This is a genomic window from Ewingella sp. AOP8-B2-18 (assembly GCF_052376015.1).
Classification (GTDB): domain Bacteria; phylum Pseudomonadota; class Gammaproteobacteria; order Enterobacterales; family Enterobacteriaceae; genus Ewingella; species Ewingella allii.
Genome location: NZ_JBQSVB010000007.1, coordinates 169,907 through 225,967 on the forward strand (window position 1 = coordinate 169,907; position 56,061 = coordinate 225,967).

The 56,061-nt window shown below is 55.7% G+C and carries 53 protein-coding genes, 1 tRNA gene and 1 pseudogene (2 of these 55 only partly in view); 26 read left to right on the top strand and 29 right to left on the bottom strand.

The annotated features are described in order from the left end of the window. The 6 genes from ACT3RR_RS15305 to ACT3RR_RS15330 form a co-directional block, all read left to right on the top strand. Positions 1 to 845 carry the 3' portion of a LysR substrate-binding domain-containing protein gene (locus tag ACT3RR_RS15305; RefSeq protein WP_496200606.1) on the top strand. It extends 82 nt beyond the left edge of the window, so only the last 845 of its 927 coding nucleotides appear in the window; its start codon lies off the left edge, out of view; it ends in the stop codon at positions 843 to 845. 186 nt (positions 846 to 1,031) lie between these two features. Beyond that, entirely contained in the window at positions 1,032 to 1,376 is a 345-nt protein-coding gene (locus ACT3RR_RS15310; protein ID WP_034792297.1) for a carboxymuconolactone decarboxylase family protein, read from the top strand. 51 nt (positions 1,377 to 1,427) lie between these two features. Next, entirely contained in the window at positions 1,428 to 2,108 is a 681-nt protein-coding gene (locus tag ACT3RR_RS15315) for a cupin domain-containing protein (RefSeq protein ID WP_496200607.1), read from the top strand. Next, entirely contained in the window at positions 2,105 to 3,229 is a 1,125-nt protein-coding gene (locus ACT3RR_RS15320; RefSeq protein WP_496200608.1) for a flavin monoamine oxidase family protein, read from the top strand. Before ACT3RR_RS15315 ends, ACT3RR_RS15320 begins: the two co-directional genes overlap by 4 nt. Then, positions 3,213 to 3,959, top strand: a complete 747-nt coding sequence (locus ACT3RR_RS15325; protein ID WP_496200609.1) for an SDR family oxidoreductase — start codon at positions 3,213 to 3,215, stop codon at positions 3,957 to 3,959. The genes ACT3RR_RS15320 and ACT3RR_RS15325 overlap by 17 nt, the downstream gene beginning before the upstream one ends. A gap of 114 nt (positions 3,960 to 4,073) precedes the next feature. Continuing rightward, positions 4,074 to 4,571, top strand: coding sequence for an AAA family ATPase (locus ACT3RR_RS15330; RefSeq protein ID WP_496200610.1), 498 nt, complete (start codon positions 4,074 to 4,076; stop codon positions 4,569 to 4,571). A 52-nt stretch (positions 4,572 to 4,623) separates the two neighbouring features. Here the strand turns inward: ACT3RR_RS15330 and ybaL are convergent, their stop codons facing one another. The 5 genes and pseudogenes from ybaL to ACT3RR_RS15355 form a co-directional block, all read right to left on the bottom strand. Further along, a complete protein-coding gene (ybaL, locus tag ACT3RR_RS15335; protein ID WP_353503027.1) occupies positions 4,624 to 6,315 on the bottom strand; it encodes a YbaL family putative K(+) efflux transporter in 1,692 nt (563 codons plus the stop codon). 230 nt (positions 6,316 to 6,545) lie between these two features. After that, entirely contained in the window at positions 6,546 to 7,763 is a 1,218-nt protein-coding gene (locus tag ACT3RR_RS15340) for an MFS transporter (RefSeq protein ID WP_034792287.1), read from the bottom strand. Positions 7,764 to 7,805: 42 nt separating this feature from the next. Continuing rightward, entirely contained in the window at positions 7,806 to 8,285 is a 480-nt protein-coding gene (gene ybaK, locus ACT3RR_RS15345; protein ID WP_496200611.1) for a Cys-tRNA(Pro)/Cys-tRNA(Cys) deacylase YbaK, read from the bottom strand. 474 nt (positions 8,286 to 8,759) lie between these two features. Further along, positions 8,760 to 9,569 carry a TraB/GumN family protein gene (locus ACT3RR_RS15350; RefSeq protein ID WP_353503024.1) on the bottom strand — a complete coding sequence of 270 codons (810 nt, stop codon included), beginning with the start codon at positions 9,567 to 9,569 and terminating at the stop codon, positions 8,760 to 8,762. 169 nt (positions 9,570 to 9,738) lie between these two features. Beyond that, positions 9,739 to 9,927, bottom strand: a pseudogene (locus ACT3RR_RS15355) (cation transporter); the annotation flags it as partial. Positions 9,928 to 10,016: 89 nt separating this feature from the next. On the opposite strand from ACT3RR_RS15355, the gene cueR reads away from it, so the two are divergent. Continuing rightward, positions 10,017 to 10,424 (top strand): Cu(I)-responsive transcriptional regulator, encoded by a 408-nt coding sequence (gene cueR / locus ACT3RR_RS15360; protein ID WP_496200612.1) that lies wholly within the window; start codon positions 10,017 to 10,019, stop codon positions 10,422 to 10,424. Between the two features lie 256 nt (positions 10,425 to 10,680). Here the strand turns inward: cueR and ACT3RR_RS15365 are convergent, their stop codons facing one another. The 5 genes from ACT3RR_RS15365 to tesA form a co-directional block, all read right to left on the bottom strand. Continuing rightward, a complete protein-coding gene (locus tag ACT3RR_RS15365) occupies positions 10,681 to 11,142 on the bottom strand; it encodes an NfeD family protein (protein ID WP_496200613.1) in 462 nt (153 codons plus the stop codon). Further along, entirely contained in the window at positions 11,142 to 12,050 is a 909-nt protein-coding gene (locus tag ACT3RR_RS15370; protein ID WP_396131072.1) for an SPFH domain-containing protein, read from the bottom strand. Before ACT3RR_RS15370 ends, ACT3RR_RS15365 begins: the two co-directional genes overlap by 1 nt. A 285-nt stretch (positions 12,051 to 12,335) precedes the next feature. Beyond that, positions 12,336 to 13,193: a co-chaperone YbbN gene (locus tag ACT3RR_RS15375; RefSeq protein WP_396131071.1), complete on the bottom strand. Its 858-nt coding sequence runs from the start codon at positions 13,191 to 13,193 to the stop codon at positions 12,336 to 12,338. Positions 13,194 to 13,319: 126 nt separating this feature from the next. After that, entirely contained in the window at positions 13,320 to 14,096 is a 777-nt protein-coding gene (locus ACT3RR_RS15380) for an SDR family oxidoreductase (protein ID WP_353503021.1), read from the bottom strand. Positions 14,097 to 14,154: 58 nt separating this feature from the next. After that, complete coding sequence (gene tesA, locus ACT3RR_RS15385) at positions 14,155 to 14,796, bottom strand: multifunctional acyl-CoA thioesterase I/protease I/lysophospholipase L1 (RefSeq protein WP_396131226.1); 642 nt, start codon at positions 14,794 to 14,796, stop codon at positions 14,155 to 14,157. Between tesA and ybbA the strand changes: the two genes are divergently transcribed. Both ybbA and ybbP read left to right on the top strand, forming a co-directional pair. Beyond that, complete coding sequence (gene ybbA, locus ACT3RR_RS15390) at positions 14,767 to 15,453, top strand: putative ABC transporter ATP-binding protein YbbA (RefSeq protein ID WP_154145576.1); 687 nt, start codon at positions 14,767 to 14,769, stop codon at positions 15,451 to 15,453. The genes tesA and ybbA overlap by 30 nt on opposite strands. Further along, complete coding sequence (gene ybbP, locus ACT3RR_RS15395) at positions 15,450 to 17,882, top strand: putative ABC transporter permease subunit YbbP (protein ID WP_496200614.1); 2,433 nt, start codon at positions 15,450 to 15,452, stop codon at positions 17,880 to 17,882. Before ybbA ends, ybbP begins: the two co-directional genes overlap by 4 nt. A 63-nt stretch (positions 17,883 to 17,945) precedes the next feature. On the opposite strand, the gene purK is transcribed toward ybbP, so the two are convergent. Beyond that, a complete protein-coding gene (purK, locus tag ACT3RR_RS15400) occupies positions 17,946 to 19,010 on the bottom strand; it encodes a 5-(carboxyamino)imidazole ribonucleotide synthase (protein WP_496200615.1) in 1,065 nt (354 codons plus the stop codon). Further along, a complete protein-coding gene (purE, locus tag ACT3RR_RS15405; protein ID WP_034792251.1) occupies positions 19,007 to 19,516 on the bottom strand; it encodes a 5-(carboxyamino)imidazole ribonucleotide mutase in 510 nt (169 codons plus the stop codon). The genes purK and purE overlap by 4 nt, the downstream gene beginning before the upstream one ends. Positions 19,517 to 19,698: 182 nt before the next feature. Between purE and ACT3RR_RS15410 the strand changes: the two genes are divergently transcribed. Next, positions 19,699 to 20,310, top strand: coding sequence for a MiaE family protein (locus ACT3RR_RS15410; protein WP_034792250.1), 612 nt, complete (start codon positions 19,699 to 19,701; stop codon positions 20,308 to 20,310). A gap of 19 nt (positions 20,311 to 20,329) precedes the next feature. Here the strand turns inward: ACT3RR_RS15410 and lpxH are convergent, their stop codons facing one another. Next, positions 20,330 to 21,052: a UDP-2,3-diacylglucosamine diphosphatase gene (lpxH, locus tag ACT3RR_RS15415; RefSeq protein WP_496200616.1), complete on the bottom strand. Its 723-nt coding sequence runs from the start codon at positions 21,050 to 21,052 to the stop codon at positions 20,330 to 20,332. 11 nt (positions 21,053 to 21,063) lie between these two features. Beyond that, positions 21,064 to 21,558 carry a peptidylprolyl isomerase B gene (gene ppiB / locus ACT3RR_RS15420; protein ID WP_034792247.1) on the bottom strand — a complete coding sequence of 165 codons (495 nt, stop codon included), beginning with the start codon at positions 21,556 to 21,558 and terminating at the stop codon, positions 21,064 to 21,066. Between the two features lie 285 nt (positions 21,559 to 21,843). Here ppiB and cysS point away from each other — a divergent pair, with 285 nt between their 5' ends. Continuing rightward, complete coding sequence (gene cysS, locus ACT3RR_RS15425; RefSeq protein WP_353503017.1) at positions 21,844 to 23,235, top strand: cysteine--tRNA ligase; 1,392 nt, start codon at positions 21,844 to 21,846, stop codon at positions 23,233 to 23,235. A 97-nt stretch (positions 23,236 to 23,332) separates the two neighbouring features. Here the strand turns inward: cysS and ybcJ are convergent, their stop codons facing one another. After that, positions 23,333 to 23,554 carry a ribosome-associated protein YbcJ gene (ybcJ, locus tag ACT3RR_RS15430; protein WP_034792243.1) on the bottom strand — a complete coding sequence of 74 codons (222 nt, stop codon included), beginning with the start codon at positions 23,552 to 23,554 and terminating at the stop codon, positions 23,333 to 23,335. A gap of 28 nt (positions 23,555 to 23,582) precedes the next feature. Next, positions 23,583 to 24,449 (bottom strand): bifunctional methylenetetrahydrofolate dehydrogenase/methenyltetrahydrofolate cyclohydrolase FolD, encoded by an 867-nt coding sequence (gene folD / locus ACT3RR_RS15435; protein ID WP_496200617.1) that lies wholly within the window; start codon positions 24,447 to 24,449, stop codon positions 23,583 to 23,585. Positions 24,450 to 24,631: 182 nt separating this feature from the next. Between folD and ACT3RR_RS15440 the strand changes: the two genes are divergently transcribed. Then, positions 24,632 to 25,543 carry an L-lactate dehydrogenase gene (locus tag ACT3RR_RS15440; RefSeq protein WP_353503015.1) on the top strand — a complete coding sequence of 304 codons (912 nt, stop codon included), beginning with the start codon at positions 24,632 to 24,634 and terminating at the stop codon, positions 25,541 to 25,543. Between the two features lie 159 nt (positions 25,544 to 25,702). Next, a tRNA-Arg gene (locus tag ACT3RR_RS15445) sits at positions 25,703 to 25,779 on the top strand. A gap of 194 nt (positions 25,780 to 25,973) precedes the next feature. On the opposite strand, the gene ACT3RR_RS15450 is transcribed toward ACT3RR_RS15445, so the two are convergent. Both ACT3RR_RS15450 and ACT3RR_RS15455 read right to left on the bottom strand, forming a co-directional pair. Continuing rightward, positions 25,974 to 26,417: a helix-turn-helix domain-containing protein gene (locus ACT3RR_RS15450; protein ID WP_396131059.1), complete on the bottom strand. Its 444-nt coding sequence runs from the start codon at positions 26,415 to 26,417 to the stop codon at positions 25,974 to 25,976. Between the two features lie 114 nt (positions 26,418 to 26,531). After that, a complete protein-coding gene (locus ACT3RR_RS15455; RefSeq protein ID WP_396131058.1) occupies positions 26,532 to 27,320 on the bottom strand; it encodes a MipA/OmpV family protein in 789 nt (262 codons plus the stop codon). Positions 27,321 to 27,447: 127 nt separating this feature from the next. Here ACT3RR_RS15455 and ACT3RR_RS15460 point away from each other — a divergent pair, with 127 nt between their 5' ends. The 3 genes from ACT3RR_RS15460 (at position 27,448) to eco (ending at position 30,355) form a co-directional block, all read left to right on the top strand. After that, positions 27,448 to 28,143, top strand: coding sequence for a response regulator (locus ACT3RR_RS15460; protein WP_485903641.1), 696 nt, complete (start codon positions 27,448 to 27,450; stop codon positions 28,141 to 28,143). Continuing rightward, complete coding sequence (locus ACT3RR_RS15465; RefSeq protein WP_496200618.1) at positions 28,140 to 29,324, top strand: ATP-binding protein; 1,185 nt, start codon at positions 28,140 to 28,142, stop codon at positions 29,322 to 29,324. The genes ACT3RR_RS15460 and ACT3RR_RS15465 overlap by 4 nt, the downstream gene beginning before the upstream one ends. A 518-nt stretch (positions 29,325 to 29,842) precedes the next feature. Then, positions 29,843 to 30,355 carry a serine protease inhibitor ecotin gene (eco, locus tag ACT3RR_RS15470; RefSeq protein WP_496200619.1) on the top strand — a complete coding sequence of 171 codons (513 nt, stop codon included), beginning with the start codon at positions 29,843 to 29,845 and terminating at the stop codon, positions 30,353 to 30,355. 48 nt (positions 30,356 to 30,403) lie between these two features. Here the strand turns inward: eco and ACT3RR_RS15475 are convergent, their stop codons facing one another. After that, positions 30,404 to 31,210 carry a polysaccharide lyase family 7 protein gene (locus ACT3RR_RS15475; protein WP_496200620.1) on the bottom strand — a complete coding sequence of 269 codons (807 nt, stop codon included), beginning with the start codon at positions 31,208 to 31,210 and terminating at the stop codon, positions 30,404 to 30,406. A gap of 265 nt (positions 31,211 to 31,475) precedes the next feature. Here ACT3RR_RS15475 and ACT3RR_RS15480 point away from each other — a divergent pair, with 265 nt between their 5' ends. Next, positions 31,476 to 32,414 carry an alpha/beta hydrolase gene (locus tag ACT3RR_RS15480; protein WP_353502975.1) on the top strand — a complete coding sequence of 313 codons (939 nt, stop codon included), beginning with the start codon at positions 31,476 to 31,478 and terminating at the stop codon, positions 32,412 to 32,414. A 64-nt stretch (positions 32,415 to 32,478) separates the two neighbouring features. Here the strand turns inward: ACT3RR_RS15480 and ACT3RR_RS15485 are convergent, their stop codons facing one another. The 7 genes from ACT3RR_RS15485 to ACT3RR_RS15515 form a co-directional block, all read right to left on the bottom strand. After that, entirely contained in the window at positions 32,479 to 33,276 is a 798-nt protein-coding gene (locus tag ACT3RR_RS15485; protein WP_496200621.1) for a hypothetical protein, read from the bottom strand. Between the two features lie 31 nt (positions 33,277 to 33,307). Then, positions 33,308 to 34,471, bottom strand: a complete 1,164-nt coding sequence (locus ACT3RR_RS15490; RefSeq protein WP_496200622.1) for an MFS transporter — start codon at positions 34,469 to 34,471, stop codon at positions 33,308 to 33,310. Beyond that, on the bottom strand, positions 34,468 to 35,295 hold the full coding sequence (locus ACT3RR_RS15495) for a hypothetical protein (RefSeq protein ID WP_496200623.1): 828 nt from the start codon (positions 35,293 to 35,295) through the stop codon (positions 34,468 to 34,470). The genes ACT3RR_RS15490 and ACT3RR_RS15495 overlap by 4 nt, the downstream gene beginning before the upstream one ends. A gap of 11 nt (positions 35,296 to 35,306) precedes the next feature. Next, positions 35,307 to 36,746 (bottom strand): radical SAM protein, encoded by a 1,440-nt coding sequence (locus ACT3RR_RS15500; RefSeq protein ID WP_353502971.1) that lies wholly within the window; start codon positions 36,744 to 36,746, stop codon positions 35,307 to 35,309. Next, entirely contained in the window at positions 36,746 to 38,023 is a 1,278-nt protein-coding gene (locus ACT3RR_RS15505) for a glycosyltransferase family 2 protein (RefSeq protein ID WP_485903655.1), read from the bottom strand. Before ACT3RR_RS15505 ends, ACT3RR_RS15500 begins: the two co-directional genes overlap by 1 nt. A gap of 52 nt (positions 38,024 to 38,075) precedes the next feature. Beyond that, entirely contained in the window at positions 38,076 to 39,425 is a 1,350-nt protein-coding gene (locus tag ACT3RR_RS15510) for a glycosyl transferase family 2 (protein WP_496200624.1), read from the bottom strand. 337 nt (positions 39,426 to 39,762) lie between these two features. Further along, positions 39,763 to 40,674, bottom strand: a complete 912-nt coding sequence (locus ACT3RR_RS15515) for a LysR family transcriptional regulator (RefSeq protein ID WP_485903658.1) — start codon at positions 40,672 to 40,674, stop codon at positions 39,763 to 39,765. Positions 40,675 to 40,819: 145 nt separating this feature from the next. Here ACT3RR_RS15515 and ACT3RR_RS15520 point away from each other — a divergent pair, with 145 nt between their 5' ends. Together ACT3RR_RS15520 and ACT3RR_RS15525 are read left to right on the top strand one after the other, a co-directional pair. Then, positions 40,820 to 41,551, top strand: coding sequence for an SDR family NAD(P)-dependent oxidoreductase (locus ACT3RR_RS15520; protein WP_496200625.1), 732 nt, complete (start codon positions 40,820 to 40,822; stop codon positions 41,549 to 41,551). 13 nt (positions 41,552 to 41,564) lie between these two features. Then, entirely contained in the window at positions 41,565 to 41,765 is a 201-nt protein-coding gene (locus tag ACT3RR_RS15525; RefSeq protein WP_353502966.1) for a tautomerase family protein, read from the top strand. Positions 41,766 to 41,802: 37 nt separating this feature from the next. Here the strand turns inward: ACT3RR_RS15525 and ACT3RR_RS15530 are convergent, their stop codons facing one another. Beyond that, the gene (locus tag ACT3RR_RS15530; RefSeq protein WP_496200626.1) at positions 41,803 to 42,219 is read right to left on the bottom strand and encodes a hypothetical protein; all 417 of its coding nucleotides are present in this window, start codon (positions 42,217 to 42,219) and stop codon (positions 41,803 to 41,805) included. A 113-nt stretch (positions 42,220 to 42,332) separates the two neighbouring features. On the opposite strand from ACT3RR_RS15530, the gene ACT3RR_RS15535 reads away from it, so the two are divergent. Continuing rightward, positions 42,333 to 43,223, top strand: coding sequence for a LysR substrate-binding domain-containing protein (locus ACT3RR_RS15535; RefSeq protein WP_496200627.1), 891 nt, complete (start codon positions 42,333 to 42,335; stop codon positions 43,221 to 43,223). A gap of 40 nt (positions 43,224 to 43,263) precedes the next feature. On the opposite strand, the gene ACT3RR_RS15540 is transcribed toward ACT3RR_RS15535, so the two are convergent. Further along, positions 43,264 to 44,400, bottom strand: a complete 1,137-nt coding sequence (locus tag ACT3RR_RS15540; RefSeq protein ID WP_496200628.1) for an ABC transporter substrate-binding protein — start codon at positions 44,398 to 44,400, stop codon at positions 43,264 to 43,266. Positions 44,401 to 44,569: 169 nt separating this feature from the next. Here ACT3RR_RS15540 and ACT3RR_RS15545 point away from each other — a divergent pair, with 169 nt between their 5' ends. After that, entirely contained in the window at positions 44,570 to 46,747 is a 2,178-nt protein-coding gene (locus tag ACT3RR_RS15545; RefSeq protein ID WP_496200629.1) for a TonB-dependent receptor family protein, read from the top strand. Positions 46,748 to 46,846: 99 nt separating this feature from the next. Here the strand turns inward: ACT3RR_RS15545 and ACT3RR_RS15550 are convergent, their stop codons facing one another. Next, positions 46,847 to 48,040, bottom strand: coding sequence for a cytochrome P450 (locus ACT3RR_RS15550; protein ID WP_496200630.1), 1,194 nt, complete (start codon positions 48,038 to 48,040; stop codon positions 46,847 to 46,849). A gap of 625 nt (positions 48,041 to 48,665) precedes the next feature. On the opposite strand from ACT3RR_RS15550, the gene ACT3RR_RS15555 reads away from it, so the two are divergent. The 5 genes from ACT3RR_RS15555 to ACT3RR_RS15575 form a co-directional block, all read left to right on the top strand. After that, positions 48,666 to 49,970 (top strand): Nramp family divalent metal transporter, encoded by a 1,305-nt coding sequence (locus tag ACT3RR_RS15555; RefSeq protein ID WP_496200631.1) that lies wholly within the window; start codon positions 48,666 to 48,668, stop codon positions 49,968 to 49,970. A gap of 165 nt (positions 49,971 to 50,135) precedes the next feature. Next, positions 50,136 to 51,704 (top strand): hypothetical protein, encoded by a 1,569-nt coding sequence (locus tag ACT3RR_RS15560; RefSeq protein WP_496200632.1) that lies wholly within the window; start codon positions 50,136 to 50,138, stop codon positions 51,702 to 51,704. 57 nt (positions 51,705 to 51,761) lie between these two features. Next, positions 51,762 to 53,321 carry a hypothetical protein gene (locus tag ACT3RR_RS15565; RefSeq protein WP_496200633.1) on the top strand — a complete coding sequence of 520 codons (1,560 nt, stop codon included), beginning with the start codon at positions 51,762 to 51,764 and terminating at the stop codon, positions 53,319 to 53,321. 12 nt (positions 53,322 to 53,333) lie between these two features. Beyond that, on the top strand, positions 53,334 to 53,798 hold the full coding sequence (locus tag ACT3RR_RS15570) for a CesT family type III secretion system chaperone (protein ID WP_496200634.1): 465 nt from the start codon (positions 53,334 to 53,336) through the stop codon (positions 53,796 to 53,798). A gap of 176 nt (positions 53,799 to 53,974) precedes the next feature. After that, on the top strand, positions 53,975 to 56,061 hold the beginning of the coding sequence (locus ACT3RR_RS15575) for an AvrE-family type 3 secretion system effector (protein WP_496200635.1). Its footprint extends 2,998 nt past the window's final position; only the first 2,087 of its 5,085 coding nucleotides appear in the window; its start codon is at positions 53,975 to 53,977; the stop codon falls past the right edge of the window.

A 56,061-nucleotide genomic window follows, 5' to 3' on the forward strand; every position in this document is an offset into this window, starting at 1 on the left:
AGCTGGGCGTGACGCCCGCGGCGGTTGGGCAGCTGGTGCGTTCGCTCGAGGAGTGGGTAGGTCATCCGCTGCTGACTCGTACGCGTTCTGGCAAAAAGCGGCTGATGGTAGTAGCTGAGGCGCAAGAGGCGCTGAAAGAGATCACCGACGGGCTGGATAAGCTGGAAATCGGCTTGAAGAAGCTGCGCGGTCGCCGCGCGCGCTCGGTGATTGTGGTCACCGCATCGCAGGTGCTGGTGATGAACTGGCTGATGTCGCGCCTGAACCTGTTTGCCGAACACCGTGAGGATATCGACCTGCGCCTCGACGTTTCAGATAAGCATATCGATTTGGCTCACGGCGAGGCGGATATCGGCATTCGCTGCGGGCCGGGCAACTGGCCGGGGCTGCACGCGACCTGGATCATGGATGAAGAGGCGGTGGTGGTTTGTAGTCCGCTGATTTTAAAAGCCGGGCAAGAAGCCGACTGCGATTGGCTGAATAAACAAAAGCTTATCTACGATGACACCCCGCATCCCGGCGCCAATATGCCGTCGTGGAGCGGTGTGCTGGACACCATCGGCTATGGCCATGTGAGCCAGAATAGCCTGCATATCAACTCTACCTCGGCGGTAATTCTGGCAGCGCTCGGCGGGCGCGGCGTGGCTATCGTGCGCCGCGCGCTGGTGCAGCAATCCATTGATAGCGGCCAGCTGATTCAGCTCTACCCATCATTTAAATGGCCACTGACGTGGTCCTATTACATGGTGCGGTCGGAGCATGCGCTGAGTCGCCCCGAAGTGCAGATTTTCCATGACTGGATGCTGGAATATCAGCACTCACCGAGCTCAAACACCCCCGCCTAACTCTCTCTTCAGAGGATAGCCAAGGCACGGCTGGCTATCCTCTGCTTTGGGCTTTTTCAGCAAGATAGTTTTTCTTTGCCATAAGGCAAGTTTATCTCATTTGTTTAACACTCTTAACATTTCAATAATGCCTGCGACGAAAGGGGCGTGATGGGTCACGTCGCCTGATTGAAGAAGAGATTGTCTATGTTGCTGAACTGGAATGAACATCGCGATGAGCTGCTGGGGAAAGTGAATGAGTTCGCCAAGCTGACGCCGGAATTTATGCGCGGGCTGGTCAAGATGGATGCGGGCGCTTCCGCGACTGGCCATTTGGACCCGAAAATCCATGAGCTGATTGCGCTGGCGGTGGCGGTGACCACCCGCTGCGACGGCTGTATCTCCGTTCACGTTAAAGCTGCCGCCAAACACGGCGCGACGCGCGAAGAGATTGCCGAAGCGCTGGCCGTGGCGATCTCCCTCAATACCGGCGCGGCGCTGACCTACACCGCCCACGTGCTGGACGCCTTCGACTCATTGCCAAAAGCATAATTTTTTCCGGCGCTTAGCCGCGCCGGTCTGCTCTCTTATCGGAAACGCATCATGTTAGTCAATCACGACCTCTCCCTGCGCGCGCTGGTCACGGCGGATAAATATGAGTGGGTAAGCTCGCCGCAGTCCGGCGTTCACCGCGTCATGCTAGACCGCATTGGCGCAGAACAGGCGCGGGCCACCAGCATTGTTCGCTATGACGCGGGCTCAGATTTCCCCACACATTCGCACCCTGACGGCGAGGAGATTTTGGTGCTGGAAGGCGTGTTTTCCGAAGGGGAGCAGCACTATCCGGCGGGCTGGTATCTGCGTAATCCGCCGGGCTCTTCCCATCAGCCTTCCAGCAAATTGGGCGCGACGATTTTCGTCAAACTGCGGCAGATGGCCGCCGAGGAAACCCAGCGAGTGCGCATCAATACCTTGGAAGCAAGCCGCTGGCAGCAACGGCAGGGCCGTGAAATTTGCCCGCTGTACCAGAGTGCGCATGAGCTGGTGAGGCTGGAAAGCCTCGCCGCCGGAGAGCCGATTTTTGCCAGTGAGCCGGTGGCCGGGGCCGAGCTGTTGGTGCTGGGCGGAGAGATAACAGAGGGCGCTAGCGCCTATTCCACGGGCAGTTGGCTGCGGCTTCCTGCTGGCACCTTTCCTGAATTAGTGTCCGGCAAGGCAGGGGCGCTGTTGTACATCAAAACCGGCCATTTGCCCGGGCAGAAAACATTGGCGGTGAAGCAATGAGACAGGTGCAAGTTGCCATTGTTGGCGGCGGCCTGAGCGGACTGTATGCCGCCGCGCTTTTGGAGCAGGCGGGCGTGGATTATCTGCTGATTGAAGGGCGCGATCAGGCCGGTGGGCGCATTCAGTCGCTGCACGCCGCAAATGAAACTCAGCGTTTTGATCTCGGCGCTACGTGGGTCTGGCCAGCCTTTCAGACCCAGTTGGCACAGCTTTTACAACAGCTTGATATTGAGCTTATCGCGCAAGAAGAGCAGGGCGACATGCTGCTGGATCGTGCGTTGCATCAGCTGATTTCGCGGCATCCCGGCTACGTTACATCCCCGCCTTCCATGCGCATTGCGGGAGGAATGCGGCGACTGGTAGAAAAACTTCAGCACAGGCTCAATCCGGCCAAGCTGCTGTTCAGCCACCTTGTCACGCAAATAGAGGTGAATGCCGAAGGAATACAACTGACGGCCAAAACGCCACTCGGAGAAAGCCTGTCGGTTCGCGCCGAACAGGTGTTTCTGGCACTGCCACCGGCCTTGGCGGCGGGAATTAACTTCAGCCCCTCGCTGCCGGCATCCGTCGCCCGAGAGTGGGCCAATACCGGCACTTGGATGGCACCGCATGCCAAATACGTGGCAGTTTACTCCCGACCTTTTTGGCGGCAGCAAGGGCTGTCAGGGGAAGCACGCAGCGCCGTCGGCCCTATGGCTGAGATTCACGATGCCTCGGCGTCAGAGCAGGCTGCGGCACTGTTCGGCTTTCTGGGAATACCGGCGAAAACGCGCTGGACCACCAGCGAAAGCAATCTAAAAGACCTCTGTCGCGCGCAGCTGGTCAGGCTGTTTGGCGAGCAGGCGGCGCATCCGGTTGCTGAGTTTTTCAAAGACTGGGCCGACGATCCGCTGACCGCCACGGCGGGGGACCTGACGGCGAATCAGAGCCATTCGATTCCTGAGGCTTTTATCTGCGAGGGCGCCTGGCAGGGGAGATTACAGGGCATCGCTAGCGAGTGGTCGGCGGCCTTTCCGGGTTATATCGCCGGGGCAATAGACGCCGCGACACGGGGCTTCACGACTTTCACCACGCAATCAAACCAACCCACTCAGGGAGCACAGTATGAGATTGAAAAATAAACGCGTTTTGATCACCGGAGGCACCAGCGGCATTGGCTTAGCCACCGCCAAATTGATGCTGCGCGAAGGGGCACGGGTGGCGATCACCGGGCGCGACGCCGAGAAGCTGCAACAGATTAAAGATGAGCTGGCAAGGGACGTGTTGGCGATTCGGGCCGACGTGCTTGCTTCTGAGGATCTACGCCGTATCCACGACCAAGTATCCGCTGAGTTTGGCGGGCTGGACGCGTTTTTTGCCAACGCCGGTGTGGCTTTCAGCTCGCCGCTGGCGAGTACCAGCGAGGCGCGTTATGACGAGCTGATGGATATCAACGTCAAGGGCGTGTTCTTCTCCATGCAGGCGATTTCGCCGCTGTTGCAGCCGGGCGCGTCGGTAATTCTCAACACCTCGTGGCTGAATCAGGTCGGCACGCCGGGCCTGTCTCTGCTTTCGGCCTCCAAAGCGGCGGTGCGATCGCTGGCGCGGAGTTGGTCGGCAGAGCTATTAGAGCGCAAAATTCGCGTCAACGCCGTGAGTCCGGGGGCGATGAATACGCCCATCCACGGGCGCAGCGGCGGCACAGAGGCTGAAATCAACGCTGGCAAACAGCGTATTGCGGCGCGAATTCCCCTCGGGCACTTGGGGGAGGCCGAAGATATCGCCAACGCGGTGGTGTTCCTCGCCAGCGATGAATCTCGCTACATGCTGGGGGCTGAAGTGGTAGTCGACGGTGGCTTTTCGCAGCTTTAGCTCTTGATTTGACTCAATAAGGCCAGCCCTCTTGCTGGCCTTATTTTTCAGCTCTCTTCGCCCCAGCGCGTGCTACTCTTTTGATTCATTCACCAGCAGCAAAGCGAGGAAAGCATGTCCCAGACCGCCACGGAAACTCCCACTCTTCACCTGCTCTGCGGCAAAATTGCCTCCGGCAAATCTACACTGTCTGCCCGGCTTGCTGCCCGCCCGTTAACGGTGATTATTAGCGAAGACCAGTGGCTGGCGCGGCTTTACGCCGAGGAGATGCATAGCGTGGCGGATTACGTGCGCTGCTCGGCCAAGCTGCGAGAAGCCATGGCTCCGCACCTGATTGCCTTGCTGCAAGCCGGTATATCAGTGGTACTCGACTTCCCGGCCAATACGCTAGCAAACCGCCAATGGATGAAGGGGATTGTCGAGGCGTCCGGCGCTGACAACCAGCTGCACTATCTCGACGTGCCCGACGAGGTGTGTAAAGCCCGCCTCCGCGCCCGCAATCAGGCCGGAGAGCATTACTTCGCCGCCACCGACCAGCAGTTTGATTTCATCACCAGCCACTTTGTCCCGCCGACTGAAGACGAAGGGTTTCAGGTGGTGGTTTATCGCTGAGTGAAATAAAAAAGCCTCCCATATGGGAGGCTTTTTGCTAGTCGAAAAGGCATTAAATCGGGCAGTAAGGCCGCTTTTCGTCTTCTTTCATTACGTCAACATGCAGCATATTCAGCATGCTGTTGGCGATTTCGCGTTCACCCATCACCACTTCGTTTGCGCCGCGCTCCATGATGTAACGCACTTCGTCGTCATAGTGCGCGCGGGCGATGATCTCGATATTCGGGCGTTTGGTTCTTGCCGAGGCGACAATCTCACCGGCCTCATAACCATTGGGAATAGTCACCAGCAGCCAGCGGGCGCAGTCCAAACGGGCCAAGTCCATCACTTCCTGATTGGCGGCGTTACCCAGCACCGTGCTGATACCTTGCTCGCGCAGCGCTTCGACCCGTGGCCGGGAGTTCTCAATTACCACCAGTGGAATGCCCGCGGCCTGTAGCTTCTCGCCCAGCAGGCTACCCACGCGACCATAGCCCACCAGCAGGGCGTGATTGCACAGGTCGAATGGGATCTGCTTCTCGTCTTCGACAGCTTCTTCCACGCTCTGATCGTCGATGGTTTCGGTCTTCGCCAGATATTTCTCCAGCAAAGTGAACAACAGCGGGTTAAGCATAATCGACAGGATCGCGCCCGCCAGCACCAGATTGCGGCCATGCTCAGACAGCATGCCGAGCGTGATACCCAGACCCGCGAGGATAAAGGCGAACTCGCCAATCTGCGCCAGACTGACGGAAATGGTCAGCGCGGTGCGCCGCGAGTGGCCGAAGGTTTTCACCAGCAGGAAGGCGGCGATCGATTTACCGAAGACGATAATGCCCAGCGTCGCCAGCACCGCCAGAGGCTCGCGGATGATGATCAGCGGGTCGAACAGCATGCCGACAGAGACAAAGAACAGCACCGCGAAGGCGTCGCGCAGCGGCAGGGTGTCGTGCGCCGCGCGTTGGCTCAGTTCGGACTCGTTTAGCACCATGCCCGCGAAGAACGCACCCAGCGCAAAGGAGACGTCGAACAGCTCCACCGCGCCATAAGCAATGCCCAGCGCCAGCGCCAGAACCGCCAGCGTAAACAGCTCACGCGAGCCGGTACTGGCGGTGCGGGCGAGGATCCACGGCACCAGGCGGCGGCCGACCACCATCATTAGCACCATAAAGGCGATCACTTTGCCGATGGTTATCGCCAGTTCCATACCCAGCGCGCCAAAGCTTGAATGCTCACTCTCCATCATGCTGCTAAAGGCGGGCAGTAAAACCAGCGTCAGCACCATCACTAAGTCTTCGACTATCAGCCAGCCTATGGCAATTTGCCCGCGCTGGCTGTCAATCAGTTGCCTTTCTTCCAGCGCCCGCAGCAGCACCACGGTACTGGCGGTGGAAAGACAGAGGCCGAAGACCAGACCGGCAGCCAAGTCCCAGTCCAGCAGGCGTGACAGGCCGATACCCAGCAGCGTCGCGACCGCGATTTGCAGCACTGCGCCGGGTATAGCGATGGATTTTACTGCCAATAAGTCTTTGAGAGAGAAGTGTAAACCTACGCCGAACATCAGAAGGATGACGCCAATTTCCGCCAGCTCAGGAGCAAGAGAAGTATCGGCGACAAAGCCCGGAGTAAAAGGGCCAGCAAGCACGCCAGCGGCAAGATAGCCGACAAGAGGGGAAATTTTAAGGCGATTGGCGAGCATCCCGAACAGGAAGGCCAGTACCAAACCGCCGACGATGGTGGTTATCAAGGGCGTAGAGTTGTGCATCCATACTCCTTCTAGTTATGCGTCAGTGCAAAGTGTAAGAGAGTGTTAATGATTTTATGGCATATCGGCGACCGATGTGTAAAAAAATGTGCCTTGAATGTCAAAAAATAACGATTTTGATGTAAATCGAGATGAAAGTGACATTTCACAGGGTTTTGGACAGCGATGTTTCAGTGGGCAAGGTGAGTGTGCTGCCGATAACGGAGTATCGGCAGCATAAAGGCAGAAGTTTAGGACTGCTTTTGTTCAATATTCGGTAAGAATGCGGTGAGAATCCCCAATAGCGGCAGGAAGGCGCAAATCTGATACACCAGTTCGATGCTGGTGCGGTCGGCAACGTAGCCCAGCACCGCCGCCCCAAGGCCGCCCATGCCGAAGGCCAAACCAAAGAACAGGCCAGAAACCATGCCGACTTTGCCCGGAATCAACTCCTGCGCAAACACCAAAATTGCCGAGAACGCCGAAGCCAATACCACGCCGATGATCACGCTGAGAATGCTGGTCCACATCAGGTTGGCGTGAGGCAGCAGCAGGGTGAAGGGCGCAACGCCGAGGATCGAAGCCCAAATTACGTATTTACGCCCAATCTTATCGCCAATCGGCCCGCCAATGATGGTGCCCGCCGCCACGGCAAACAGGAACACGAACAGGTGGATCTGCGCGCTTTGGATCGACACGCCAAATTTGTGGATCAAATAGAAGGTGTAGTAGCTGCTCAGGCTGGTCAGGTAGAAGTATTTGGAGAACACCAGCACCAGCAGGATACCCATCGACATCGCCACCGTGCGGCGCGGCAGCACGGTGATATTGCCCGCCACGGGGCCGCGCTTCTTGATGATCTGCTGCTGTTGGCGATACCACTTACTGATTTGCAGCAGCACCACGATACCCAGCAGGGCCGCCAGTGAGAACCAAGCGACGTTGCCTTTACCATAAGGCGCGATGATCAGCGCAGCCAGCAATGGCCCGAGCGAGCTTCCCAAGTTGCCCCCCACCTGAAACACCGACTGTGCCAGACCGTGACGGCCACCGGAGGCCATACGCGCCACGCGAGAGGACTCTGGGTGGAACACCGATGAGCCAGTACCGACCAGCGCGGCGGCTAACAGTACCAGCGGGAAGGTCTGCGCCACGGCGAGCAGCAGCAGGCCGGAGAGGGTAAAGCCCATGCCAATCGGCAGCGAGTAAGGCTGCGGATGCTTATCCGTGTAATAACCAATAATAGGTTGCAGCAGCGAGGCAGTTATCTGATAAGTCAGGGTAATCATGCCTATCTGGGTAAAGCTGAGTGAGAACTCGTTTTGCAGCAGCGGATAAATCGCCAAAATCAGCGACTGGATCATGTCATTGAGCAGGTGGGAAACGCTGATTGCGCCGAGTATCCCGAAGGCCGTGCGCTTGGCGGCGCTGGCTACGGGTTGGGTAGGGAGGTCGGTACGGTCGGTCATCTCTATCTAAGCCTTTATTCTTGTAGTAAGTAGCGGAAGGGGTCAGTCAACTTTAGCGATGTCGGCAAATTTTCCGCGCAGCAGGGTACAAAGATCGCCCGCAGCCAGTTCAATATCAAGCCCGCGTTTACCTCCAGAGACAAAAATGGTGGCAAAGTTTTGCGCCGGGCTATCGATAACCGTGGGCAGCAGCTTTTTCTGCCCCAGAGGGCTGATTCCGCCGACCAGATATCCGGTCACGCGCTGGGCAATTTGCGGGTCAGCCATATCGGCCTTCTTCGCGCCAAGGGCTTTGGCGACTTTCTTGAGGTCTAGCAGCGAGGCGACTGGCGTGACGGCCACGGCGAGGTTTTTTGCGTCACCGTTGAGAGAAACCAACAGGGTTTTGTAGACCTGATTAGCATCCAGCCCGAGCTTCTGCACGGCTTCGTCGCCGAAATGAGTTTCATCGCTGCTGTGTTCATAAGGGTGGAGAGTAAAAGCCACCTGGTTTTTTTCCAATAATTTGACTGCTGGCGTCATAACCTTCCCCGACAAAAGATCCCAATAAAAAAAGTCACCGGGTCTATAGGGGCAAAACAGCCTCAGACGTTCACGATGACTTAATTAGCGGAAAAATAATAACTCTGCTCAATCTTTTGATTGTAAAGCATAAAGAGTATTTCTTGAACGAATGTTAAATATTAGTCTAGCGAATGTCTGTTGCCAAGACCCAATACAGATTGCTAACCTACTACTGCCAGTGTTCTGTCCCGCAAGAGACAAATGCTGAAGCTATAACTAATAAAATGAAATTCCTCTTTGACTGGCCAATAGCGATATTGGCCACTTTTTTGATCCTCTTTATCCTTTAAGCCAGCTCTGCGTTGGCTTCCTTCGCTCGCCCTAGACACTTACTTGTGTAAGCTCCCAGAGACTCGCTCAGTTGCCGCCTTGATCTGACTCGAATGATTTTGAGGATCTCGAGTTTTGTTCTTGTTTAGGCACAAACCCGACTCAGCGCCGATCCGCTGTCAGCATATCCGGCAGGTTGCCTTCGCCATACAGATGCAGCGCGCCGACGGCGACCACGTATTTACCGGGCGGCAGGGCGTTGAGTTGCTGCTTCCAGCGCAGGTTGCGTTGATTCATCAGCACGTCGTACAGGTCATTGCTGAAGGTGTTGGGCAGCGGCTCCATGCTTTGGCTGGGCTGGGATTCCAGCCACCAGCTGATCATGGTTTGCAGCAGCCGCGCGTTGGTGTGCCAGTGAGTCAGGGTGTCTTCCAGCAGCGAACGGCCGTCGTCCGGCAGTTGCTGAAGCAGGGTGAGCTGCTCCTGCGGGCCTTCCAGCTCGATGATTTTCTTCTGCTCGCGCCGTGCGGCTTTCAATAGCTGATAGTCAATGCCGTATTCGCCGCGCAGCCCAAGGCGCTGGGCCTGACCGGCTTGTAGCATCAGCGCGACCTGCCAGCAGGGCAGGTGATTCAGGCTATAGATAGATGTCCCCAACTCCTCGCAGAGTCTCTCCACCTGCAAATATTGCTGCTCAGTCAGCCTCTCGCTAAGTGGCGAGAGATCTTCCGCGATGCCGAAAGGCGATTCCGCCTCGCTGATGTCGGCTTCGACAACCAACGCGTCGGCCTGCGACAGCCGTTTCAGCAAGATATCTGGCAGGGGCTGCATATTCATGGTGCCCATGTGGATGCTGCCAACCAGGTGCAAATGACGGTCGCCGGGAAGCTGGATATCCATCGCCGGATAGTGATATTCCGCGGGAGAAAGCAGACCGAGCCAGCGGGCAAGCTGGTAAAAGATATGGCCCATATGGCGTTGTCTCCTTGCAAGGGTGAAGGGGCATGCTAGCGCGTCGCTGACGTAGCGAACAGGGGGAAAGTCTTGATTTTCGGGGGGAAGGCGAATTAAAAGCATGAAAAGTCACGTTTATCGCCGCGGGCAGAGTTACCAGCGGCGATGGCGCAGGACGTTAAGCGACTGTCGCCTGATAGCCCGCTTCTTCGACAGCGTCGATCAGCTCTTGGGTTGGCGCAGAGCCTTCAACCACGGCTTTGTTCAACTCAACGTCCACTTTGGTGGTGCCTGACACGGCTTCCAGTGCTTTGCGCGTAGACGCCACGCAGTGTCCGCAGGTCAAACCTTCAAGGTGTAAAACGGTAGTAGTCATATTGTGTTCCTCTGGATACTGTTGGTTGGCCTTTAATCGATTCAGGGGTAGGATAAACCTTCCAGCAAGGTGAAGGTCAAGGGGGCAAAATGAATATCAGCGATGTGGCAAAGAAAACCGGTTTGACCAGCAAAGCGATTCGCTTCTACGAAGAGAAGGGGCTGGTGACGGCGCCGATGCGCAGTGATAACGGCTATCGTACTTACGCGCAAAAGCATATTGAGGAGCTTACGCTACTGCGTCAGGCGCGGCAGGTGGGTTTCACTCTGGATGAGTGTCAGGAGTTAGTGGCGCTGTTCCACAATCCCGACCGCCACAGTGCCGATGTGAAAGCGCGAACGCTTGAGAAAGCCGCAGAGATTGGCCGACATATTGAAGAGTTAACCGAGATGCGCCAGCGGCTGCTGGCGCTGGCTGAGTCCTGTCCGGGAGATGAGGGCGCCGCCTGCCCAATTATCGACAATCTCTCTTCGACCTTGGCACCGCAGCTGCGTTAGCCGCTTTCGGTCACCCGAATCACTGACTGATGTCAGCTCATCGGGATTCCCTCTTTTGCTGCCTTGCTGCAGCACCAATGGCTTTGAGAGAGCTTAGAGACGGCTGTTGCTCGGCTCAACCCTCAGCGTAATGCCTTCGACCTTGGCACCGCAGCTGCGTTAGCCGCTTTCGGTCACCCGAATCACTGACTGATGTCAGCTCATCGGGATTCCCTCTTTTGCCGCCTTGCTGCAGCACCAATGGCTTTGAGAGAGCTTAGAGGCGGCTGTTGCTCGGCTCAACCTTCAGCGTAATGCCTTCGACCTGGGTGATGACCACGTCGTCGCCCACGCTAAGCTGCGCGGTGCTGGTGATGCGCCAAGTGCTGTCGCCAATGCGCACGCGACTGTAGCCATTGCTCATGGGTTCAAGGACGGTGGCATGCATGCCGACCAGCTGCTGGCCGCGCTGATTCAGTGAGCCATTCTGCCGGTCCGGCCTCTGACGGGTGCTGAGCCACTTCCACCACAGCCACGCGGCGACCATCGTCAGCACGGCAAAGCTGATACCCTGCCATTCCCACGACAGCGGCAGCAGCCACGTCAGTAACCCTACCAGCGCCGCCGCAATGCCACTCCACAGCAAATAACCGCTCGCACCGAGCAGTTCTGCTGCCAGCAACAGGCCGCCGAGTGACAGCCAAAACAGGTGCGGGCTTGCTATAAGCTGTTGCAGCATTATTTTCCGCCTTTGGTTTCTTTCAGCAGTTCCGCGATACCGCCGATGGAGCCCATCAGGCTGCTGGCGTCCAGCGGCATCATGATCACTTTACTGTTATTAGATGAGCCGATTTTAGTCAGCGCGTCGGTGTATTTCTGCGCCACGAAGTAGTTGATGGCCTGCACGCTGCCTGCTGCGATAGCTTCAGACACCATCTTGGTGGCCTGTGCTTCTGCTTCCGCCGCACGTTCGCGGGCTTCAGCTTGCAGGAAGGCCGACTGGCGCTCACCTTCGGCTTTCAGGATCTGTGACTGCTTTTCACCTTCGGCGCGCAGAATGGCTGACTGACGCACACCCTCAGCTTCAAGGATATCGGCGCGTTTGGTACGTTCGGCTTTCATCTGGGCGTTCATCGCCGAGATAAGCTCAGCCGGCGGGCGCACGTCGCGAATTTCGATACGGGTGATTTTTACGCCCCACGGGTTGGTGGCTTCGTCGACGATATGCAGCAAACGCGCGTTGATATTGTCGCGTTGTGACAGCATCTCGTCCAGTTCCATTGAGCCCAGCACGGTACGGAAGTTGGTCATGGTCAGGTTAACAATCGCCTGCTCAAGGTTGCTGACTTCATAAGCGGCGCGCGCCGGGTCAATCACCTGAATAAAGCAAACGGCGTCGATAGCCACATTGGCGTTATCGCGGGAGATCACTTCCTGAGAAGGGATATCCAGTACTTGTTCCATCATATTGATTTTGCGGCCGACGCGGTCGACGAAGGGCACGACCAGATTCAGGCCGGGCATCAGGGTTTTGGTATAACGGCCAAAACGTTCGACGGTCCACTGATAGCCTTGGGGAACAATTTTAACACCGGCGAAAACCACCAGTAGCGCGAGAACGACAATAATCGGGATAACGGTCAACATAGTTTGAACTCCTGTAATACCTTTGATATTTCAAGCTACGGAGGCGTGAGTTGCTTTCCTGCAACTGGAACTATTTGGGGTATGGCTGCGTGTCCTATTGTTTTCTGGAGATTTTCCAGAAAAAACAAATTCATGTGAGTAGAGCGCATATATTTTGCTCACTGGGGATTGTCGCACAAAACATTCAGAAGTCGTATTGATTCAGCTTAGGCGAACAACTAAATAGAGGGGAAAGCAGCGCGACGGGGGCCGCGCTGGGGGAAGCTGTGATGCGTTCTGCGGGGATCAGTAAAGCAGGGAATAGAGCTGGCGGCGGTACTTGGCGGCCAGCGCATCGCCGGTGCCGAGTGCAGCCAGAATGTCCATCAGCGTTTTACGTGCAGAACCATTGGCCGCGCCGAGATCTTTCTTCAGCGGTGCCATCAGCAGTTCCAGCGCCTCTTCATTTCGGCCCACCGCGTGCAGTTGCAGGCTGAGCTTAACCGCCAGCTCAACGTTGTCCGGCTCTTGCTGAAGTTGCTGCTGCAATTGCTGGATTTCAGGGGTGTCAGCAGCTTGTTTTAGCAGCTCGATCTGCGCGATAAGCCCCTGATAGCGCGAGTCTTTATCTTGCAGCGGAATAGTCGCCAGCACGGCTTCGGCATCTTCACTGCGGTTGAGCTGAATTTGCACTTCAGCCAGCATCAGGCCGATATCACTGCGCTGCTGGCTGAGCTGCCAGGCCTCTTTTAGCAGCGGCAGGGCGCCTGTCAGATCACCGGCTTGCAGCAACTCTTGGGCCTGCGCCACTTTCAACTCTTCTTCTTTCGGCAACACTTTTTGCAGCAGTTCGCGGATCACCTCTTCCGGCTGAGGGCCTTGGAAACCGTCTACCGGCTGACCATCTTTGAACAGATAAACCGCGGGGATGGAGCGCAGACCGAACTGCTGAGCAATCATCTGTTCGGCGTCACAGTCGACCTTTGCCAGAATCAGCTGACCGGCGTACTCGGCGGCCAGTTTGTCGAGGATCGGCCCCAGCACCAGACAGTGCTGGCTGCGTTCGGACCAGAAGTAAAACATCACCGGAACCGACATGGACTGTTCCAGCGTCTGGTGCAGGTTGGTTTCGTTAATAGTAATGATCGAAGGTTGTGCCAGCATAAATCAGTCTCTCTTATCTTGGTGAAGCCCTGTCCCTAGTTGAAACAATGCCGCGCCGAGATTGTGATAAATAATAAGATGTTAAAAGCTAAATGGGGGCACTTGTGCCAGCTTCAACCCCTGCCGCTAGCTATTACCGCGCAGGATTTTATCCAGCACGCGGCCGGGTAACAGGCGGCGCAGCACGGTGATGCCGTGCGCCAGCAGCGTCACCGGATAGCGCAAACGCGCCTTCGGGCTCTCTAAAGCATGGCGCAATTTCGGCAAAACTGCCTCTGGCGTCAGGGTAAAACGCTTGGCGATGCCCGGATTATTGACCGGTTTATCGGCTTGCGACTGATTAACGTTCTGCGTGAAGTTGCTGGTCAGCGGGCCGGGTTCAATCAGGCTGACCTGTACCCCCGTGCCGTGCAGCTCCATGCGCAGCGCGTCAGACCATGCCTCTAGCGCGTATTTACTGGCGGCGTAGACCCCGCGCCCCGGCGTGCTGATTAAGCCCATCACCGAACTGGTCTGAATAATGCGTCCCTCGCCATGGGCCAGCATGGCGGGCAGCAGCAGTTGAGTGAGCTGATGGGTGCCGAACAAATTGGTGGAAAACTGCTGCTCGAACTGCTCCCGGCTGATGCCGCTTAGCTGCCCGTAAACCCCGTAACCAGCGTTATTGAACAGGCCATACAGGCGATTGCCGGTCAGGGCGATGACTTCCGCGGCGGCGCGCTCGACGCTCTGCTTATCGTCCAAATCCAGCTGAACGGTTTCGAAACCCTGCAGCTGGAGATTCTCAAGATCCTGCGCTTTGCGACAAGCCGCCAGCACGCGATAGCCGCGCTGACGCAAATCGTGCGCGGCAGCCAACCCAATGCCGCTTGAGCAGCCGGTGATCAATACTGCTTTTTGCATAACTTTACCTGTCAGAAGCCCCTATTTTTCAGGACTGTGGTTTACTTAGGGTTTCGGCCTATTTGACCAGCGGCGCGAGTTTGTCCGCCATCCAGTCAGCGATAAATGGCTGAGCCACCTGAGCCGGGTGCAAACCGTCATCCTGCATCCACTCTGGCTTCACGGCGACCTGTTCCATAAAGAAAGGCACCAGCGGGATGTCGTTCTGCTTCGCCAACGCCGGGTAAATGCCATAGAAGGCGTCAGTATAACGGCGTCCGTAGTTCGGCGGCAGGCGGATTTGCATCAGCAGCGGCTCGGCGTTGGCCTGTTTCACCAAGCCGATAATTTGGTTCAGCGTCTGGGAGATTGCCGGTGGCGCAAAACCACGCAGACCGTCGTTAGCCCCCAGCTCAATCAGCACCCAGCGCGGCTGATGCTGTTTCAACAGCGCGGGAAGGCGAGCCAGCCCTTGTGCCGCAGTATCGCCACTAATACTGGCATTAATAATGGTGGGTTTACCTTCTTCTCTCTGCCACTTGTTATTTAGCAGGGTTGGCCAGGATTGGGCAACCGGAAGGCGATAAACCGCGCTTAAACTGTCTCCAACAATCAGTAACTTATCAGCTGCGGTGGCGCGAGCACTCAGCGTTGCAGCGACCAGCATTGATACAAGTAAAAGGAAAGGAAGATGCCAGCGGGAAACGTTCTTGAAGTTCATCATCTTAGTAAACACGTCGGTCAGGGTGAAAGTCAGTTAACCATCCTGTCCGGTGTGGAGCTGGTTGTCAAACCGGCGCAGACCATTGCGCTGATCGGCGAGTCGGGGTCAGGTAAGTCTACCTTGCTGGGTATTTTAGCCGGGCTGGATGATGGTACCGGGGGCGATGTGAAGCTGCTCGGTCAGTCGCTGACCGACATGAACGAAGAGGGCCGCGCCGCGCTGCGCGCCAAAAACGTCGGCTTTGTGTTTCAGTCTTTCATGCTGGTGCCGACCCTCAACGCGCTGGAAAACGTCCAACTTCCGGCCCTGCTGCGCGGCGAGTCTGACGCCAATAGCCGCGCGCAGGCGGTGCAGCTTTTGCAGCAGTTGGGCCTGGGCGAACGCCAGCACCATCTTCCGGCCCAGCTTTCCGGCGGCGAGCAGCAGCGCGTGGCGCTGGCCCGCGCATTTATTGGCAAACCTAAACTGCTGTTTGCCGACGAACCGACCGGCAACCTCGACCGCGCCACCGGCGAGCGCATCGTCGACTTACTCTTCTCACTCAACCGCGACGCGGCAACCACGCTGATTCTGGTGACTCACGACGAGCAACTGGCGGCGCGCTGCCAGCGTCGTTTGCGCCTGCGTGACGGAAAATTGTGGGAGGAAGCATGATTTGGCGCTGGTTTTGGCGAGAATGGCGCTCGCCTTCGCTATTAATCGTCTGGCTGGCTCTGACGCTGGCGGTGGCCTGCGTGCTGGCATTGGGCAGCATCAGCGACCGCATGGAAAAGGGGCTGAGTCAGCAAAGCCGCGATTTTATCGCCGCTGACCGCGTGCTGCGTTCTGCCCGGCCCATTACCGAAGCTTGGCTGCAGGACGCCGAGAAGCAGGGGCTGAAAGTCAGCCGCCAGCTCAGCTTCATGACCATGACTTTCGCCGGAGACACGCCGCAGCTGGCGGATGTCAAAGCGACGGACCTTGCTTATCCGTTATACGGCGATTTGCAAACCCAGCCGCCGGGCATGAAGCCTGAGCCGGGCACCGTGCTGGCCGCGCCGCGCCTGATGGCGCTGCTCAATGTGAAAGTGGGCGACAATTTAGAAGTCGGCGATTCAACCTTCAAGATTGCCGGAGAGATTATCCAAGAGCCGGATTCCGGCTTCAATCCGTTCCAGACGGCGCCACGCCTGATAATGAATCTGGCGGATGTGCCTAAAACCGGCGCGGTGCAGCCGGGCAGCCGATTGACCTATCGCTATATGTTTGCCGGTTCGCCGCAGGACATTCAGACCTACGGCGATGCCATCAAGGGCCTGCTGAAGCCCGACCAGCGCTGGTACGGCATGGAAGAGTCTGAGGGCGCGCTGGGCAAATCCTTGCAGCGTTCTCAGCAGTTCTTGCTGCTGTCGGCGCTGCTGACGCTGATGCTGTCGATTGCCGCCGTGGCCGTCGCCATGGGCCATTACTGCCGCAGCCGCTATGACTTGGTGGCGGTGTTGAAAACCCTCGGAGCGGGCCGCCGTTCGCTGCAAAAACTGATTATCGGCCAGTGGGTGGCGGTGTTGCTGCTGGCGGCGGTGTCTGGCAGCGTGATTGGTTTGCTGTTCGAAGCCTTGCTGATGAAGATGCTGACGCCTGTACTGCCTACCGCCTTGCCGCCGTCGGGCGTTTGGCCGTGGATCTGGTCGATGGGCTCTTTGTTGGTGATCTCCCTGCTAGTGGGCGCGCGCCCTTACAAACAGCTGCTGGCGACCCAGCCGCTGCGCGTACTGCGCAATGACGTCGTCGCCAATGTCTGGCCGCTGCGCTGGTTTATTCCTGTGATGCTGCTGATTGTGGTCGGCCTGTTGGCGGCGCTGGTTGGCGGCAGCACCTTGCTGTGGTCACTGCTGGCGGGCGTGGTGGTTCTGTCGCTGCTGCTCGGCGCGATTGGCTGGGGCAGCCTGCTGCTGCTGCGCCGCGTCACCGTCGGCAAGCTGCCGCTGCGGCTGGCTATCAACCGTCTGGTGCGCCAGCCGTGGGTGACGCTCAGCCAGCTGGCGGCTTTCTCCATGTCCTTTATGCTGCTGGCGCTGTTGCTGGTGCTGCGCGGCGACCTGCTCGACCGCTGGGAGCAGCAGTTGCCGCCGGATAGCCCTAACTACTTCCTGCTGAACATCACTAAGGATCAGATCCCGCAGGTGACGGAATTCCTCAACCAGCATCAGACCAAGCCGGAGGAGTTCTACCCGATCGTGCGCGTGCGGCTGACCAAGATTAACCAGCAGGTGTCGACGGATATCATCAAACCGGACGATGCCGCCGGTGAGGCGGTCAACCGCGAGCTTAACCTGACGTGGATGCAAGGCTTGCCGGATCACAACCCGCTGGTGGCCGGAGACGGGCCGCCGAAGGCTGGCGAAGTGTCGATAGATGAAGGGCTGGCGGGGCGTCTGGGCGTGAAGCTTGGCGATACGCTGACCTTCAGCGGCGACACGCAGGACTTCAGCGCCAAAATCACCAGCCTGCGCAAAGTGGACTGGGACAGCCTGCGGCCAAACTTCTACTTTATCTTCCCGCCGGGCGCGCTGGATGCTCAGCCACAAAGCTGGCTGACCAGCTTCCGCTACGAAGGGGATGCCAAGGCGATCACCCAGCTTAATCGCCAGTTCCCGACCCTCAGCCTGCTGGATATCGGCTCGATTCTGAAACAGGTGGGGCAGGTACTTCAGCAGGTGAGCCGTGCGTTGGAAGTCATGGTGATTCTGGTGATGCTGTGCGGCGGCCTGCTGCTGCTGGCGCAGATTCAGGTGGGCATGCGCCAGCGCCGTCAGGAGCTGATTGTGTACCGCACGCTGGGGGCCAGTAAGAAGCTGCTGCGTGGCACCCTGTGGTGTGAATTCGCGGTGTTGGGACTGGTCGCGGGGATTGCCGCCGCCGTGGGCGCCGAAGCCGCTCTGTGGCTGCTGACGCGCAAAGTGTTTGATTTCCCTTGGGAGCCGAACATGGTGCTGTGGTGGTCGGTGCCGCTCATCAGCGCGATTTTGCTGTCACTGTGTGGCGGTTGGATGGGCGTGAGATTACTGCGGGGAAGGGCGCTGTTCAGAGCTTACGGCAACTGATTTACCGCAACTGACTTACGAGAAATAAAAACGGCTCCCTCAGTCTTGCGGGAGCCGTGCCAATCAGAGCTTCGCCAAGGCCCAGTCAATGCCGCTGGCGTATTCCGCCGGTAACAGCGGAATAAGCGATTTCAGGTTATCTTTCAACAACTCTGCGCTGGCATCATTGAGGTTGAGATGCCCGACTTTGCGCCCGGCGCGCACTTCCTTCTCATACCAATGCAGGTTCACCAGCGGCAGGCTCAGCCACTCGTTGGAGACATCCGTACCAATCAGATTGACCATCACCGACGGCGTGCTGACCACCGGCTTAGGCAGCGGCAGGCCGAGAATGGCGCGTAAATGCATTTCGAATTGGCTGTAGGACGCGCCGTTTTGCGTCCAGTGGCCGCTGTTGTGCACGCGCGGAGCCAGCTCGTTGATCAGCAAACCTTCCCTCACCACGAAGCACTCCATCGCCATCACGCCGACATAGTTCAGCTCGTTGAGGATGGCGGCCAGCATGCTTTCAGCTTGCTGTTGCAGCGCGGCGTCAGGGGTAGGCAGAGCGACGCTGGTGCGCAGAATGCCGTCCTGATGCAGGTTGTGAGTTAGGGGGTAGAAGACGGTTTTGCCATCGTGGCCGCGTGCGCCTACCAGTGACACTTCACCAGAAAAGTTAATGCCTTGCTCGACAATGCACTCACCGTAGCAGTCGGCGGGCAGGGTCTGCTCTTCCCCGGCACGCAAGCGCCACTGGCCGCGACCGTCATAGCCGCCGACGCGGCGTTTGACGATGGCTAATTCGCCAAGCTGGGAAAATACCTGTGGCCATTCGGCGGCGTCAGCCAGCAACTGCCAAGGGGCGGTGGCTAAACCGAGTTGGTCGAGTAACTGTTTTTGCGTCAGGCGGTCGGCCAAACGCGGGAAAATATCGCGGTTCACGAAGGCGCTGTGGGTTGCCAACTCGCGAGTTAAGGCGGTTTCAGGCCAGCGCTCGATTTCAGCGGTGATCACGCTCTGCTGAAAAGGCACGGCTTCCGGCTCGGCGTCCAGCCCGACGGGATAGACGGCGATGCCTAAAGGTTCACCGGCCTGACGCAGCATGCGGCCGAGTTGGCCATTTCCGAGTACGCAAACCGGCTTCATGCTTCCTCCCGAGGATCGGGATTGTTCAGCACTTCGTCAGTCTGCGCCTGACGCCATGCGGCGATATCTTTACCAATCTGCGCGTCGTGCAGCGCCAGAATTTGCGCGGCTAGCAGCGCGGCGTTGGCGGCTCCGGCTTTGCCTATAGCCAGCGTACCCACAGGGATACCGCGCGGCATCTGCACAATAGAATAGAGGCTGTCGACGCCACTCAGCGCGGCGCTTTGCACCGGCACGCCAAGCACTGGCACCAGCGTTTTAGCTGCCAGCATACCCGGCAGGTGAGCCGCGCCACCGGCTCCGGCGATAATCACATCAAAACCGTTGGCAGACGCCTGTTCAGCAAAGCTAAACAGCTTGTCTGGCGTGCGGTGAGCAGAAACAACTTCGACATGGAAAGGAATATTCAGCGTCGTGAGGATCTCGGCGGCGAACTGCATGGTCGCCCAGTCACTTTTTGACCCCATAACAATCGCGATTTTGGCTGGGGTAACGTTGGATGACATGTCGGTAATGCTCCTGTGATAATCAGTAAGTAACGCGCAGAGGCCGCAAATCATATCACGCTCAACTGGCAAGGAAAACGGTTGCGTCGCCGGAAACAGTTGGTTTTATGGTGAGAAGTCAGCGCGGGATTTGTATAATCCGTATCGATACGATCCTAAATAAATGAACTGGAAACTGATTTATGACACAGGCTTTGTTGGCTCCGATTTATGATTTTTTGCATTGCGAAACCCCGGCGCGCTGGGTGGACGTGGCGCTGGAGAATCAAGAGATCATGCTGATTGACCACGCCAACTGTGAAAAGAAGGCGGCGGCCACCGCCATGAGCCTGATGACCAAATACGTCGAGCGCACCGAGCTGTTGTTCTGTGCCGCCCGTCTGGCGCGTGAGGAACTGCACCACTTCGAACAGGTGGTGGAGATCATGCAGCAGCGCAATATTCCCTATACCGTGCTGTCGCCGTCGCGCTACGCCAGCGGCATGATCAAGCATTCGCGCCATCACGATGAGCTGAACATTTTGGTGGATAGATTGATTATCGGGGCTTATATCGAAGCGCGTTCATGCGAGCGTTTTGCCAAAATCGCGCCGCATCTCGATGAGACGCTGTCGCGCTTCTACACGTCGTTACTGCGCTCCGAGGCGCGCCATTTCACGGATTATCTGGAACTGGCGCAGCAGTACGCGGGGGAAGATATTAGCGAGCGGGTGCAGTCTTTCGGGCGCGTTGAGGCGGAGTTAATTCTGTCGCCGGACGAGCAGTTCCGCTTCCACAGCGGCGTGCCGGTCTAACCACTACGCATCAGTTTATTCAGAATGGGAAGGTGATCAGCTCGACGCCCTCGGCGGTGACTTTGATCATCGATCCCTCTTCGTGCCATGCGCCCAGCACGGCGCGATGCCCGGTTTTGCCGTCTAGCGGCACATCGTGGACGGCGGGGCGGTGCGTGTGACCGTGGATCATCCACTCGACGCCGTGGCTTTCCATTTCGGAGATCACCGCTTGCGGGTTGACGTCCATCACTTCTAACGATTTTCCGCTATTGGATGCTTTGCTGTTGGCGCGCATTTTGGCGGCAATGGCTAAACGCCACTTGAGGGGCAGGGCGAGGAACAACTTCTGAATCAGCGGGTTATGCACTTTTTTGCGGAACTTCTGGTAAGCCACGTCGTCGGTACACAGGGTGTCGCCGTGCAGAATAAGCACCCGGCGGCCATACAGCTCCAGCACTTTCTTCTCCGGCAATAGCTGCATCAGGCTGGCGCGGGCAAAGCGGCGGCCAACCAGAAAATCACGATTACCGTGGATGAAGAAACAGGGCACGCCTTGCTGATGTAACTCGTTGAGCGCGGAGGCGATTTCGGCGTGAAGCGGTTCGGGATCGTCGTCGCCTATCCAGGCTTCAAACAGGTCGCCGAGGATGTAAAGTGCGTCGGCCTGCGGCGCATCTTCACGTAAAAAACGCAGAAAACCGGCAGTAATTGCCGGTTCTTGTGCGCACAGATGGATATCTGCAATAAAAAACGTTGCCATTAAGACGACGATTATTCGCTAACGGTAACGCTAGTGATGATCACGTCTTCTTGCGGAACGTCCTGGTGCATGCCGCTGCGGCCAGTTTTTACTTTTTTGATTTTCTCAACCACGTCCAGACCGTCGGTGACTTCTGCGAACACGCAGTAACCCCAACCCTGTGCGTTTTCGCCACGGAAGTTTAGGAAGTCGTTGTCAGTGACGTTGATGAAGAACTGCGCGGTAGCTGAATGTGGGTCATTGGTACGGGCCATAGCCAGCGTGCCTTTGGTGTTTTTCAGACCGTTATTCGCTTCGTTTTTAATCGGCGCATCGGTGTTTTTCTGGTTCATGCCTGGCTCAAAACCGCCGCCCTGGATCATGAAACCGTCGATGACACGGTGGAAAATGGTGTTGTTATAGAAGCCTTTACGGCAATAGTTCAGGAAGTTTTCAACGGTAACCGGCGCTTTATCCGCGAAGGTGTTGATAACAATGTCGCCGTGGTTGGTGTGAAAGGTAACCATAATAATCATCCTGCTTATGTTGATGTGTGCTCTCAGTGTGAGCCCCCAATATAGCCTTTTCTTATACCACAACTCAAAAGCAGGCGTCAGCCGCGGGTTTTAGTTGCTCGCTTTACAAACAAGGGTTGCCGGATAATCGCCTTCTCTCTAACATTAAGTGTTACTTTATAACAATATGACCAGAGAAAGCCGCTCTGCGGCGGCTTATGCCGTTTCGGTGAAATCATTTTCGTTATATTATGACCACAATTGACGTTTTCTATGCCCAACACACGGAATAGCCTGATGCTTAAGATTTTTAATACCATGAGTCGCCAAAAAGAGGAATTCAAGCCAATTCATGCCGGTAAAGTCGGTATGTACGTGTGTGGGATAACTGTTTACGACCTCTGTCATATTGGTCATGGTCGTACTTTCGTATCATTTGACGTGGTAGCGCGTTACCTGCGTTATGCCGGATATTCGCTGAAGTACGTGCGTAATATCACCGATATCGACGACAAAATTATCAAACGTGCTGCGGAGAACGGCGAGAGCTTCACCGCGCTGACCGACCGCATGATCGCCGAGATGCACGCCGATTTCGCCGCGCTGGGCATTCTGCCTCCAGACGCAGAGCCGCGCGCCACGGGCCATATTGCTGAAATCATCGACATCGTGCAGAAGCTTATCGACCGCAACCACGCCTACGTGGCTTCTAATGGCGATGTGATGTTCTGGGTGGAAAGCGATGCTGATTACGGCGCGCTTTCCCGTCAGGATCTCGAGCAGCTGCAGGCCGGTGCGCGGGTGGAAGTTGAAGCCAACGTCAAACGCAACCCAATGGATTTCGTGCTGTGGAAGATGTCCAAGCCGGGCGAACCGAGCTGGACTTCTCCGTGGGGCGAAGGCCGTCCGGGCTGGCACATTGAGTGTTCAGCCATGAACTGCAAACAGTTGGGCGAGCATTTTGACATTCACGGTGGCGGTTCTGACCTGATGTTCCCGCATCATGAAAACGAAATTGCTCAGTCTACCTGTGCTCACGACGGCCCGTATGTGAACACATGGATGCACTCCGGCATGGTGATGATTGACCGCGAAAAGATGTCGAAATCGCTGGATAACTTCTTCACCGTGCGCGATGTGCTGAAATATTACGACGCCGAAAGCGTGCGCTACTTCCTGATGTCTGCGCACTATCGCAGCCAGCTGAACTACAGCGAAGATAACCTCAAACTGGCGCGTACCTCTCTGGAGCGTCTCTACACCGCACTGCGCGGCACTGACGCTGCTGCAAAACCTGCCGGTGGCGAAGCCTTCGTGGCGCGCTTCCGTGACGCCATGGATGACGACTTCAACACCCCAGAAGCCTACTCCGTGCTGTTCGACATGGCGCGCGACATAAACCGTCTGAAAGCGGAAGATATCAATGCAGCCAATGGCTTAGCGGCTGAACTGCGTCAGCTGGCTGGCGTGCTGGGCCTGCTTGAGAAAGACCCAGAGCAGTTCCTGCAATCTGGCGCTCAGGCAGACAATGGTGACGAAGTGGCTGAGATTGAAGCACTGATCAAACAGCGTAACGACGCCCGCGCCAGCAAAGATTGGGGGATGGCGGACAAGGCTCGCGATCGTCTTAATGAGATGGGTATTGTGTTGGAAGATGGCCCAGCCGGAACCACCTGGCGCCGCAAATAGGCTATTTATTTGTCATTTTGCCCCTGGGCAATGCTCAAAAATCAAAAAAAGCGCGGTTGGATTTCTCCACCGCGCTTTTTTATTGCCTTAGCCGAGCTTATTCAGCAGAGGCTTTGACTACCAGCTTGCTGCTGGCGAACTCGACCTGTTGGTCGGCGAGAATTTTGCAACGTTTACGGGTTTCTACCTGCCCGTTGACCTTCACCTGACCTTCGGCGATCACGGCTTTGGCCGCGGCACCGCTTTCACACCAGCCCATAAACTTGAGCAGGTCGCACAGTTCAACGTGCGGGTGTTTTTCGAGATAAAAAGTTTCCATGTATTCCTGACTTATCAATTACAGATTTTTAGTTGGCGCTGATGTCGTGGTATTCCTCACAAGCCTGCAAGGTATTTTGAATCAGCGTCGCGACCGTCATCGGGCCTACGCCGCCCGGCACCGGTGTAATAAATGAAGCGCGCTCGGCGGCGGCATCAAATTCCACATCGCCGACAACTTTACCATTTTCCAGCCGGTTAATACCGACATCCACCACGATTGCGCCCGGTTTTATCCATTCACCCGGAATAAAGCCCGGTTTACCGACGGCAACCACCACCAGATCGGCGTGTTCAACGTGATGACGCAGGTTCCTGGTGAAGCGATGGGTGACGGTGGTGGTGCAGCCCGCCAGCAGTAACTCCATGCTCATTGGACGGCCCACGATGTTGGATGCGCCAATCACCACGGCGTTCAGGCCGTAAGTGTCGATGCCGTAACGCTCGAGCAGGGTGACGATGCCGCGCGGGGTGCATGGGCGCAGGGTCGGCGCGCGCTGGCACAGGCGGCCAACGTTGTAAGGGTGGAAGCCATCGACGTCTTTGTCTGGGCGGATGCTTTCCAACACTTTGACGTTATCGATGCCCGCTGGCAGCGGCAGTTGCACCAAAATGCCGTCGATATCGCTGTCGTTATTCAGCTCATCAATCAATTTGAGCAACTCACCTTCGGTGGTGGTCATCGGCAAGTCATAAGAGCGCGACAGGAAGCCCACTTCTTCGCAAGAGCGACGCTTGTTGGCGACATAAATTTGCGAGGCCGGGTTCTCACCCACCAGAACAACGGCTAAGCCCGGAACGCGTTTTCCGGCTGCAATTCGTTGTTTAACTTTTTCCGCAACTTCGCTTCTAACCTGCTGCGCAATCGTTTTACCGTCAATAATCTTTGCTGACATTAGGGAGTAAATCCATCAATGAGTAAATGCAGGGGGATGGCGCTATTTTGGCAGAAGCGAGGGGCGCTGTCAGGCGTTGAATGATCTTCATCGATAAAATAGCCGCAGTTTTGCTACGACTTGTGGCTAAAAAATAGCTATTTTAAGAGGGCACAACATCAAAATAATAAGGATAAAACAAGATGGTACGTAAAGTAGGTATTGTTGGTGCGGGCCATGTCGGCGCCGATGTCGCTTTTTCACTGGTTACACAAGGATTGTGTGACGTCATCGTCCTGCTCGATGAAAACCAGCCCAAGGCCGCGAGTCAGGCATTAGAGCTGCGTGATATGGCCTCGCTGGTCTCTTCGCGGGTAAAAGTCGTGGCGAATGACTATGCCGAGCTGCACGACGCCGACGTGCTGGTGATCGCCGTCGGGCCGAAAACCCTGCTGCGCGAAGACCGGCTGGAAGAGCTGGCCGAGACGCGTGCGGCAGTTCGACAAGTCATTCCGCAGGTGATTGCCAGCGGCTTTGGTGGTGTCATCCTCAACATCACCAATCCGTGCGACGTCATTACGCAAATCATCCAACAGACCAGCGGCTTGCCGCACAGTCAGGTATTTGGCACCGGCACCTCGCTGGACACCGCTCGCATGAAGCGCGTGGTGGGGGAGTTCTTCGGCTTCGACCCAAAAAGCGTGACCGGCTACGTGCTGGGCGAACACGGCGAATCGCAGTTTGTCGCCTGGAGCACCGTACGCCTCGGCGGCCGCCCGGTAGCCGAACTGGCAGGGGATCGCGACGTAGATTGGGCGCAAATGGACGATAGAGTGCGCGGCGGCGGTTGGGATATTCTCCAAGGCAAAGGCTGGACCAGCTTTGGCATCGCCACCGCCACGGCACGGCTGGTGGACGTCATACTGTCGGATGCCAACAGCGTCTATCCCGTGTCGGCGTGGGATGAGAACCTCAAGGTGTACATCGGCCAGCCGGCGGTTATCGGCAAACGCGGCATAGTGCAAACGTTGATGCCAGAACTCACGGCCTATGAAAATATCGCCTACCACGCCTCATCCCGCGTGATTTCCGCCGCCATCAATTCGGAAAAATAGTACTGATTGATTTTGCAGCTAAAAAACGGGCAGAGCGCTGAATGGTCGATAAGTTATGGCAAATTGTTCAGTCATTAAGCAGTGAGTTCGAAAGCCATTGACTCATCGCGGTCTGCCCGTATAATCCGAGTCCGCAACGCTCCCATCCGGGACTGCAATGCGCCCTTAGCTCAGTTGGATAGAGCAACGGCCTTCTAAGCCGTAGGTCACAGGTTCGAGCCCTGTAGGGCGTACCATTTCAAATCAAAGTGTTACGTCAGCTTCATTCCAACCTGTTTTAACCCAAGTGTCTTATTCGTGCCGTAATCACTAGCTTGTGAGTTCAATTTATTGGCTTGCTCGGAAAGAAGACTCAATGAAAATGAGCACTGCAGCCAACGATTTCTACGTTTTCCAACGCGACAATACAATCCGCGAATAAAGGCGTCCTTCAGGCTGCCAAGCCGATCTCCTGTATATTATTGAATTCCCTAACAGGGAGATTCAGCGCAAACATCTTTTTCAATGTCTGTTGGGTAAAGTCTTCAGCTTGTTCTGGGGTGAATCTTTTCACTCTGCCCGGATTGACCTGCAATCTGGCTTTAAACGCGCGGGTAAAGGTCTGTTGTGATTCATAGCCATATTTCATGGCAACCAGCACGATATCTTTCTCTTGGCCAAGCAGGTCGAGTGCGGCGAAATACAATTGTCTTTTGCTGATATAACTGCCGAGCGTCACGCCAGTATATTTTTTAAATATGCGCTGTAGATGCCAGTGCGAATACCCCGAGTATTCGGCGATAGAATGAATGGTCAGCCCCTGAGTAATATTTTCGTCGAGCCAGGTTAAGACATTGGTGACGATGGATAATTGAAACTCTTCTTTATTTGTCATGTTAATCACTACTATTGGGAGAATTAACCAGCTCCGAACATCGCGAAAGAGGAATAGACGGCTGAGTTGTTTCGGCCGCCGGGATTTATTGTCATTGAAGACAATTCATTCACCTCAGAAGGTGTAAAGCACCGCCGCCGAGGTACTCACTTGATTACGCCGAAATACTATCGGGCTGTCTGAAGCATGGTCATTCAGCCAGGTGTAACCGACATTCATCATCGTCGACCAGTGGGGCGTAAAGCGATGGCTCCACGTCAGGTTATTTTCGACGCCGTACAGCCCGCCGCCGGGCTGATAAGGTGCATAGCCGCTGCGCGCACTCTGCTGCTCGCTCACGCCATAAAACGTCTTCATGTAACGGCGATCGCCAAACAGCGCGGCGGATTCAAACGCCAGGGTATCGCTCTCATCCTGCCAAGGCAGTACTGTCACGGAGGTTTGATATTGCACGCCTTGTCCATCAGTCAGGGGCAGTGTCGCCTTGCCCTCTAGCGAAAGCCATGAGGTGGCTTGCCAGCCCACCGCCATCGCAGTATTAAGCGCGGCTTTAATATTGCCCATGCCTTTTAACCTGTCCGACCCATCACGCCAGCTGGAATTTTTATCAGCACGGCCCAACTGATAGCCCAGCGTATGTTCCAGATACAGCCCGTTTTCGCTTTGCAGATCGTAGCCGATACCTTTGAGTGAATCGAAAAACACGGCGCCTTGGCGTGCTTGAATCACAGGCAATACATCAGTGCGGCGCTTCTCCGAGCCACTGTAAGCCGGTGCGTTTTGCGCCCCAATACCCAAAGTGACGGTGGATTCCGGTGGGCTGGCCTCACTGGCTTGCGCGGTTGTGATGCTGCTCGCAAAGGCAATATAGGCCATAGGCATAATCATTTTTCTGGATATCATTAGGTTTCTCATTCCCACATGTTTGGGGCTCAATAACAGATTAATGGCGCGTTTGATGCAGGAAGTGTGCTGCCTTAGTGTCAATTATCTGCTTGGGTTTTATGAAGAAACTGTCAAGGTCGTTCAAATGCAGAAAAAAAGAGTGCTGATTATCGAGGATGATGCTGACGCCGCCAGCGTGCTTGAGGCTTACCTTAATCGCGAAAATTATGACGTAGCAATTTCCGGCGATGGTTTACGCGGTCTGGATAAGGCCCGCTGCTGGAAGCCTGACATTATCCTGCTGGATGTCATGTTGCCGGGTATGAATGGTACTGAAGTGCTGTCAACGCTGCGCCGTAAAAGCGATACCCCGGTGATCATGATTTCGGCCATGGGGGAGGCGCCGGACCGAATCGGTGCACTGCGTTACGGAGCGGACGACTATGTGGTGAAGCCCTATAACCCCGGCGAGGTGGTGGCGCGGGTTCAGGCTGTGCTAAGGCGGGCTGCGCCACAACATCGCCAAGAGCAGATTTTACGCTGGCAGAGGCTGGAGATTGATATTGAGTCGATGACAGCCAAGGTGACGGATGTTGCGGGAAGTTCATTTGGGCTTGAGCTAACACCCACTGAATTCGCATTGCTTGTGGCGCTAATGCGCGCGCCAACCCGCGCTTTTACCCGCCAAGAGCTACTGGAACGTTGCCTGCCTGACAGCGAGGCGCTGGAGAGAGTGGTGGATACACACATCTATAACTTACGTAAAAAACTCGAATCGGCAGGGGTTTTTGAGGTGCTGATCAATGTCCGCTCGGTCGGTTATAGGTTCAGGCAACCATGAGGAGTACACAACCGCAGTCCCTCTGGCGCTGGATTTGCGTCCGCGTTTTAGCATTAGCTATCAGCTCGGTCGTGCTGATCGCCCTCTGTATGTGGCTTAGCTACGGTATTCTCAATTTCTGGATAATCTCGCATATGTCGCCGGAGGTGCGAGCCGAGTTTGCGTTATTGCGCGACCAGCCGGAATTGAATCCGGCCCGATTCCATCAAATTGTCGATCAGGGCTGGGGTCTACGTTATTCCGAACCCACCATCGCCACCTCGGATTGGGCGATGGTCGGCATTCTGGTTCTGATTGTCATTCCTTTTATTATTGTGCTGGGCCTACGCGCCGCGCGGCCTCTCTCGGCGCAGGTTAGCCAACTGGCCAATGCCGCCGGGGCGGTGGCTCGAGGAGAATTTGGCACGCGAGCCGTGGTGGCGGAAAAGGTGCCGATGGAACTCATCCGGCTGACAGAGGATTTCAACGTCATGACCCAGCAGCTTGAACGTTATGACCGTGAACTTCGGGCCTCCCACGTGGCCATGGCCCATGAGCTGCGTTCACCTCTGACTGCCGCGATGGGGAGGCTACAGGGCATGATCGACGGAGTTTTTGCCGCCGAGCCTCAGCAGCTTGAGATGGTCATGAAGCAGTTGCAGTATCTCAGCCGACTGTCCGATGAGCTTCTCCTGCTTTCACTGGCAGATGCTGGCCAGCTGAAGCTCAGTAAAAGCGTCACCAATCTGACTGATATTCTGCATGAACGGATTATTTGGCTGAAGCCGCAGGCCACGGCAGCAGGCATGGCCATCACGGTTAACGCGCCGGCCCAATGCCGTTATACCGGCGATCCTTTCCGTCTAGGGCAGGTGTTTACCATTCTGATGGAGAATGCTTTGCGCTACGCCGCCGAGGGCGGGCGTCTGGTGATTAACATTGCCAAGAAAGATCAGGGCCACGAAATAACCTTTCGCGATTATGGTCCGGGTGTGCCAGCTGAGTTTTTGCCGACGATTTTCGAACGTTTTACCCGGGCAGATTCATCTCGGGCGCGCCACTCTGGCGGCTGCGGCCTCGGACTTTCCATTGCCCGCGCGATATGTCAGGCGCATGGCGGCACCATTCACGCCAGACAGCTGGAAGCCGGGGGATTGCTTATCTCGATCTTTTTGCCTTCTTTATTACCCTTATCGCCCTGAGAGCCAAGACGGGCAACAATAATTGCCCGTCTTGATACATCCTTGATGAAACATCGCGTAAGTCTGGACACGGCTTGAGTTGAATAGCGTCATCGCCATTCAGGAACCGCGTTATGACGCTGATATTCATCGATTACGCCAGACGGGCATTAGGCCATCTTTTTACCCTGCATCGGCTGCGTCATTTACTGCCATTTCTTATCCTTTTTCCCACTTTTTTCGTGCTGAATTATTACTCGACAAGACTTCGGCTTGGCTTACTGCTGCTCAGGCGGCGAGGGCGGGATAATAGTCGGGATAGCCTGCGGCCCCGAGGTTTTAGAGCAAAACCGTGCTTGCCGGCGAAAGAAACAGGGAAAAAGTGGTAAAGGGTTTTACATGATCCCGATGGTTAATGCTTTATGTAAAATTACTACTATGAATTTTGATATAACCAATCATTTATGCTAAAAAAACTTACCAAAGTAATTCTTTCATCTGAGAAAGGTTCTCAGAGAACACAAACATAGGGATTGAATATGAAACTCATGGCCTTGGCACTGTCTGGAATGATGATGGCTCTCTCTGCTAATTCGATGGCGGCGGCGACGGGGGATTCTGCTGATATCAGCAAGCTGCCGCTGGAGAAAGTCGCGCCTTACCCGCAGGCAGAAAAGGGGATGGTTCGTCAGGTGATCTACCTGCCGAAACTGGACAATGAGGATAATTTTAAGGTTGAGCTGTTGATCGGTAAAACCCTTGAGGTGGACTGCAATCGTCATATGATGGGCGGCAAGCTGACCAGCAAAACGCTGCAAGGCTGGGGCTATGACTATCTGGTGCTGGAGCAGCTCTCTTCCCCGGCTTCCACCATGATGGCGTGCCCGAACCAGACAAAAACCAAGAAGTTCATCGCCGCGAACCTCGGCGACCAGACCCTCGCTCGCTACAATAGTAAGCTGCCAATCGTGGTCTACACCCCAAAAGATGTGGAAGTGAAGTACCGCGTCTGGACCACGGATAACAATGTGAAGACGGCTGAAGTGAAATAGGAGCCACTCGAAATAGTATGAGGGGCAGTATTGCCCCTCGATTTGCTATCAACGATAACTCACATCCAGCGCGCCATAAGCGACCACGGCTTCGGAGCCGTCGCTGCTGGAATCCTGATTATAATTCCCCGCTTTGAAGTACAGCTCGATGCCTTGCCAGCTCTCTTTTGGATAGCTGAAGGTCTTCTTGCTGGTCTTGCCGTCTGCCGTGGCTTCGACGGTGACTTTTATCTCGCTTTTAGTGCCTTTGGCTTCGATTTTATAATCGATTTTGTCCTTGAGTACGACGCCGGAGAGCAGGGTGGTGCGTTGCTCTTTATCGCCATAATGCGGTTTGACGCCCACGACGATGTCGCCGTTCTGCCAGCGCAGTTTCAGCAGCTCCGAGCCGCCCGGTTTGTCGCCGTGGATCTGGGCAAAAATGATAGATTTGGTGTCGGGGTTTTTGACGATATACACCGAGCCGGTCTGGGTATTAGTGAACTCATCGCCGTTGAGGAAGTTTCTCTTGGCTCTGAGTTCGACTCGAGGGAACTCGCTGTTCGGCGTTGAGCCAAAGCCTGACGGCGCTCTGAACATGGTCGCGCCCTGCGGAATGGCGGAGTCGCAGCGTTCGGCGTCGGCACAGTTGCTGTAGAAATAGCTGTTTTTCAGGCTGCTGGTGATTGGCTCTTCATTGGGTTTTTTATTGCTGTCGAAAGCCTGCAAAATATAGGCGTCTTGCAGTATCGGGAAATTTTTACCGGGGGTATTTTGCCCGTCCTCGGCCAAGGCGTTGGCGCTGCTCAGTGCCAGCAGCAGGGCGCTGAATAGGGTGCTTTTACGCTGAATCTTCCACTGCATTTTTACCGTCATAACTCGCCCTCATCAATCATGCTTATCTGGTGGGTTCTGGTACTTGAATCAGTAAAGCACTGGCTTATTAAACGAACACCATTCGCCCGGCATTTAGCGCTATTTGTTAGTAACAACCTTTGTCTAATTCTCTTTTTTCCTGGCGTTTATTCCGCCGAAAGCTCTGCTTACAATAACCCGATCCTGTGAAATAAAGTCTTCAAGATCTCTGCCATTTTCTATGCTGTTATAGAGTCAATATCTGCCCTCACTCATTAGGAAATCCATGGATCGTCGTCAGTTTATTGTAGGTTCCGCCGCTGCGATGGTGGCGATACGCACGGGGTCAGCGCTGGCGCGTAAACACCCGGCGTCGGAAGAGGGCGCTCTGGCCGCGCCGCCGTCGGGGCAGTACACCGAAATTGCTTTATGGAAAGGGACGCCGCCGGGTGGCGGAGGGCCGTCTGGCAGTGAAATTCTGTCGGCTAAGGGCGCGCTGAGTAATGTGACTCATCCGTCGCTGCGCGTGTTTCAACCGTCACGCCCGAACGGGATGGCGGTGCTGGTGGCGTCCGGCGGGGGTTATAAGCGTATGGAGATGGGGCAGGAAGCGTGGCCCGCGGCGGACTGGCTGACCCAACTCGGCTACACCGCCTACGTGCTGACTTATCGTCTGCCCAGCGAAGGCTGGAATGATGGCAGCGTGGTGGCTTTGCAGGACGCCCAGCGCGCGCTGCGTATCGTGCGCAGCCGCGAAAAGCACGTCAGCGTGCTCGGCTTCTCTGCGGGCGGACACCTGCTCGGCTTGGCGGCGACGCGCCCGGATTTCCGCTCATACCCGGAGCAGGACGCGCTGGATAGAACCCCGGCCTATGCCGATCGCGCGGCGCTGATTTACCCGATTATCACTCTTGAGAAGCCTTACACCCACACTTCAACCCACAAGATTTTGGTCGGGCCGCGGGCCACGGATCAAGAGAACGCCGAGTGGTCGGTACAGAATTTTGTTACTCCGCGCACGCCGCCAATGTTTTTGGTGCAGGCTGAGGATGATCCCATTTCTGACCCGCATAACACGCTGATCATGGCTGCCGCCTGCGAGCGCGAGCACGTGCCGGTGGATATGCACCGCTACTCCTCCGGCGGTCACGGTTTTGGCATGGGTAAGCCGGGCACGCCAACCGTGGAGTGGCCTGCGCGCTACAAGGCGTGGCTGGAAGCGTAAGGTTTAAGATGCAATTAGGGCAGCCAGGGGCTGCCCTTTTTTATGCGACGAGTATGTTGAAAGCTTAACCCTGATTGCCGCCGACGGTGATGTAATCGGTGTAAATCTGCGGCGCGCCGGAGAACGACGCCAGCTCCTTCCACTCGGTGTACATCTGCTCGGTGTCCTGATGCTCGGCCACGAACTTCAGGGCTTTCTCGGTGGAAACGTCCAAATCCGGGTGGAACGAGTTGAGCGATTCGAGGCTCTCGATGATCAGCATCACCGCGTATTGATCCAGACGATTGCCGCTCTGGCCCTTCAGCATATGGAATTTCCAGCCCGGATAGTCCTCGACGCGATGAATGTTGTCGGTGATGAACTGCTCAAACTGCTGCGGCGAGACGCCCGGCTTTAAGGCCAAGTTGTGAATGCCGACGATGCGCTCGATTTTCTCCTGCCCCGGCACGTTGCGGTAGTTCGGGCCTGCTGGCAGTGAGCTGTTTTGGTTTTCCGCCACCAGACTGTAGTAGGTGTAAATGGTCGGCAGCTCGGCGAAGGTGCCGAAGGTTTTCCACTCGGCAATCAGCTTGGCGGCCTCGGGATGCTGTTGCCAGAAGGCGCGAGCCTCCGCCGTTTGCTCGCCGTTACTGTCGATATAGCGGGCATAGGTGGCGGCATCCTTGGCCTGATAAACCATCAAATATTGGTTCTCGCGCTCGCCGCGCAGCCCGCGCAACAGCGTCCACTGCCAGCCCGGATAGGCTGGAATGTTCACCCCTTTTTGGCGCACGAACGCTTCGAACTGGTCCGAGGCGACGCCTCTCTTCAGGTTGATACCGACATAGTGCAGGGAGAAAACCGGGCTTAATGCTTCATTCATTGAAACGTCCTCTTTAGATGAAATAGGTGAATTAGCGCGTTAGGGCGCGGGCGCTAAAGCTGACCAGCAACAGGCAGAAAATCGTGCAGCCGAAGGCCAGCGTAAGGTTGGAGTATTTAGCGATAAAGCCAATCAGCGCGGGGCCTGCCAGCAGGCCGACATAGCCGACGAGGGTCACCGCCGGGAAGGCCAGATTGGGTGGCACATGCTCTTGGTTACCCGCCGCGTTGAACAGAATCGGCACCAGGTTGGCGATGCCGAGGCCGACCAAAATCAGCCCGGCGAAAGCCACCCACGCCAGATTAACCGTGGTCACCAGCAGTAGGCCGAGCACCGCGCAGAGGCTGCCGAGCAGCAGCATGCGATAGCGGCCAATGGTGTTGATCAGCCTGTCGCCATACAGCCGCGCGAGGGTCACGGCGATGGCGTAGAGGGTGTAACCCAGCCCGGCCTGAGATTTCGCCACGCCGCGCTCGGCATTGAGAAATAGGGATGACCAGTCGAGCATCGCCCCTTCGGTAAGGAAAACAAAGAAGCATAGCAGCGCGATAAACAGGATCTTGCCGTGGGAGAGGGCAAACAGCGTGCCGCCTTTCTGCTCGCCGTCGATCTCACTTTTGGCTAATAGATCCGCCGAAGCGATAACCAGCAGTAGAGCGATCAGTGCCGCAATCAGCCCAATGGCGGTCGTTGGGGAGACGCCCGCCCACAGCAACAGGCTGACGCTGCCCGCGCCGGAGATGCTGCCAATGCTGTAGAAGCCGTGAAAACCGGACATTTTAGCCTGCCCGCTTTCCCGTTCGACAATGATCGCCTGCGAGTTCATCGCCACGTCCATGATGCCGTTGATCGCGCCGAACACCAGTAAGGCCGCCCCCATCAGCAGCGGGGCGTCGAGTAAGGCCAGCAGCGGCAAATCCAGCACTAACAGCAAACCGGCGGCCAGAATGATTTTACGACAACCCAATTTGCCAATCAGATGCCCGGTAAACGGCATAATCAGCATCGAGCCGGCGCCAATACAAAACAGCAGCAGCCCCAGCGAGCCTGCGTCAATGCCAATGCGCGACTTCACGAAGGGAATTAACGGAGCCCATGCTGACATGCCTAATCCCGCCAGAAAGAAGATCATCCGGGTGGCGATTTGCTGACGGACATTCTCCGCGGCACCTCGACTCAGCAGATTGATTGTCATAGCGACCGGCTCTCCTCGGCGGGCAGGCTTTCCGCGACGCAGAGATAGTCGGTGTAGATTTGCGGCGAGCCGGAAAAAGAGGCCAGCTGCTTCCACTCTTCATACATCTGCTTGGTGTCGCGATGCGCCTTGGCGAACTTCGCCGCCTCGTCGGTGGCGATGTCCGGCTCAGGGTAGAAGACGTCCAGCGCGGCCATGCTGGCTATCTCCATCATCACCACGTACTGGTCGAGCCGGTTGCCGCGTTCGCCTTTCAGCAAATGGAACTTCCAGTCGGGATAATCTTCAATGCGGTGATGATTGTCGGCAATAAACTGCTCGAACTGCTCCGGCATCACCCCTTCGCGCAGGGCCAGATTGTGAATGCCGATGATGCGCGCAATCGGCTCCTCGCCGGGCTGGTCCCGATAGCGGGGGCCGTAGGGGACATCACTTTTGGCGTTTTCTGCCAGCAGTTGGTAGTCGGTGAACAGCGTCGGCAACTGGCTGAAGGTGCCGAGCTTGCGCCACTGCGCCAGAATCTCCAGCGCCTCGGGATGCTGCTGCCAAAAGGCTTTTGCTGCCTCGGTTTTCTGTCCAGTGGCGGTGACATAGCGATCGCGGTGCGCCTGACTCTCCATCTCATACAGCATCAGATATTGCCCGACGCGCTCGCCGCGCAGGCCGCGCAGCAAGGTCCAGCGCCAGCCGGGATAGCAGGGGATTTTCACCCCCTGCTCGCGGACAAAGGCTTCAAACTGCTCGTTGGTGACGCCCGCCTCTGTATCAATGCCAATGTAGTAGAGGCTGAAAACCGGCTGGGTGGCGGATGAAGGTGTTGCCATGGTGAAGCTCCTTATTCCGCGTCGGTGGTGAATTGGGTATTGATAATCGCCTCGACCAGCGTGATACCGATGGGCGTCAGGGTCACGACTTCGCCAGAAACCGTCACCAGCTTCTTCTGCACCAGTTTGTCCAAGGTGCGATTAATCAGCGGGTTTTCGAAGAAGCTGTTGCCGTCGAAACGCTGCTTGAACACCTTGTCATCCACCGGGATCAGGGTGGAAAGCGCCATCTTGAAGGCGTTAACTTCGCGCTGGGCGGGGGAGAAGCCGCGGCTCTCTTCGATAGGCAGCCGGTCTTCGTTCAGCGCTTCTTTGTACTTCTTATAGCCGGTGATGTTGATCGCCTCGGATCGGGTCGACTTAGAGCTGCCGCCCAGCCCAATCGCCACTTCCGGATACTGTTTATCGAGGTCGGTGATAAGCGCTTTCCATTTTTCCGGCTGCTGATCATTGCGGTGGAAGTACATGGTCGGGTGCTCGGTATAGCCATCGGCCAGATATTTCTCCACCAGTTCGCGCATCTGGTACTGCTTGCCGAGGCCGGGGAAGCTCATGTTGTTAATGTTGATCAGCCCCTTTTTCTGCCACAGGCTTTCGCGCTCGCCGGAGACGCCGGTGCGGTTTTTGATGAATTCATCCATGTGCAGCTTGGTGCAGACCACGTGGGACAGCCCCAGCTCGAGGGTTTTCTCCATGTCATATTTCACGTCATCCACCGTCTGGCCGAGCATGCCGTAAATCAGGTCGACGCTGACCCAGTCGATGTCGATTTCCCGCGCCTGATAGATGGTTTCCACGCACTCGTCCGCCGAGTGCATACGCCCGCAGGCGGTGATGATTTCGTCGTTGAAGGACTGGGTGCCGAAGCTGATCTTGCTAAAACCGAGATCTTTTAATATCGCCAAATACGCTTTGTTCAGCGTGCCCGGCTCGCCCTCGAAACGCATGGTGGCGGTGGAGAAGTTAAAGTGGCTTTTGTAGAAGGCCATCATGCGGCGCAGTTCTGGCTCTGGCAGCAGCGACGGGGTGCCGCCGAAGATATTGAATTCGCCGACTTCCACCGTGGCGAGGCTCGGCACGCGCTCCAGCCACATCAGGGCTTCTTTGATATTGAAGTCCACCAGATCGCGGAATACCTCCTGCGAGGAGGCGGCTTTCGGGTTGAGGATCACCGTCGGGTACTGGCAGAAATGGCAGCGATAGCGGCAGGTGGGGATATAGGCCCAGAGGTGGATTTTGCCCGCTTTCTTAATGTCGCTGTCCATATCGGCAAAGAACGACGGCAGCGGGTAGTCGGTGATGTCGCCGGGGAAGACGTGACAGCCAAAGGGATCTTTGTAGACATACTCCAGAAATGCGCGGTTTTCCGGCTGGGCCAGAAATTCATTCACTAAGGGAACGGGGTAGTTTTCGTCAATATCCAGCAGGGAGTTCAGGGCTTCGTTGTTCATCAGAATACGCCTCCATTGGCAAAATAGTTGTGGGCTTCACCGGACTCGCGGTCTTCGCAGAAGTAGTAAACAAAGCGCGTGAAGTCTTCGGCTTTCACCTGGTCGAAACAGGCGGGCAGGGCAGGCGGATAGCCAATGTCGTCGCCGACGGCGCGGCGCATGGCGGCAAAGATCTCGTCGCGGAATTCGAAATAGAGGCGATAGGCCGGGGTTTTATAGGCGTGGATCGGTTTGAAATCGATAATACGCATTTCATGTTTTAACTCGTGAATGCGGCGGTAGAGGTTGTCAGCCAGCGGGCCGGAGAAGAAATCGCGCACTTCGCTGTTTTCTAACAAGATATAAGGGTTGAGCAGGGCGGGCAGAATGATGTTTTTCGGCGTATAGTCCTTCACCGAATAGTCCCACGCCTGTTTGGATTCGGCCGGGGTGGTGTCAACCAGCGTCGGCTTTTGCTGCTCAACGTCCGGGCGCACGTCTTTCATGATAATGATGCCGTCGCTGCCGTAAGCAACGCCGGTGATCACTTCATCCAGAATGGTATCGACCCGGCGGCTGTTGATTTCGACATAGGAATTTCTGGCGTAGACCGGCTTGCCGCCGTAGGCGATGATTTTGATGCCGAAGTCCCAGTCGTCGGACAGGTGCTCTACAAAGCGGCCTTTGTTGAGCTGGTAGAAGATTTCAATGCCGCCAATGGCGTCGTACAGGCCGCGCTCGACCCCAAAGCCTTTACCGTCGGGGAAGCCGCCAAACAGCGAGAAAGAGTATTCGCGCAGGCGTAGGGTTTTCTTAATTTCGTTGAACAGGTTAGGGCGTTTTTCGAAATCTTCGGCGTTGTAATAGTAGTTACAGGTGCCTAAATCGCCCTGCTGGCTGACCATGGTGTTAATCAGCTCATACAGCCAGTAGGTGTCCACGGTGCAGTCGGCGTCGGCGGAGACAATATAGTGTTTTCGCTTCTGCCCGAGGCGGCTGTCGCGGGCTTTAGATCGCAGCGAGGCGTAATCCATGCCGCGCTTTCTGGCAGAAGAAACTCCCTGAACTTTCTCATCAATGACATGAATATCCATTGATGGGTTCTTGGCGCTAAATGCGTTTATTTTTGCCACGGAATCATCGGTGGAATTATTATCCACGATAATTAACTCATAGCTGTCGTGAGTGATCAGGTTATCTTTGGTTTTCTGATTGAAGAGTGAAATTAATACTTCATCAATACGGTCGCTTTCATTATATACGGGTAGCACTACTGACACGAAAATTGAGTCGCGCATAAGTTCTCCAGAATAGAGTAATATCCAGAATGAAATGGGTTAGGTTTTTAAATTAATTCACATTTAAAATTTCGATCACATTATTGGAGAGCACCTGCTGCCCCAAGGCGAAGTTTTTATCCGCCACGTGCGCCATATATTCCTTATTGTTAAGGAACTGATATAAATCATGAATAAACTCAGGGTTGGGTAAACCGTCCTGCTGCTCGGATATGGCCATGACCGGGGCTTCGAAGCCGTGCTGGCCGTACACTTCGTGGTAATACTCATAGCTGGTGGTGATGTAGCAGCGCCGGTGGCTCACCGCCTCGCCAATTGGGTTGCCGTAGCTGTCGTAGTCATAAGAAGTGAGGAAAGAGACAAGATCACAGGAGTGATATAAGTCTTCTATGGCAATGGCGTCGCTTTCTGACTGCATACACTCATGGGGCAGCGCGCCGATAAATTTAATATAGGGTTTTACATTCAGTTCTTCAGACAGTTTATCCAGTTCTTGGAAATAACCGTGATTTTCATTTTCATTGCCGGCAACCGCTAAATAGACTCGCCGATCGCTGTTGCTATTATGGAATAATGTATTGAGATGGCTTACCAGCATGACATCGCGGTCTAAACGTTTTTGCGGAATAATACGGGTGGTGCGGGCAATTAAAATATCATCGGCGCGAACGCTTAACCGGTCTCTAATATTGCAGCGCGCCTTCTGCGGCGAAAAGTCATAGGTATTTTTCTTCACTTTGACGTCTACGTCGTAATTACACCAGGCTTCAAGTTTCTGCTTCAGGTGATCATTGAGCGTGACATAAGTGATGTGTTTGGATTTTACCGGTTTAATGGCGTGAGAGTAGGGCGCAGGGCCATATTTCATCACCGTCTTTTCGCTGTTCCACATCAGGTCGTGGTCGCGCCAGATAACGAAATTCTCCAAATCTTGCTGCTGGCCGTACTGTTCAATCGCCAGATATAACGCCTTGGTATAAATGATATTTTCCGGCAGGGTACCGTTTTCCACCACCAGATTACTGATACCCAGTTGCTGCCAAAGCGCCACGATGCGCTGGGCAAGCAGCCGCGCCGTCTGGTCGATGGTCTGTAACAGCGCGGTCTTTTCATTGTCACCGATCGGGCTTTTTTGGCTGATCAGCGCGCTGTGGGCGTATTCAATAAAATCCAGATTGTAATTGGGGATCGACGTGATGTCGTCGATGCGCACCAGCGTGAAGACGTCGCGATAGATCGAAGGCTCCACGTCATAGGGCTTATTAAAGTTTCCCTTATCAATCTTGATGTCGTATCCCAAATCCAGATACGACCTGAACCCCCGATCTTGCAGCTTCTTGGCAATTTTCATCGCCTCGACCGTGATCCCTGATACCGCGACAGCATCGAACGAAACAAACATTGCACACTTATCTTGGCTATGTCGCATTGTAACACCTCAATCTATTTCCATTTAATTCATGTATTTAATGGCGATTTTCTTTGTGGCTCTTTTCTCCGGTAACGATCCCAGTCGAGCGGCGCAGCTGGCCTCCTTGTGCTGTTCGACTTCCTTCAATGAGTGAGAAGAAATTTTCGCAGGTTCCACAAACTTTAGAGGGATTTATGTTTTGTGAGGCGCTTCTCAAATCTTCAAAAAGCGCAGGGAATAGATGGGTTATTTTTTGACAGGAAAAAATTCATAAACTATGTGGGTATTCTCTCCACCATAGAAGAGAAGTTTGGCGAGGGGAAGGGGATTAGTGGCGCAACGCGGCGAGCAGAAAATCAACCATAGTGCGGGTGCGCAGAGGCAGAAAGCGGGCATGAGGGTAGAGCAGGTAAAAAGGGCGATGGGTGCCGCCGAACTCTTTGAGCACTTCCACCAATTGCCCGCTGTTGAGATCTTCTTGCGCCACGAAGCGATAAATTTGGAACAGCCCCGCGCCGTGGCGAGCCAGCGTCAGGCCGCCGATATAATCTTCAGAGCAGTTAATGTGATGATTCATCACCCTTTCACTGATTTCCCCTTGCTGGCGGAACAACCACGGCAGGGAGCGGCCGCTGCTGGAAAGTTCATAACCAATACAGTGATGATGAGTTAAATCGTCCGGGGTATTCAGCGCGGGCGCGCTCGCCAGATAGTGCGGCGAGGCCACCACAATCAGCTCGGCATCCTCGATTTTACGGGCAATCATATTGGACTCGGCGGGTGCTCTGCCGCGAATCGCCAGATCAAAACCCTCGTCGAAAAAATCGATATTGCGATTGCTGATGTGGGTGTCGACGGCCAACTGGGGATAGAGTGCCTGAAAACGCGCCAGCAAAGGCAAGACTCGCCAATGGGCATAGGCCGTCGGCATGCTGAGGCGCACTTTTCCCGCAGGCTGTGACTGCTGCCCGCTGAGCGACATTTCGGCGTCTTTCAACAGAGTCAGGGCTGCTAAACACTGCGCCCGATACTGCTCGCCCGCCTCGGTCAGCCGAATTTGCCGGGTGGTGCGGACAAACAGCCGTACGCCAAGGCGCTCTTCCAAACGCGATACCGCCCGGCTCACCGCCGCCGGGGTCACGCCCGCCTGCGTCGCCGCCTTGCTGAACCCGCCGGTTTCCGCCGCCAGACAGAACAGTTCCAGACTGCCAAGCATGATGTCGTCGAAGTCACGTTGCATGGGTTACGCCTTATTGATTACATGATGTAAAAAATGAATGTCATTTGGCCTTATTTATCGCACCTCTGCGCATAAGTAAAGTGACCGCAGTGAGTCAACAACGGCATTTATCCGAGTGCCAACATAGCGTTTAAAGGAGTGTGTTATGAGTCAACAAACTGTGGTGATCACCGGCGCATCGAGCGGTATTGGTTTTGCACTGGCTGAGGCGTTCTTAAAGCGTGGCGACAATGTGGTGGGCAATGCCCGCACCAGCGAGCGTTTGGCAGAGGCGGCACAAAAACTCGGTAACCCGAAAAACTTCCTCGGCGTGGCAGGGGATATTGCCTTGCCGGACACCACCAAGCGCCTGTTTGACACCGCCCTGGAGCAGTTCGGGCGAGTGGATATCTTGATCAACAACGCCGGAATTTTCATTGCCAAGCCGGTCGAGAAGTACACCGAAGAGGATCTGGATGCGCTGCTGGCGACCAACCTTAAAGGCTTCTTCTTCCCGGCCCAGCGCGCGGCGGAGCTGATGAGCAACCAGCGCAGCGGCCACATCATCAACATCACTGCCAGCCTTGGGGTGCAGCCACTGCGTAAAGTGCCGTCACTGCTGCCGGTAATGGTGAAAGGGGGTCTGAACGCGGCGACGCAGTCACTGGCGCTGGAGCTGGCGGATAAAAACGTGCAGGTCAATGCCGTGGCGCCGGGCGTGATTGAAACTCCGCTGCACAGCGGCGGCGACGGCGTATTCCTGCGCTCGTTGTCACCTGCCGGGCGCACGGGAAGTACCGACGACGTGGTCGATGCGGTGTTGTATCTGGTGGATGCGAAATTCACCTCTGGCGTGGTGTTGCCGGTCGATGGCGGCTCGACCGCCGGCGTTTGGTAACAGGAGATAGGCTATGCCATTCATTAATATACAAGTTACCCGCGAAGGGGTGACCGCCGAGCAGAAAGCCGCGCTGATCGCCGGAGCAACAGATTTGCTGGTGAAAGTGCTGAACAAAGATCCGCAAACCACCTTTGTGATCATTGACGAAGTGGATACCGACAACTGGGGCGTGGCGGGTGAAACCATTACGGTGAGGCGTAAACGCGGATAGTCAGGCTAGGGCGAGGCGGCTTGATTGAGCCTCGCCGTTAACTGCTGGCCCATTTGACCACTATCCGCTGGTTGGGGCCTTTTATACATTCCACCTCTTTTTGATTTTTATTTTCATCGCGATATATAAAGAAGTAGCGGTTTTTTATTTTATTGACCAACAACATATCATTATTTCTAAATTGATACACCGTCAACACATCCCCGCTTTTATCCGTGTAGCTGGCCGGGCGCGGCGCGACAATAAATCCCTCACTCCAGAGTAGGGTCGTTATCACATAATCTGTAATACTGACCGTCATATCCCCTCTGCCCGGACAATTAAGGGCGTATTGCTGCATTGCGGAAATAGAAGAAGAGAACAGGCTGCAGCACAGTGTGAGGAGTAACATGCTGAGTAATTTGGTTTTTTTCACTCCGTGATTATTCTTTCTCTCTCCATGAATAATTGACATCTTATTTCCACTTGGTCGGCATTCTGTATTAGTCTTAGGACCAGCAAGGTATAGGAAATATTTAACTGAGTGAACCCTGCTGAGGTTTAAACAGTATTAACTTGAGGTTTAGTATGAATAAGCTAAAAGCCATGGAGGTATTTATCTCTGTTGTTGAAGAGGGGAGCTTTACCGGCGCGGCCAAAAAAGAAGATATGTCCGTGGTGATGGTGGCGAAATATATCAATAACCTCGAAAAGACTTTAAAAACGGATTTATTGCAAAGAACCACCCGTAGCATGATGGTGACCTCCGCCGGGCAGCTGTTTTATGAGTCAGCACAGGGGATTATCGCCAACGTCAACCAAGCCTATGAGGCGATGGAAGGGCTGAATAATGAGCCGCAGGGCTTATTACGCATCAGCGCGCCGATGACCGTCGGAAAAGAGATTGTCGGGCCAATAGTGGCGGAATTCATGCAGCTTTACCCCAAAGTTCGAGTTGAACTGGTGCTCAATAACAGCGTGGCGGACCTGATTGCCGAAAGCTATGACTGCGCCTTTCGCATCGGCGATTTGAAAGATTACGCGCTGGTGGCCAAGCCGCTGTTTCTCTATCGCATGATTATTTGCGCTACGTCGGAATACCTGCGCCAGCACGGCACGCCCACCGCGCCCGGGGCGCTTAGTCAGCATCGCCTGCTGATCCATTCGACGTGGAATTCGCGCTTTGCCTGGAACCTGCGCGAAGGGGAGAGTGACATCGCCTGGCCGAATAATTGGGTGATGAAATCCAACGACGGCTATGCCCTGCGCGACGCGGCGCTGGCCAGCAATGGCATTCTGATGCAGCCGCATTTTCTGGTGAAAGATGAGATAGCCAGCGGCAGACTGGTCACGCTGTTGGAGGACTTTCTACCCAAGCCGCGCCCCGTTCACTTGCTCTACGCGCCGAAGAAAAACGACGTCCCCAAGCTGGATAAGTTTGTGCAGTTTGTGGTGGAGAAGTGCGAAGGGATGATGTGAAGAGAGGATTCGCCGAATCCTCTCTGTTGACTAAAGTCGGTTACTGCGGCTTTGCCGCCAGCCAGAACAGGCCCTTCGACGGCTGGTGCAAGAACTCTTTATGCACCATATCGAGGTCTGCCTGCGGGTCGAGATCTTTGAACAGCTCCGGATGCAGGAACTTGGCGATAGCTTCAATAGCAAAGATGTTCAGCGGGCTATCGTAATACTGATGATAAACCGCCAGCACCCGATGCTGCTTGATGGAATCCAGCACGTTGACGCCGTTGCGCGCCATCAGCTTGTCCAGACGTTGCGCCGAAAGCGCGGCGTCAGCGTTGTAGCCCAAAGGCACGCCGATGCTCTCTTTAAAGCTGCTGCTCCAGTCCGCGCCGGTCATCAGGTAAGCGTCCGGCTTGCTGGTGATCAGCTGCTCCAGATTAATGGTGCCGCTTTTGCCCGCAAACAGCGCGCTGCCCAGATTCACCCCGCCCGCGGTTTGAATAAACTCACCAAAGCTGCCTTTTCCGTAGGTAAAACAGCACTCTTCGCCGGTCATGCCCGCGTGACGTTCGATAAACACTTTTGGCTTCTGCTGGTCGGTCAGGGTCGCTACGCGCTGGTTAATCATGTCGATGCGCGACTGGTAGAAGTGTAAGAAGCCTTCGGTTTGCTGCTCATTGCCCAGCGCCTGACCTAACAGGCGAATGCTCGGCACGGTATTGGTCAGCGGATGCAGGCGGAAATCGATAAACACCACCGGCACGCCAATTTTGCCGAGCTGCTCAAGAACCCGGCTCTCTTCCAGTTTCTTCTTTACGCCCGCATCAAAAATAATTAGGTCAGGCTTCAAACCTACGGTTTTCTCCACGCTGAAATCGCTGTAGTAGGCGTTCTCCAGCATCGGTAATTTTGCCAGCTCTGGGTAGTCGTTCTTGTAAAGGGTAAACAGGTCAGGGGCTTTGGCTTTTAGCGCGTTATCCCAGGCAATGATTGACTCGAATGGCTTAGTAGGATGAACCAGCTGAAGAGCCTGAATGGCGCGTGAGTCGGCCAAAATGACCCGCTCCGCAGGTTTAGGCAATACCACTTGCCGACCGGTGACATCAGTCAGCGTGATGGGGTCAGCCTGAGCGACAAAAGACACCAGACTACTCAGTCCTAATAACAGCAGGGCCGGCAATGTTTTCGCGAGCATAAGAGGTCTTCCTGAAAGGCGGCTTGAATGGGGATAAATCTTCAAAAAACGCAGTATTTACTAATACTTACACTCCTGATTATAATGCAAACAATTCTCATTACAATTAGCATTAAATATACGTTCTTTACCTAAAGTTAACACTTTTTATAACAGGAAAAAACAAGATATGTCAGCGCGTTACCGCCTTTCCGTCCTCGCCACGGCCGTGGCTATTGCACTCCCTTACTACGCATCAGCAGCTGACACCAAAACGCCAGCCGCAGCAACGCCATCGACCACCGCCACGCCGGAAGACAGAACGGATTCTGTGACCGTGGTAGGTAACTGGTTAGACAGCGGCGACAATGAAACGGCGGTGCTCGATCACCCTGGCGCGCGGACTATTATCGACCAAAAGCAGATCCGCGAAAAAGGGGCCGAAACCATTGGCGAAGCGCTGCGCGGCACGCCGGGCGTTCAGGTACAGGAAAACAACGGCACCGGCGGTAGTGACATATCTCTGAACATCGGCGTGCGTGGCTTAACCTCTCGCCTCTCCCCGCGTTCCACCATCATGATGGACGGCGTACCTTTGGCGGTGGCGCCTTATGGTCAGCCACAGCTCTCCATGGCACCTCTGTCTATGGGCAACATCCAGTCGATTGACGTGATTCGCGGCGGCGCGGCGGTGCGCTACGGGCCGCAGAACGTCGGCGGGGTGATTAACTTCGTTTCCAAAGACATTCCTAAAACCTTCGGCGGCGATGTCAGCACCCAAACTGAAGGCGCGGCGCACGGCGGCTTGAAAACCTTAACCAGCGCCTCGGTGGGCGGCACGGCGGATAACGGCTTAGGCGCGGAGTTGCTCTATTCTGGCCTGCATGGTCAGGGTTATCGCGAAAATAACGATAACACCGACATCGATGATTTCATGTTCAAAACCAAATACAACTTCACTGAAAAAGATGAGTTGTTGGCTAATTTCCATTACTACAACGCCAGCGCCGGTATGCCGGGCGGCCTGACCGCGCAGCAGTATAAAGACAACCCGTTCCAGTCGGTGCGCCGTTTTGACCAGTTTGAAGGGCGTCGTCAGGATATGTCCTTCAAATATCGTCATCAGGAAGACGACAGCCAGTTTGAATTGCTGACTTACTTCACCAAAAGCTTCCGTAGTAGTGATATCGGCACGACCGGCGCGGGTGCCAACGCTGGCCTGAGCCGTTTCAGCGCCGCGCCGCGTAACTACACCACTTACGCTATCGAGCCAACTTACTCGCAGCTGTTCCGCTTCTGGGATATGGCGCACGAAGTGACAGTCGGCTATCGCTACTTGAACGAAACCTCTGACGAGAAGGGCTATCGCTCCGGCTGGTATGATCCAAGCACCACTTACTCCGCGCCGGATTCACGCGCCACTTACTACCAGCACTCTTCCGGCGGCAGCGAAGCTCACGCGGCCTACATTGATGATGCGATGAACTTCGGCAACTGGACCGTAACGCCGGGCCTGCGCTATGAAAGTATCAAAACTCACGTTGATGATGGCTTCCTGCAAATCTCGCGTGAGAAGCAGTACAGCGAGCCGCTGCCTTCCGTCAATGTGATGTACCACCTGACCGATTCGTGGAAGCTGTTTGCGAACGCCAACACCTCCTTCGGCAGCTTACAATACTTCCAGCTGACTCGTGGTGGCAGCGGCGGCCAGCCAGCGCCGGGCCTCGAGCCAGAGAAAGCCAAGACCTACGAAATCGGTACTCACTATGATGATACCGTGGTTAAAGCTGAGCTGACGGCGTTCTACATCGACTTCGACAACCAGCTTCAGTACATCAACAACACCATCGGCTGGACCTCTCTCGGCGCGACCAAACACAAAGGTGTGGAACTGGCGCTGAGCTATGATCTGAGCGAACTGAGCCACGCACTGGATGGCGCAAGCGTCTACAGTTCATACACTTACACCAAAGCGACGTCGGTCAACGGTGAGTTTGCCGGTAAAGACTTGCCGTTCTACTCCCGCCAGGTTTTCACCGTGGGGACCCGTTATGAAGTGGGGAGCTGGGTGTGGAATGTGGACGGCTTCGCGCAGTCCAAGCAGCGTTCACCGGGCTCTGCTGACTCCGGCAACGGCTATATCACTGACGAATCTGCCGATGGCCAATACGGCGACATCATGGGTTATATGACGTGGAATGCTCGCGGCGAGTATGACTTCGGACCACGCTGGTCGCACCTGACCGTCGGCGCAGGGATTAAAAACCTGTTTGATCAGCGCTATTTCACTCGCTCCACCGACAACAACAGCGGCAAATATGTTGGTGAACCTCGCACTTACTTCATGCAGGCCTCCATCAAATTCTAATAAAATTAAGCCACTTAGCGGTGGCTTACTCAATAAAAATCCCCCGAGGGCTAGCGCCTGCGGGGGATTTTTTTATGATTTAAAGACAGGTTTCGAAGATTAGAAGCTGGCGATCAACTTACTGACGCCACGCAGGTTAGCGCGCGGGATCCACTCCAGATTATCCAGATCCTGCAATTGCAGATTAGGCAGGCGAGTCAGCAAGACGCTGAGTGCCGATTCCAGCTCAATCAGTGCCAAGCGATGCCCCATGCAGTGATGAATGCCCGCGCCAAAAGCCAGTGAGCGCCCAAGGCGACGAGTAATGTCGAGCTGCTCCGGCTGATCGAATTGCCCGGCATCGCGGTTGGCGGCGCCGATCAGTAGCAGAATCATCGCCCCTTTCGGCACTTTAACTCCGTCGATCTCCACCTCTTCCAGCGCGGTGCGCATGGTCATTTGTACCGAACTGTCGTAGCGCAGACACTCCAGCACGGCATTCGGCAGCAGCTCTGGGTTGTGCTTAATCTGCGCCAACTGCTCGGGGTGGCGGAACAGGGCAATCAGCGAGTTGCTGATCATATTGGTGGTGGTTTCATGCCCGGCCAGGAACAGCAGCACCACGTTGGAGACAATCTCATCGTGGGTCAGGGTTTCGCCGCCGTCATTGATATGCACCAACAGGGAGATCAGATCATCACCCGGCTGCTCGCGGCGCTGGTGGATCACCGCCGAGAAGTACTCATCCAGCACGCTAAAGGCTTCGTTGGCCTGCATGATCTCCTCTTCACTGATTGAGGGATCGAAGGCTTTCACCAGCAGGCCGGTGGCAAGGCCGAGCTTGGTGGCGTCACTCACCGGCACGTCGAGCATTTTACAGATGATGCGCACCGGCAGGGGGAAGGCGAAGTCCTTGGTCAGATCCAAAGTGCCTTGGTCTTCAATCTGGTCAATCAGCTCATGGGCGATTGCGAGCGCCATTTCGCGCAGTGAGTCGATTTTTCGCACGTTGAACGCCTTCATCATTAGCCCGCGAATGCGGCTGTGATCCGGCGGATTCAGCATCAGGAACATGCGGCTAAAGGCGCTAAACAGCGGGATGCTGTCGGCTTTGTCTCCATAGCGAATACGCACGGTATCCATATAGCTTTTACCAATTCGCTTGTCGCTGAACAGGGCGTCGACCGTGGCGAATTGGGTGGCGAGGAAGGTATTTGGCCCAACCTGCAGCAGCGGCCCGCTGGCGCGCAGCTTTTGGTAAAACGGGTAGGGGTTTGCGATAAATTCGGGTGACGAAAGGTCTTTTAATTGCATGGCAGGGTACTCCCGGGTGAGTAAAAAAGGCGCTCTGTAGCTGAGTGGAAAAAAATCACTAAAGAGCACTAAAAAATTATTGTTATTGGTCATCCTCCCTCATGTTTTAGCGGGATAGATGCAATGAAGTAGCGTAATTCTGCGAAGCTTTATAAAACCTGATGGCAGTTATTTTCTGTATAAATAAGCCATGGGGTGGCAGAAAATAAACTGCGAGGTGAAAGGGTGTCAATTAAGAAAAGGTGAAGATTTTGCGTCTAATCATTTCACTCAAAAAATCACTAAATATCTATAATTATTGAAGATTTGAACAGGTTGGATTTGGCATTTTAAGGCCGATATTCCCGCTGACTTAATTCAAATGATTCGCCTAAACGGCTTTTTAATTCTATTCGCTGTCTTTTAACTGTCATATTTAAAATATTGCCTATCGATTTCATCGGTAAAAAAAATCATTCCATTTTCATAATCTCGCGCATTTTCTGGATTTTCATATTTTGAAACATAATGTCCCTAATAACCACCAAACTAAGCTTGCGCCATAGAGTATAGCCAATGCTATATTCGTTACAGCCGGGTGAAAACTACACAAAAAAATAACAAGCAAGAACAGGGTAGGTGCAGGATGAGTGGAACAAGCCAGAGTTCTTCCTTAACTGAAAGAACCAACGCCGCGATCGATAACGCGCTGTCGGGCCGCAAAAGCGGTTTGATGACGCCGTTGCTGTTCGCCGGTCCGGCGGTGATCGCCTCGATCGCTTATATGGATCCGGGGAATTTTGCGACCAATATTCAGGCCGGATCTCGCTACGGCTACACCCTGCTGTGGGTGGTGGTGATGGCCAATATCATCGCCATGCTGTTTCAGGCGCTCTCCGCCAAGCTTGGGATCGTCACCAATAAAAACCTCGCCGAAATGTGCCGCGACCAGTTCCCCAAACCTGTGGTGTGGGGCATGTGGGGCGTCAGCGAAGTGGCGGCCATGGCGACGGATCTCGCCGAATTCCTCGGCGGCGCGCTGGCGCTCTCTCTGCTATTCCATATGCCGCTGCTGGTCGGCATGGGCATTACGGCGATCATTACCTATGCCTTGCTGATGGTGGAAAAACGCGGTTTCCGGCCGATAGAGCTGATGATTGGAGGGCTGGTGGCTGTTATCGCTCTGTGTTATCTGGTGGAAATGTTTATTGTGCCGGTTGATTGGGCCGCCGCTGGGCTGGGGATGATCACCCCGCAGCTGCCGGACGCGCAGGCGCTGACCATCTCTGTGGGGATCATCGGTGCCACCGTGATGCCGCACGCTATCTTCCTGCACTCGGGGCTGACCCAGCACCGCACCCACGCCAAGAATCAGGGCGAACGCCGCAAACTGCTGCGCTTTTCTAATATCGAAGTGGTGATTGCCCTGAGCATCGCCGGTTTGGTGAATATCGCCATGGTGATCATGGCCTCCAGCGCTTTCCACGCCGGGCACAGCGACGTGGCGGAAATCGAAACGGCTTACCACACTCTGACTCCGCTGCTGGGGATTGGCGCGGCGGGCTTCTTCCTGCTCTCGCTGATTGCTTCCGGTATTTCCAGTTCGGTGGTCGGTACCATGGCCGGTCAGATGATCATGCAGGGCTTTGTGGGCTTCCGTATTCCTATCTGGCTGCGGCGTCTGGTAACGATGATCCCGGCCTTTGTGGTGGTGGCGCTGGGGGTGAATGCCACAGATGCTTTGGTGTACAGCCAAGTGGTGCTCAGTCTGGCGCTGCCCGCGCCGATGATTGCGCTGGTGATGTTCACCCGCCGTCGCGACATCATGGGCGAGTTCGTCAATAGCCGGCTGACTGCGGGGATCTCCATTCTTGGCACCGTGGTAATTGTGGCGCTGAACGTCATCCTGCTGCTGCAAATTTTTGGGGTGAACATCCCCGGTCTGGAATAAGCCTTAAACCCGCCTCTCTTGCTTCTTCCCCCTTGGCTTCCGCGCAGCTGATTCGCTGAGCCAAGGGGGAACTTTTCCGCCTCGACCTCCACATAACCAAGACCAACGCGCCCGGCATGGCTCTGCGTCTGCCTCGCGCCTTTTGCGTTTTGTCCGGAGGCATTAATGAATTCAGCCATCAGTTCTGTCCCTCTTCCATCCACGGTGAAAACCTCCGGGGCCGGCTCCAGCTCGGGTCCGAGCGGCAGCACCAAGGCCAGCGGATTTACCGCCGCCGGGCAAGCGAAGCAGGTGAGCGTTTCTTCCAAAGGTTCTGGCGCGATGGCGTCGGAGTGGAAAATGTCTGCCTCGGATGAGCAGGGCAAAGCTTCGGCGCAGGACGCGGGCGGGCTGAAAAGCGTCACGCCGCGCTCGCGTGAGGGCAAAGCTTTTGTCGGCGCGGAGGGTGAGGATCAGGCGGCACGGCTGGTCACTTATGCCATGCGCCGCAATATGGGGCAGAAAATCCACAATCAGATGTTGAAGGAAGGCGCGCGCTGGGATGACCTGACACCTGAAACCACCGTCAAATCCCTGTCGCGTGAAAACGTCAAAGACCTGCACGTCCGTTTACAAGGGCCAGAGTTGAATAAGCCGCTGGCGCCTTATGAAAAAGCCTTTCTCAAGCGACTGCTCGAGTCGCCGCTGAGCATCACCCACGCCACCAATGCGCTTGATAAAGTGCAAAATACCGACACCGGCGTGGTGTCGCTCTCCTCGCGGCAAAAGCTGGTGCGCGACGGCGTGCCCTTCCCGAAAGATAACACCTCGAAAATGGATATTCAGGCGCTGGCCAACGACGACAACGTGTTTTTTGCGCTGGAATCGGGGGAAAAACTTCAGAAGCCGTCCAGCCGTTTCGGCAAAAGCGTGATGCGCTTTGACCTGGATTCACCGGCGGTGCAGCAGCACGCCACGCTGCACCTGTTTGACGTGCTCAACGGTTTCCCCGAGGCGGTCAAACATCTCAACACATTGAAAAGCTTACCCCACCGCGACCAGATGCAGACCGCGCACATGTTGGATAAGCACGAGCATTCGCGCTATGGCATGGACCCGAAGGGCAGTCTGTTTCAAGGCAAGGATATGAAGCGCGGCCTCGGGTTGGCGATCATCGACCGAACCCGCGCACTGCCAGAAGGGCTGCGGGCCAGCATTCTGGAGAAAGAGGACATTAACGCCCTGATCAACGGCCTGTTCCGCCCGCAGGTGCTGGTGCCGCGTATGTTTGTCGGCAAGCCGACCGATATCAGCGAGGTGGAAAATATTCGCTCGGCGGCGGTGGATGCCGGTGCGCTCGACGCCTTGCTGACTTCCTATCTGGATGCGGCAGACTCCGACAGCGACTCCGAAAGTGATGAGGAGAGCCTGCTCAGTGATTATGACCTGCCCACCTATGGCAGCGCCGCGCCCTTTAGCTATGACGACAGCTCTGACGAAGAATTCCCGATGGGCTCCCACGCCACCTCGGCGGCCATTCCGCCGTTTATTCCGGATGCCTCTTTCCTCTCTTCGTCGCCGACCAGTTCATCTTCCGGCGGCGGAAATCCGCTGCTGGGCACGCAGTCACCCGGCTCAGTTTCCTCCTCATCTTCCTCCGGTTCTTTCCGCGCGCCGTCGGACACCGACGCCGCCGACACCCTGCTGGAGATGATGAACGCCTTTGCGGCCGAAGATGCGCAGGCACTTTTATGATCCACACTGTGATGTTTTTCGTTGAAGCCAGCACCAGCCGTATGCGGGAGGTTTGTTATGAGCTCTGCCATTAATTCTATGCCCAAGCTGGCGTCAGTTGCGCCGCTGAATATTTCGAAACCCGGCCCTAGCTCGGGCACCGCCAAGGCCAGCAGCCAGACGGCCGCCGGGCAGGCCAAGCAGGTTAGCGTTTCCTCACATGGCGCGGGGGCGCTGGCGTCGAAATGGGACATGTTCCCGATTCAGGAAGATGACGAAGGGGAGGCGCATCAGGCCGGTGCGCTGAAAAGCGTCTCCACCCGCGAGCGCCCGGTGAGGAATTACACCGAAGATGAGGCGGCGAAGATGGTGACTTACGCCATGCGCCGCAATATGGGGCAGAAAATCAACAAAGAGATGTTGGCCCGAGGCACCCACTGGCGCGGGGTGCCGAGCAACAGTTCGGTCGATAAACTCTCCCGCGAGAACCTCAAAAACCTGCATGTCAGGTTACAGGGGCCGCTGATGAACCAGCCGCTGGCACCTTTTGAACAGGCATTTTTGAAGAAAATGCTCGAGTCGCCGCTGCGCATTACCCACGCCACCAACTCGCTGGATAAAATTAGCGATCCGGCCACCGGCAAGATCTCGCTTTCATCACGCCAAAAGTTGATCCGCGACGGCGTGGAGTTCCCGCGTGAAAACTCCTCGGCGGCGGATATCGCCGATCTCGCCAACGACGACAACGTGTTCTTTGCGCTGGAATCGGGCGAGGAGCTTCAGAAGAAGGCCAGCCGCTTTGGTAAAGACGTGGTGCGCTTCGACTTCGATTCGCCGAATGTCCAGCAGCACGGCACGCTGCACCTGCTCGACGTGCTGGAAGGGCAACTGCCGGACCCGAGCAAACGCTTCGCGACCCTCAATGAGTTGCCGCCGAATGCCAAAAATAATGAAATTTTCGACCTGAATAAGCACGAGCGAAAATTCGATTTTGATGCCAAAAACAGCGTGTTCAAAGGCAGTGATATGAAGCGTGGTATGGCGCTGTCGATCATCGACCGCTGCCGTTCGCTGTCGCCGGGTGTGCGCCAGGATATGCTGGAAAAGGAAGATGTGAACACCTTAATCAACGGCCTGTTCCGCCCGCAGGTGCTGGTGCCGCGCGTGTTTGTCGCTAACCCGACTGACGTGAATGCCATAGTACCGCCGCGTATGCAGGGTGCCATTCCGGGCGACCCAGCCAAGGCTGCCGCCGCTCCCACGGAAAGCGTTAGCGACTCTGAAAGCGATTACGGCCATCTGCCGAGTGACTCGGAAGACGAGGCCGACGACGCCTCCTCCACCAAAGGGTTGATGACCAAGAAGAGCAACGATGCGCCAGCCTTTGGCTATGACTCGGATTCTGACAGCGAGTACAGCCAGCCCTCTGCGCCGCCAAGCCCAACCCTCGGCCCTGGCCCGTCAATTTTTGGGTCGAGCGGTGCCGCGCAGTCGGTGGTGTTTGGCGCGTCCAGCGCGGCGCGGCGCGCGCCTTCGGACACCGACGCGGCGGATACCTTATTAGAAATGATGAACGCGCTGGAGCAAGAGCATGGCAGCGCCTTCCCGAGCGCTCTCGATAATCTAAGCAACCTATAAGGAAGAGTCGAAATGGAACAGGAGGATTTTTACTATCATCTTCAACCACTGTTTGAAGGGCTGGGGGCTGACCCCTCTTCGCTGGGACCGGCGTGGAACTATGAGATAGCCTTTGAGCATATGCAACTGCACCTTTCCGGGGCAAAAAGCGGGCGCTTGCTGATGGCAACGCGGCTGGGTAAGCCGATGAGCGAGGACGATGGCGAGCTGGGGTGGAAGCTGCTGGAGATGAACGGCTTCAATCAGGAGCTGCCGGCGTTTCATCACAGCGCCACCGCCGACAAATTTATCGTGCTGTGGGTCGAATTGCAGATTGAGAACTGGCAGGGCATTGAGCTGACCGCCATGCTCAACCGCTTTTTATCCCACGCCATGCAGGTCAGTGAACGCCTGCGCCAGCCGTCGGGCAGTCCGAAAGCCAAGAAATTGGTCCCTGCTGCTCATGAGTTAATGATTCGCCAAAGGCATAATTTTTAAAAATTAATAATTGAAGATTTATCGTTAAAAATCATCAAGTTTAGTGCTGTTATCCTGCCCCTTTTCGCCCGAATGCGACCAGGGGCTTGGTTTTTTCTGGAACCAACTCCCTCCCCGCCACACATATTGTGTAGATAAATTAATACTTCCCCCGTAGTTGCATAAGGATTATCACTATGGCACTTAATTTTTCCGCACTGCTTAAACCGAGTCACATGATTAGCAATGCAGATATTGCCCGCCAGCAACAGGGGACAACCTCTGCTAGCCATCTCGCCCAGCACCCCTCCAGACCACGCCAGACGGGGGGCGGCACCTTATCTCACAGCGCCACGCCGCGTAACGATATTAAGCAACAGAGCTGTCAGGGGAAACTGTCTCGCGGCGGCGTGTTTGGACGTTTTTTGCGTTCAAAGCATGAACCCGTTGGCGCGGGCATTCAGGATCTCGCTCCGCCACGCCTGCCTGAGCTTTCCGAACTTAGCACCGCGCTGGGGGTGCCAGGCAGCGATGGCTGGGGAGCGAAAACCCAAGCCGAGCTGAGTGCCGTGGACAACGCGCCGCCGCCGAAGGTCAACGTGGCGCTCAATGGCAAGGGGCAGGCGCACTTTAGCGTGCCGGACGGCAACCCGCCTTTTGACCGGCTGCTCAATGTCACGCTAGGGCGTTCCGAACATAAATATCAGGGTCATGATGCTAGCGATGGTCAGCAAGTGCTGCTGGATACGCGCGGTCGGCTGATCTCTTTGCAGCAGTCGCCGCTGAATTTGGTCGGCATGGTGAATAGCAAAACCTATGAGAAGCCGATAGAAACCCGCACCGGGCGGATGCCGGTATTGCAATCCACTTCGACTGAAAATCATCAGGTTCGCTTGAGTGCCAACAGCCAGCACGCCGAGATCCTCACGCCCGGCGGGCGACCCGCCTCCAGAGCAAAATTGCCTGATGCCGCCATTCAAAGTGAACTGACCGGGGTATTTAGCCATCGGACCGCCACGGGGGAAGAGTCCCTGCGGCTGCATGAGAAAAAGATTTATCGCCACGACGCCGCCAGCGGCGAATGGCAGGTGCACGACGCCTTCGACGGAAAAATGTCCAAGCTCAGCCAGCAGGGCAATGGCCATCTTTATGCCGTTGCCGACGACAAAAAGCTGCTGGATCTGACCACTGGCAAGTCGCTTCAGGCACCGGGCAAAATCTCGCAGGTGGCGATGGACGCCAGCGGCCACGCCGTGATCCTCACTGCCGATGAAACCAGCCACGAGCAGCAACTGAGTTTCTACCCGCAGCTGAATGCACCGATGGCCGCCGCGCAGAAAATGACGATTGCTCCGGCAGGCTTTGCCCCGAGCGCGCTGGCGCTGCACAACAACATGCTCTACGCCACGGACAACATTGGTGAGCTTTATCAGGCGAAGCTGCCGACCAACGGCGGCCAGGCCATGACCTTTGAGCCAGTGCCTGCCGCGCTCAACCAGAACCTGACGATGCAGTTTGGGCAGGGCGTGCGGGTGGAATCCTTGTTCACCGACGACCAGCAGCAGCTGCACGCCAAGTTAAAAGATATGCAGAACCAGCAGCACGCCGTCACGCTTAATGGCAACAACGTGGCGTCGAGCTGGTGTCTCAGCGACAGCATGGTGCTGGATAACCAGAAAGGATTGCCGCGCCCGGAACCCGAAGCTAAGAGCATCATGGATTTCGGCCCGCTCGGGCAACTGGCGCTGCACGACGGCAAGGTGCATTACCTCGACCGCGCCACCCAAAGCTGGGTGGCGTCGAAGGAGTCCGCCGAGCAGCTGCGGCGCGGGCAGGACGGCCAGCCGTGGATCCTCAATGAAGGCGAGCTGCGCCGTCTGAAGGTCAACCTGTCGAGTGATGAAATCCGCCACGACAGCAGCTTATTCTCGTTGGGCCGGGTGAAGAACAGCGTCAAGGCCGACCTGCCAGCGGGCGGCTTGGACAAAAAACAGAAAACCGTGGCGATTGATGCGTTATCAGAAGGGCGCTTTGTGGCGCTGAGTGGCGACGGTGACGTGCAATACCAGCAGATTAACAAAGAGAATCGCCGCGAAAAGGTCAGTACCCAAACCCTAAAAGCCGACGCGCTGAAAACCGCCATCGCGGGACTCAACGACGGCGGCAAGGCGGGGAAAATCGTCGATATGGCGCTGGGCAAAAACCAGCAAATGTACCTGCTTAGCGAAGAGGGTGCCTTGTTCAGCCTGCCCGCGACCTCGTGGCAGAAGGGCCAGACGACCGG

Excerpts from the sequence above, each read along its gene's own strand:
- ACT3RR_RS15525 (WP_353502966.1), top strand. The coding sequence starts at position 41,565 with ATGCCATTCATTAATATACAAGTTACCCGCGAAGGGGTGACCGCCGAG.
- ACT3RR_RS15310 (WP_034792297.1), top strand. The coding sequence starts at position 1,032 with ATGTTGCTGAACTGGAATGAACATCGCGATGAGCTGCTGGGGAAAGTG.
- ppiB (WP_034792247.1), bottom strand. The coding sequence starts at position 21,558 with ATGGTTACCTTTCACACCAACCACGGCGACATTGTTATCAACACCTTC.
- ACT3RR_RS15560 (WP_496200632.1), top strand. The coding sequence starts at position 50,136 with ATGAATTCAGCCATCAGTTCTGTCCCTCTTCCATCCACGGTGAAAACC.
- ACT3RR_RS15535 (WP_496200627.1), top strand. The coding sequence starts at position 42,333 with ATGAATAAGCTAAAAGCCATGGAGGTATTTATCTCTGTTGTTGAAGAG.
- ACT3RR_RS15475 (WP_496200620.1), bottom strand. The coding sequence starts at position 31,210 with ATGACGGTAAAAATGCAGTGGAAGATTCAGCGTAAAAGCACCCTATTC.
- ybcJ (WP_034792243.1), bottom strand. The coding sequence starts at position 23,554 with ATGGAAACTTTTTATCTCGAAAAACACCCGCACGTTGAACTGTGCGAC.
- ACT3RR_RS15485 (WP_496200621.1), bottom strand. The coding sequence starts at position 33,276 with ATGAATGAAGCATTAAGCCCGGTTTTCTCCCTGCACTATGTCGGTATC.
- cysS (WP_353503017.1), top strand. The coding sequence starts at position 21,844 with ATGCTTAAGATTTTTAATACCATGAGTCGCCAAAAAGAGGAATTCAAG.
- ACT3RR_RS15540 (WP_496200628.1), bottom strand. The coding sequence starts at position 44,400 with ATGCTCGCGAAAACATTGCCGGCCCTGCTGTTATTAGGACTGAGTAGT.
- ACT3RR_RS15315 (WP_496200607.1), top strand. The coding sequence starts at position 1,428 with ATGTTAGTCAATCACGACCTCTCCCTGCGCGCGCTGGTCACGGCGGAT.
- ACT3RR_RS15375 (WP_396131071.1), bottom strand. The coding sequence starts at position 13,193 with ATGCTGGCACAACCTTCGATCATTACTATTAACGAAACCAACCTGCAC.
- ACT3RR_RS15370 (WP_396131072.1), bottom strand. The coding sequence starts at position 12,050 with ATGTTGACCGTTATCCCGATTATTGTCGTTCTCGCGCTACTGGTGGTT.
- ACT3RR_RS15500 (WP_353502971.1), bottom strand. The coding sequence starts at position 36,746 with ATGAACAACGAAGCCCTGAACTCCCTGCTGGATATTGACGAAAACTAC.
- ACT3RR_RS15450 (WP_396131059.1), bottom strand. The coding sequence starts at position 26,417 with ATGACAAATAAAGAAGAGTTTCAATTATCCATCGTCACCAATGTCTTA.
- ACT3RR_RS15515 (WP_485903658.1), bottom strand. The coding sequence starts at position 40,674 with ATGCAACGTGACTTCGACGACATCATGCTTGGCAGTCTGGAACTGTTC.
- ACT3RR_RS15550 (WP_496200630.1), bottom strand. The coding sequence starts at position 48,040 with ATGCAATTAAAAGACCTTTCGTCACCCGAATTTATCGCAAACCCCTAC.
- ybbA (WP_154145576.1), top strand. The coding sequence starts at position 14,767 with ATGCCAGCGGGAAACGTTCTTGAAGTTCATCATCTTAGTAAACACGTC.
- purE (WP_034792251.1), bottom strand. The coding sequence starts at position 19,516 with ATGTCATCCAACGTTACCCCAGCCAAAATCGCGATTGTTATGGGGTCA.
- tesA (WP_396131226.1), bottom strand. The coding sequence starts at position 14,796 with ATGAACTTCAAGAACGTTTCCCGCTGGCATCTTCCTTTCCTTTTACTT.
- ACT3RR_RS15570 (WP_496200634.1), top strand. The coding sequence starts at position 53,334 with ATGGAACAGGAGGATTTTTACTATCATCTTCAACCACTGTTTGAAGGG.
- ACT3RR_RS15505 (WP_485903655.1), bottom strand. The coding sequence starts at position 38,023 with ATGCGCGACTCAATTTTCGTGTCAGTAGTGCTACCCGTATATAATGAA.
- ACT3RR_RS15520 (WP_496200625.1), top strand. The coding sequence starts at position 40,820 with ATGAGTCAACAAACTGTGGTGATCACCGGCGCATCGAGCGGTATTGGT.
- ybaL (WP_353503027.1), bottom strand. The coding sequence starts at position 6,315 with ATGCACAACTCTACGCCCTTGATAACCACCATCGTCGGCGGTTTGGTA.
- ACT3RR_RS15460 (WP_485903641.1), top strand. The coding sequence starts at position 27,448 with ATGCAGAAAAAAAGAGTGCTGATTATCGAGGATGATGCTGACGCCGCC.
- ACT3RR_RS15555 (WP_496200631.1), top strand. The coding sequence starts at position 48,666 with ATGAGTGGAACAAGCCAGAGTTCTTCCTTAACTGAAAGAACCAACGCC.
- ACT3RR_RS15365 (WP_496200613.1), bottom strand. The coding sequence starts at position 11,142 with ATGCTGCAACAGCTTATAGCAAGCCCGCACCTGTTTTGGCTGTCACTC.
- ACT3RR_RS15330 (WP_496200610.1), top strand. The coding sequence starts at position 4,074 with ATGTCCCAGACCGCCACGGAAACTCCCACTCTTCACCTGCTCTGCGGC.
- lpxH (WP_496200616.1), bottom strand. The coding sequence starts at position 21,052 with ATGGCAACGTTTTTTATTGCAGATATCCATCTGTGCGCACAAGAACCG.
- ACT3RR_RS15380 (WP_353503021.1), bottom strand. The coding sequence starts at position 14,096 with ATGCAAAAAGCAGTATTGATCACCGGCTGCTCAAGCGGCATTGGGTTG.
- ACT3RR_RS15455 (WP_396131058.1), bottom strand. The coding sequence starts at position 27,320 with ATGATATCCAGAAAAATGATTATGCCTATGGCCTATATTGCCTTTGCG.
- ACT3RR_RS15350 (WP_353503024.1), bottom strand. The coding sequence starts at position 9,569 with ATGGGCCATATCTTTTACCAGCTTGCCCGCTGGCTCGGTCTGCTTTCT.
- ACT3RR_RS15410 (WP_034792250.1), top strand. The coding sequence starts at position 19,699 with ATGACACAGGCTTTGTTGGCTCCGATTTATGATTTTTTGCATTGCGAA.
- ACT3RR_RS15340 (WP_034792287.1), bottom strand. The coding sequence starts at position 7,763 with ATGACCGACCGTACCGACCTCCCTACCCAACCCGTAGCCAGCGCCGCC.
- ACT3RR_RS15465 (WP_496200618.1), top strand. The coding sequence starts at position 28,140 with ATGAGGAGTACACAACCGCAGTCCCTCTGGCGCTGGATTTGCGTCCGC.
- ACT3RR_RS15325 (WP_496200609.1), top strand. The coding sequence starts at position 3,213 with ATGAGATTGAAAAATAAACGCGTTTTGATCACCGGAGGCACCAGCGGC.
- ACT3RR_RS15480 (WP_353502975.1), top strand. The coding sequence starts at position 31,476 with ATGGATCGTCGTCAGTTTATTGTAGGTTCCGCCGCTGCGATGGTGGCG.
- ACT3RR_RS15565 (WP_496200633.1), top strand. The coding sequence starts at position 51,762 with ATGAGCTCTGCCATTAATTCTATGCCCAAGCTGGCGTCAGTTGCGCCG.
- ybaK (WP_496200611.1), bottom strand. The coding sequence starts at position 8,285 with ATGACGCCAGCAGTCAAATTATTGGAAAAAAACCAGGTGGCTTTTACT.
- ACT3RR_RS15510 (WP_496200624.1), bottom strand. The coding sequence starts at position 39,425 with ATGTTTGTTTCGTTCGATGCTGTCGCGGTATCAGGGATCACGGTCGAG.
- ACT3RR_RS15320 (WP_496200608.1), top strand. The coding sequence starts at position 2,105 with ATGAGACAGGTGCAAGTTGCCATTGTTGGCGGCGGCCTGAGCGGACTG.
- ACT3RR_RS15530 (WP_496200626.1), bottom strand. The coding sequence starts at position 42,219 with ATGTCAATTATTCATGGAGAGAGAAAGAATAATCACGGAGTGAAAAAA.
- folD (WP_496200617.1), bottom strand. The coding sequence starts at position 24,449 with ATGTCAGCAAAGATTATTGACGGTAAAACGATTGCGCAGCAGGTTAGA.
- ACT3RR_RS15495 (WP_496200623.1), bottom strand. The coding sequence starts at position 35,295 with ATGGCAACACCTTCATCCGCCACCCAGCCGGTTTTCAGCCTCTACTAC.
- eco (WP_496200619.1), top strand. The coding sequence starts at position 29,843 with ATGAAACTCATGGCCTTGGCACTGTCTGGAATGATGATGGCTCTCTCT.
- purK (WP_496200615.1), bottom strand. The coding sequence starts at position 19,010 with ATGAAGCCGGTTTGCGTACTCGGAAATGGCCAACTCGGCCGCATGCTG.
- ACT3RR_RS15545 (WP_496200629.1), top strand. The coding sequence starts at position 44,570 with ATGTCAGCGCGTTACCGCCTTTCCGTCCTCGCCACGGCCGTGGCTATT.
- ACT3RR_RS15490 (WP_496200622.1), bottom strand. The coding sequence starts at position 34,471 with ATGACAATCAATCTGCTGAGTCGAGGTGCCGCGGAGAATGTCCGTCAG.
- cueR (WP_496200612.1), top strand. The coding sequence starts at position 10,017 with ATGAATATCAGCGATGTGGCAAAGAAAACCGGTTTGACCAGCAAAGCG.
- ACT3RR_RS15440 (WP_353503015.1), top strand. The coding sequence starts at position 24,632 with ATGGTACGTAAAGTAGGTATTGTTGGTGCGGGCCATGTCGGCGCCGAT.
- ybbP (WP_496200614.1), top strand. The coding sequence starts at position 15,450 with ATGATTTGGCGCTGGTTTTGGCGAGAATGGCGCTCGCCTTCGCTATTA.